This is a genomic window from Rickettsiales bacterium (assembly GCA_029252805.1).
GTDB lineage: Bacteria > Pseudomonadota > Alphaproteobacteria > Rickettsiales > JALZUV01 > JALZUV01.
In genome coordinates, this window is record JAQXAR010000013.1 from 1 (window position 1) to 43,846 (window position 43,846).

Annotated in this window: 36 protein-coding genes, 1 tRNA gene and 1 pseudogene; 27 read left to right on the forward strand and 11 right to left on the reverse strand. The window is 45.7% G+C overall.

Features of this window, described 5'->3' with window-relative positions; genetic code table 11:
* A partial coding sequence (locus P8P30_02140; GenBank protein ID MDG1286346.1) for an IS1595 family transposase occupies window positions 1-105 on the forward strand: 105 nt, incomplete at its 5' end.
* A gap of 15 nt (window positions 106-120) precedes the next feature.
* On the opposite strand, the gene P8P30_02145 is transcribed toward P8P30_02140, so the two are convergent.
* Window positions 121-786, reverse strand: coding sequence for a histidine phosphotransferase family protein (locus P8P30_02145; protein ID MDG1286347.1), 666 nt, complete (start codon window positions 784-786; stop codon window positions 121-123).
* 178 nt (window positions 787-964) lie between these two features.
* Here P8P30_02145 and P8P30_02150 point away from each other — a divergent pair, with 178 nt between their 5' ends.
* Window positions 965-1,618, forward strand: coding sequence for a S24 family peptidase (locus tag P8P30_02150; GenBank protein ID MDG1286348.1), 654 nt, complete (start codon window positions 965-967; stop codon window positions 1,616-1,618).
* 5 nt (window positions 1,619-1,623) lie between these two features.
* Here the strand turns inward: P8P30_02150 and P8P30_02155 are convergent, their stop codons facing one another.
* Window positions 1,624-3,012, reverse strand: coding sequence for a sigma 54-interacting transcriptional regulator (locus tag P8P30_02155; GenBank protein ID MDG1286349.1), 1,389 nt, complete (start codon window positions 3,010-3,012; stop codon window positions 1,624-1,626).
* Window positions 3,013-3,251: 239 nt separating this feature from the next.
* Between P8P30_02155 and rplU the strand changes: the two are divergent.
* Window positions 3,252-3,527 (forward strand): annotated as a pseudogene (gene rplU / locus P8P30_02160) (50S ribosomal protein L21).
* A 240-nt stretch (window positions 3,528-3,767) separates the two neighbouring features.
* Window positions 3,768-4,031: a 50S ribosomal protein L27 gene (gene rpmA, locus P8P30_02165; GenBank protein ID MDG1286350.1), complete on the forward strand. Its 264-nt coding sequence runs from the start codon at window positions 3,768-3,770 to the stop codon at window positions 4,029-4,031.
* 53 nt (window positions 4,032-4,084) lie between these two features.
* Here the strand turns inward: rpmA and nadB are convergent, their stop codons facing one another.
* The 4 genes from nadB to P8P30_02185 form a co-directional block, all read right to left on the reverse strand.
* Window positions 4,085-5,632: an L-aspartate oxidase gene (gene nadB / locus P8P30_02170; GenBank protein MDG1286351.1), complete on the reverse strand. Its 1,548-nt coding sequence runs from the start codon at window positions 5,630-5,632 to the stop codon at window positions 4,085-4,087.
* A 306-nt stretch (window positions 5,633-5,938) separates the two neighbouring features.
* A complete protein-coding gene (gene aceB / locus P8P30_02175) occupies window positions 5,939-7,564 on the reverse strand; it encodes a malate synthase A (protein ID MDG1286352.1) in 1,626 nt (541 codons plus the stop codon).
* Between the two features lie 18 nt (window positions 7,565-7,582).
* Window positions 7,583-8,551, reverse strand: coding sequence for a paraslipin (locus P8P30_02180; GenBank protein MDG1286353.1), 969 nt, complete (start codon window positions 8,549-8,551; stop codon window positions 7,583-7,585).
* Entirely contained in the window at window positions 8,551-9,039 is a 489-nt protein-coding gene (locus tag P8P30_02185) for an NfeD family protein (protein MDG1286354.1), read from the reverse strand. The genes P8P30_02180 and P8P30_02185 overlap by 1 nt, the downstream gene beginning before the upstream one ends.
* A gap of 89 nt (window positions 9,040-9,128) precedes the next feature.
* Here P8P30_02185 and P8P30_02190 point away from each other — a divergent pair, with 89 nt between their 5' ends.
* The 4 genes from P8P30_02190 to P8P30_02205 all read left to right on the forward strand — a co-directional run bounded on the left by P8P30_02190 (window position 9,129) and on the right by P8P30_02205 (window position 12,197).
* Window positions 9,129-10,001, forward strand: coding sequence for a YihY/virulence factor BrkB family protein (locus tag P8P30_02190; protein MDG1286355.1), 873 nt, complete (start codon window positions 9,129-9,131; stop codon window positions 9,999-10,001).
* 79 nt (window positions 10,002-10,080) lie between these two features.
* Entirely contained in the window at window positions 10,081-10,503 is a 423-nt protein-coding gene (ndk, locus tag P8P30_02195) for a nucleoside-diphosphate kinase (protein MDG1286356.1), read from the forward strand.
* A 266-nt stretch (window positions 10,504-10,769) separates the two neighbouring features.
* Window positions 10,770-10,854, forward strand: a tRNA-Leu gene (locus P8P30_02200).
* A 155-nt stretch (window positions 10,855-11,009) separates the two neighbouring features.
* Window positions 11,010-12,197, forward strand: coding sequence for an integrase arm-type DNA-binding domain-containing protein (locus tag P8P30_02205; protein MDG1286357.1), 1,188 nt, complete (start codon window positions 11,010-11,012; stop codon window positions 12,195-12,197).
* Between the two features lie 788 nt (window positions 12,198-12,985).
* Here the strand turns inward: P8P30_02205 and P8P30_02210 are convergent.
* Window positions 12,986-13,279, reverse strand: coding sequence for a hypothetical protein (locus P8P30_02210; protein ID MDG1286358.1), 294 nt, complete (start codon window positions 13,277-13,279; stop codon window positions 12,986-12,988).
* A 393-nt stretch (window positions 13,280-13,672) separates the two neighbouring features.
* Between P8P30_02210 and P8P30_02215 the strand changes: the two genes are divergently transcribed.
* From P8P30_02215 to P8P30_02265, 11 genes are all read left to right on the forward strand, one after another.
* Complete coding sequence (locus P8P30_02215; protein ID MDG1286359.1) at window positions 13,673-15,625, forward strand: YdbH domain-containing protein; 1,953 nt, start codon at window positions 13,673-13,675, stop codon at window positions 15,623-15,625.
* 10 nt (window positions 15,626-15,635) lie between these two features.
* Complete coding sequence (locus tag P8P30_02220; protein ID MDG1286360.1) at window positions 15,636-15,803, forward strand: YnbE family lipoprotein; 168 nt, start codon at window positions 15,636-15,638, stop codon at window positions 15,801-15,803.
* 18 nt (window positions 15,804-15,821) lie between these two features.
* Entirely contained in the window at window positions 15,822-16,148 is a 327-nt protein-coding gene (locus tag P8P30_02225; protein MDG1286361.1) for a YdbL family protein, read from the forward strand.
* Window positions 16,149-16,292: 144 nt separating this feature from the next.
* Entirely contained in the window at window positions 16,293-17,555 is a 1,263-nt protein-coding gene (locus tag P8P30_02230; protein MDG1286362.1) for a methyl-accepting chemotaxis protein, read from the forward strand.
* 465 nt (window positions 17,556-18,020) lie between these two features.
* The gene (gene cpaB, locus P8P30_02235; GenBank protein ID MDG1286363.1) at window positions 18,021-18,872 is read left to right on the forward strand and encodes a Flp pilus assembly protein CpaB; all 852 of its coding nucleotides are present in this window, start codon (window positions 18,021-18,023) and stop codon (window positions 18,870-18,872) included.
* A 39-nt stretch (window positions 18,873-18,911) separates the two neighbouring features.
* Window positions 18,912-20,333 carry a type II and III secretion system protein family protein gene (locus P8P30_02240; protein ID MDG1286364.1) on the forward strand — a complete coding sequence of 474 codons (1,422 nt, stop codon included), beginning with the start codon at window positions 18,912-18,914 and terminating at the stop codon, window positions 20,331-20,333.
* 16 nt (window positions 20,334-20,349) lie between these two features.
* Window positions 20,350-20,970: a CpaD family pilus assembly lipoprotein gene (locus P8P30_02245; protein MDG1286365.1), complete on the forward strand. Its 621-nt coding sequence runs from the start codon at window positions 20,350-20,352 to the stop codon at window positions 20,968-20,970.
* 2 nt (window positions 20,971-20,972) lie between these two features.
* A complete protein-coding gene (locus P8P30_02250) occupies window positions 20,973-22,181 on the forward strand; it encodes an AAA family ATPase (protein MDG1286366.1) in 1,209 nt (402 codons plus the stop codon).
* Window positions 22,181-23,647: a CpaF family protein gene (locus P8P30_02255; GenBank protein MDG1286367.1), complete on the forward strand. Its 1,467-nt coding sequence runs from the start codon at window positions 22,181-22,183 to the stop codon at window positions 23,645-23,647. The genes P8P30_02250 and P8P30_02255 overlap by 1 nt, the downstream gene beginning before the upstream one ends.
* 9 nt (window positions 23,648-23,656) lie before the next feature.
* Window positions 23,657-24,622 (forward strand): type II secretion system F family protein, encoded by a 966-nt coding sequence (locus tag P8P30_02260; protein MDG1286368.1) that lies wholly within the window; start codon window positions 23,657-23,659, stop codon window positions 24,620-24,622.
* A gap of 12 nt (window positions 24,623-24,634) precedes the next feature.
* The gene (locus tag P8P30_02265; GenBank protein ID MDG1286369.1) at window positions 24,635-25,636 is read left to right on the forward strand and encodes a type II secretion system F family protein; all 1,002 of its coding nucleotides are present in this window, start codon (window positions 24,635-24,637) and stop codon (window positions 25,634-25,636) included.
* 13 nt (window positions 25,637-25,649) lie between these two features.
* Here P8P30_02265 and P8P30_02270 read toward each other — a convergent pair whose 3' ends face one another.
* On the reverse strand, window positions 25,650-26,405 hold the full coding sequence (locus P8P30_02270; protein ID MDG1286370.1) for a tetratricopeptide repeat protein: 756 nt from the start codon (window positions 26,403-26,405) through the stop codon (window positions 25,650-25,652).
* 119 nt (window positions 26,406-26,524) lie between these two features.
* Between P8P30_02270 and P8P30_02275 the strand changes: the two genes are divergently transcribed.
* The 5 genes from P8P30_02275 to P8P30_02295 all read left to right on the forward strand — a co-directional run bounded on the left by P8P30_02275 (window position 26,525) and on the right by P8P30_02295 (window position 35,088).
* The gene (locus P8P30_02275; GenBank protein ID MDG1286371.1) at window positions 26,525-27,106 is read left to right on the forward strand and encodes a TadE/TadG family type IV pilus assembly protein; all 582 of its coding nucleotides are present in this window, start codon (window positions 26,525-26,527) and stop codon (window positions 27,104-27,106) included.
* Window position 27,107: 1 nt separating this feature from the next.
* Entirely contained in the window at window positions 27,108-27,659 is a 552-nt protein-coding gene (gene tadF, locus P8P30_02280; protein ID MDG1286372.1) for a tight adherence pilus pseudopilin TadF, read from the forward strand.
* Window positions 27,660-27,673: 14 nt separating this feature from the next.
* The gene (locus P8P30_02285) at window positions 27,674-29,065 is read left to right on the forward strand and encodes a Tad domain-containing protein (protein ID MDG1286373.1); all 1,392 of its coding nucleotides are present in this window, start codon (window positions 27,674-27,676) and stop codon (window positions 29,063-29,065) included.
* A gap of 324 nt (window positions 29,066-29,389) precedes the next feature.
* Complete coding sequence (locus tag P8P30_02290; GenBank protein ID MDG1286374.1) at window positions 29,390-30,676, forward strand: DEAD/DEAH box helicase; 1,287 nt, start codon at window positions 29,390-29,392, stop codon at window positions 30,674-30,676.
* A gap of 380 nt (window positions 30,677-31,056) precedes the next feature.
* Window positions 31,057-35,088 (forward strand): hypothetical protein, encoded by a 4,032-nt coding sequence (locus P8P30_02295; protein MDG1286375.1) that lies wholly within the window; start codon window positions 31,057-31,059, stop codon window positions 35,086-35,088.
* Window positions 35,089-35,140: 52 nt separating this feature from the next.
* Here the strand turns inward: P8P30_02295 and P8P30_02300 are convergent, their stop codons facing one another.
* A complete protein-coding gene (locus tag P8P30_02300) occupies window positions 35,141-37,579 on the reverse strand; it encodes a hypothetical protein (protein ID MDG1286376.1) in 2,439 nt (812 codons plus the stop codon).
* Between the two features lie 430 nt (window positions 37,580-38,009).
* Here P8P30_02300 and P8P30_02305 point away from each other — a divergent pair, with 430 nt between their 5' ends.
* The gene (locus tag P8P30_02305; protein ID MDG1286377.1) at window positions 38,010-38,258 is read left to right on the forward strand and encodes an ion channel; all 249 of its coding nucleotides are present in this window, start codon (window positions 38,010-38,012) and stop codon (window positions 38,256-38,258) included.
* A gap of 77 nt (window positions 38,259-38,335) precedes the next feature.
* Window positions 38,336-39,052, forward strand: coding sequence for a cytochrome-c oxidase, cbb3-type subunit III (ccoP, locus tag P8P30_02310; GenBank protein ID MDG1286378.1), 717 nt, complete (start codon window positions 38,336-38,338; stop codon window positions 39,050-39,052).
* On the opposite strand, the gene P8P30_02315 is transcribed toward ccoP, so the two are convergent.
* Both P8P30_02315 and P8P30_02320 read right to left on the reverse strand, forming a co-directional pair.
* Complete coding sequence (locus P8P30_02315; GenBank protein MDG1286379.1) at window positions 39,035-40,276, reverse strand: amino acid permease; 1,242 nt, start codon at window positions 40,274-40,276, stop codon at window positions 39,035-39,037. The two genes, ccoP and P8P30_02315, sit on opposite strands and share 18 nt — an antisense overlap.
* Window positions 40,263-42,809, reverse strand: coding sequence for an MMPL family transporter (locus P8P30_02320; GenBank protein ID MDG1286380.1), 2,547 nt, complete (start codon window positions 42,807-42,809; stop codon window positions 40,263-40,265). The genes P8P30_02315 and P8P30_02320 overlap by 14 nt, the downstream gene beginning before the upstream one ends.
* Window positions 42,810-43,170: 361 nt before the next feature.
* On the opposite strand from P8P30_02320, the gene P8P30_02325 reads away from it, so the two are divergent.
* A partial coding sequence (locus P8P30_02325; protein MDG1286381.1) for a FecR family protein occupies window positions 43,171-43,846 on the forward strand: 676 nt, incomplete at its 3' end.

The window sequence follows — 43,846 nt, forward strand, 5'->3', positions numbered from 1 at the left end:
GAGCATTTTAATCTGTTCTTGAAAGAATGTGAGTGGAGGTTTAATATGGGCACACCAAGTGACTTACTGGCAGACCTGAAAAAGTTGCTCAAAGAATATTATTAGGTGTCAGCCCCTAACTTAAGCACTCGCTTCTACGGCAACTTCTTCCTTCACAGCGAGTAGCTCGAAACTATCTTCTGTAGCGCTAGCCGTAATATCTGAGCCAATTTCTTGCGCTAATTTCATGGTATAATAAAGCTGCACAGTTGCAGGCTGCACATCGTCAATCCCCACACTACCGCTCATCACTTGCTGATGCTCTTGATCCCATTTTACTGCTAAACCACTTGCAGAGACCGCAACAATCTTGCGTGCGCCCTCTTGCTGAATACGAATGGAAACAATCCCACCTCGGATCAGAGTAGATGAGGCTATCATCGACATATTTTGCAAGAGACGCGCCATCTTACGGCTTACTGATACATCCAGCGCATCGGTCAAATTATCCGGCCAATCCAGCGAAACCTTACTGCCCGCAAAGAATCGTGCAATCAGATGCTTCGTCTCTGAGAGCACTGCCTCGCCCGGGTGGTTCACACGACCATAGGCCGAACGATAAAACTGCAATCGATTCACCGCCTGCTCAGCGCTTTGCGAAATAAGCTCTACCGCTTGATCCTGCATACTAAAATCTTCATCTGCAAGAAACTCCGCTCCGTTAGAAAGCGCGCCAATTGGCCCTGTTAGATCGTGGCATAAACGTGTGCATAACATTTCAGCTAAGCGAGAATCGTGATTAGTCATAAATTTTCTTTCTCTATACCCACACCTTACCGTGAGATGGTTACTGAATTCTTAACAGGCGCTGATTTATTTATTTTTTGAGCTTATTATCTTAAAAATATGAACTTTCTTATAGTTATATGAAAAAATAAGAAAAATTATGTATATTTATAAGATATATCCTATTATCATTCTCTATATGGTACAGACACTCCTAAAAGATCGGCTCAAAGAGAGCATCCGCAGAAAAGGGATGAACACGGCAACGCTCGCAAAAAACTCCAGAGTTCGCGCCTCATTTATCTACGATATCTTAAATGGGAAATCGACCAACCCTAATACGGCAAAAATGGCGCGTATCAGCTCAGCACTAGGTGTGAGCCTCTCCGCACTGCTTGGACTGGATAGTGAAATGACCCAAAAAAGTGACAAATCTGAATATGTGATGGTCACGCGCATGTTGACCACTTCGACTGATAAAGGCGGCGCCATGATCATCGAAGAAAAGGAAGGCGAGCCTTACTATTTTCGCAAAAGCTGGGTTCAAGAGCGCTTGAATGCCCAACCTGAAAATCTACGTATGATTTTCGTCGAGGGCGATAGTATGGAGCCCAGCCTGTGCAACGGCGATATGATCTTGATAGATATCACCAAGAAGAATCCGTCCCCCTCTGGTATTTTCGTCTTGTTTGATGGCATGGGCCTGATTGCCAAGCGCTTAGAGTTTCTACCTCACTCTACCCCACCCTCGATACGCATTTTATCAGACAACTCGCAATACCACCCCTATGAGCGGAGCTTGGAAGAAACTGATATTATCGGCCGCGTCGTTTGGTTCGCCCGCGAGATTTAGCGCACTTAAGCCACTTTAATATCTAAATCATGTAATTTCCGGTAAAGGGTGGAACGACCTATGCCAAGCTTACGTGCCACTTCCGAAATACGCCCTCCATAGAACTTAAGCGCGAAATTAATCATATCCGCCTCCAAATCTCGTAAACGCCGCACTTCACCGCTTTGGTTTGTCAGTGGCATACACCGCGAACGCATCATCGCATCTTGCAGCTCAATGGCGCTATATTCGGGTGTAAAAGAGGACGGCATGTAAGGCACTAGATGTTCAATATCGATCATTGAATCTTCGGATGAAATCACCGCGCGGAAAATCATACGCTCTAGCTCCAATAAATTACCCGGCCAATCATAGGATTGCAACAGCTCTACCGCTTGATCCGTAATCTGACGTACGGCTGGATTTTCCTGTAACGCAAAACGCTCCGTAAAGTAATGTGCCAAAGCGGCAATATCCTCCTTAGAGTCGCGCAACGGCGGCAAGGTTACCACTTCATCCGATAGATGCTGCACCAATTGCGGCACTAAAATACCCGAACTCCGCAATTCCGTTAGACTCAAGCAACTCCCCACCATCAAACGGACGCCTTTTTTGCCTCTATTGTCACCTGCAGACCCAATCTCTGCCAATTGCTGTAGCACTTCTATTAAATGATTTTGCACCGCAGCCGATAATCTATGCACTTCTTCTAAAAATAACGTGCCGCCTAAAGCACTCGCAACCGTTCCCACAAGCGAGATAGAAGGAAATTCCCCATCTTTCGCTCCAAACAGCATTGAACACATTTGTCTTTCCGTCCAGAAAGCACAATTAACGGATATAAATGGCCGCTCCTTACGCATCGTTTCAAGATGGATCGCACGCGCCAGTGCTTCCTTACCTACCCCAGGCTCACCCACTAAAAACAGCGCCTTATCAGAATTGGGATTCTGGCACATAAGGTTTTTCAAGTGTATACTATCCGCCGGAAGATAGTTCAAATCACCCCTCCCGACTTGCTCACGATTCAAACGTGACACCTCTAAAGCGAGTCGATACTGCTTAATGGCATTATCAATCCCCACTTGCAGCCGCTGATGGGAAACTGGACGCGACATATAGTCTACCGCGCCAGCTTCCAACGCAGTTGCGGCTTGCTTCATATCTCCATAATTCGTCATTGCAATGACAGGCAGGTGCGGGAAACGCACCCTTAATTGACTCAGTAAATGTGCGACATCGGCCGGGTCCGACGCGACATCCATCAACACGACCTCCGGCACAGAATCGTGCCTTTCATATAAAGACTCCATTACCTGCAATCCATTTGAGACCGGTATTACCTGGTACCCTAGTCGATTTTCTAAAACATCTGCTAACAGCGTGCGTGACTCGATTTCAGTATCTGAAACCACGATTTTTGCATTTAGCAATTCCGCCTCCCCTAAGTTGTTATTAAACTAAATATACATCTTTAGGTTTAGTTGGGCAAGATTTTTCTTATTAAACGAGTATAAAATACCAATTTTCGCATAATATAGATTTGATCGAAATTGTTAAAAATCAGCAATACTCAGTAAATAGTGCAATCCAACCATTGACAGCGGCACCGTTGTGTATATATTGCCCGCCTGAGATTTATTGGAGACGACGTATGTTCGCAGTGTTTAAAACAGGTGGAAAACAGTATCGCGCTAAAGCGGGCGACACCGTAAAAGTAGAAAAGCTAGATGGCGAAGCCGGTAGCAAAATTAGTTTTGACGATATTATCGCCGCTGGCGGTAAAATTGTTGGCCTAGATAAAGCTAAAGTAGAAGCTGAAATTCTGGAGCAAGCCAAAGATAAGAAGGTGATCGTTTTCAAAAAGAAACGTCGCCAGAACTATCGTCGTAAAATTGGCCATCGCCAATTCTTCACAAAATTGCGTATCCTTTCGGTAACGGATGCTGATGGCAAAACAGATAAAGTTGAGCCTGCAAAGCGCCCCGAAGCGAAGACAGCTGCCGCGCCTGCAAAAGCGAAGACAGAAGCGAAAAAGCCCGCAGCGAAAAAAGCAGCTCCTGCTAAAACCGCTGAAAAGAAAACTGCAGCGAAACCTGCAGCAGCTAAACCCGCAGCGAAAAAGCCTGCAGCTAAGAAGCCTGCAGCGAAAAAAGAGGAGAAGTAACTCATGGCTCACAAAAAAGCAGGTGGTAGTTCCAATAACGGTCGCGACTCAGAAGGTCGCCGCCTTGGTGTAAAAAAATACGGTGGGGAGCATGTTATCCCTGGTAACATCATTATCCGTCAACGTGGTACAAAGGTTTATCCTGGTGCTAATGTTGGTATGGGTAAAGATCACACACTCTTCGCATTGACCACAGGTCAAATCAAATTCGCGAAGAAAGCCAAAGGCCGCATGTATGTGTCGGTTGAAAACGCCGAAGCTGCTTAATAAAGCACGCGATTTTACAAAATACAAACCCCTGCCTAACGGCGGGGTTTTTTTTATGATTGAATGATAGTCGGCACTTCAAAAGCCGTCGATAGCTCTGGGTAATCTTTCACCGAATGCAAGCCGCGACTCTCTTTACGCATCAAAGCCGAATCCACAACCATAACGGCCACTTGCACGAGATTCTGCAATTCACATAGAGCCACTTCGCAAGCATGTGCTTGCACGAGCCCTTCGACCTTGGCAGATAAGTCGGCTAGCTGCTTCGCCGTGCCTTCTAGCACTTCGACGCGACGGACAATCCCTACTTGCTTCCACATGAGCGCACGCAAAGCCTGACGCAACGCTTCTACCTGTTTAGCATCTACCTTCTCACGCCTTGCACGGATCACTGCAGCTGGTTCAACAGGCTTAGCTGCTCGATTAAACTCTTCTAGCGAAGCATCCACCGCATGCGTACTGAAGACCAACGCCTCCAACAGCGAGTTACTCGCCAAACGATTCGCGCCATGCAGGCCCGTATACGTCACCTCGCCACACGCCAGTAGCGCCGTTACGCTCGTACGTGCTTCTTGGCCTGTCATCACACCACCACATTGATAATGCGCGGCGGGCACAACAGGAATCGGCTCTTGCATCATATCAATGCCATATTTCAGGCACATTTTCGCAATCGTAGGAAAATGAGATTTAATCTCTGTTTTCGCCAGATACGTCGCATCCAGATAGACGCACTCATCACCGCGGCTCTTTAGCTGCTCGTCAATTCCGCGCGCAACAATATCGCGCGGTGCCAAATCACCCAACGGATGATAGCCCTGCATAAAGCGCTCGCCATCCTTATTGATCAAGAATGCCCCAGCCCCGCGCACCGCTTCGGAAATAAGAAATACACTCTTGCCCTCATGATAAAGGCTGGTCGGATGGAACTGCACAAACTCCATATTCGCCAGCCTCGCGCCGGCCCGCCATGCCATCGCCGCACCATCGCCTGTCGCCACGGCTGGGTTGGTCGTATGCTGAAACAAGCGACCCGAGCCGCCGGAAGCAAGCAGCGTCGTCACCGCCGTTAAATTAAATAGCTCATCGGCTTTGGTATCTAGCACGAGAGCGCCGTTACAGCGCCCGTCTTCTACCAACAGATCGACACAATAATGATGCTCTAGGAGCGTGATATTCTCGCTGGCGGCCATTTGCTTAAGCAACACACGCTCAATTTCGCGGCCTGTCATATCAGCGTGATGGATAATACGATGCGCCGAATGACCGCCCTCGCGCCCCAGATGCATTTCGCCATCTTGGCTGCTGAAGCGTGCGCCCATCTCAATCAACTCACGGATACAATCGGGCCCTTCACGCACCACTTGATTCACCACTTCCGCATCGCAAATCCCTGCGCCGGCACTCAGCGTATCTTGCACGTGACTCTCAAAACTATCGAGCGGCGACATCACCGCCGCGATCCCGCCTTGCGCATAGTTCGTATTCGATTCGGCTTTATTCTTCTTGGTGATCACCGTTACCCGGCCATGCTCAGCCATCCGCAGCGCATACCACAAGCCCGCAATGCCAGAGCCAATCACAAGAAAGTCTGTTTTCATCAAACTGGTTTATAGGAAAAAATTGATGGCGTCATTTGAATAGCTAACCCCTTTTGTTCGGCCCTTACGTCATACCCCGCTCCATGCGAGTCATCCATATCCGCCTCAAATGGATTACCCAGACAAGCCGGGCTATGACGATTAAAGGCAGGCGGATGCCATTTTCCCACTTCCGGTAAAGCGTAAACAGCATTATTCTCTAATTATAGACTCAGAAAACTGTCACTACACCGCCAAATGCAATTGGAAAAGGCTTATGAGAAGTTGAAAAGAATCGCAGATAAAGGGCTGTCTCCTCTTCTTTGTTTAATCCAACAACTCGTAACCTGACAAGGTCAGGAATTCTTCGAAACGTTCATTATTAACCAAATCATCCAATAGCGTCGCTGCGCGGCGGTAGCGTCCATGTTCGAACTGATCGGCGGGGATGGATTCCTGCAATTTCTCCATCTCTTCTTGCAGTAGCAAGTTAAACAGATCGAGCGTTACCACACGACCATCGGCCAACTCTGCCGTATGATGCACGCATTGCCAAAGCTGCGCGCGCGAGATTTCCGCGGTTGCCGCATCTTCCATCAGATTATTAATCGGCACCGCACCGCGCCCCGTTAACCACGCCGCGATATATTGAATCGCCACCGAAATATTTAAACGCAGGCCCTTTTCCGTCACCTCGCCCGAATCTGGCACCCGCAATAAATCCGCCGCCGTTACGCTAACATCTTCGCGCAGGTTATCCATTTGATTGGCTTGTGGCATCAGACGATCAAACACCTCTAACGCCACCGGCACCAACGCCGGATGTGCGACCCAAGTACCATCATGACCGTCACTTGCTTCGCGCTCTTTATCCGCTTTGACCGCTTTGACCGCTCTATCATTCGTCGCTTTGTCATTCTTGACCGGAATCGCCGCGGCCATACCGCCCATCGCCATCGCCCCACGCGCATGGCAAGTCTTAATCACCAGCTGCGAATAGCTGCGCATAAAGTGCGTCGCCATCGTCACCTGCGCACGATCGGGCAACAAGAAATTCGGGTTCTTATGGAACATTTTAATGTAGCTAAAAATATAATCCCAACGCCCGCAATTGAGCGCAACAATATAATCTTTCAAGCTATGCAAAATCTCGTGCAGTTGGAAACTAGCCGTAATCGTTTCCACCAATACCGTTACTTTGATCGAGCCATGCTTGATACCAAGTCGCTCTTCTGACCATGCAAAAACATCATTCCAAAGCGCCGTTTCTTGATAACTCTCCGTCTTGGGAAGATAGAAATAACAACTCGAATCACGCGACTGAGCGTGGCGGATATTATGGAAAAAATAGAGACCAAAATCCATAAATCCACCCGGAATCGGCGCGCCATCAACCAGTAAATGCTTCTCGTCTAAATGCCAGCCACGCGGGCGCACAAACAACACCGCCGGATCTTCATTGAGCTGATAGTCTTTGCCCTTATCATTCGTGAAAGCAATCGTGCGATGAATCGCATCGCGCATATTCACTTGGCCTTCCGTCATATTCGCCCATGTTGGAGAGCTGGCATCTTCGAAATCTGCCATAAAGACTTTCGCACCAGAGTTCAGCGCGTTAATAACCATTTTACGATCCACCGGACCCGTAATCTCCACCCGACGATCTTGCAACTCGGCCGGAATAGCACTCACTTTCCAGTCGCCCTCGCGGATTGCCTTGGTATCCGCATCAAAATCCAATGCCGCGCCATTTTGGATGGCTTGCCACTTTTGCGCACGTAACTCTAACAACTGCTTGCGACGTGCGCGAAATTCACGCGTCATAGCCGCCAAAAACTCCAATGCTGGATAAGAGAGAATCTCCGTCGTATCCGCTGACAAGTGACCTTTAATCTCCACCCCATCCGGCGCCGTCAACGCATGTCCGTTTAGCGGTTTCACCGAATCACTCATATTATTTTCCTGCTTAAGTTACTTCTTCCAAGGGCTTTTGCTAGTCGACGCCGCGTCTGCTGTTTCCATCCGCACTTGATTAAACACCGACATTGCCTGTGCCACCATTGATCCTGCATCATTCGCATTGGCTGGCATCAGAATCGTATTAGACTCTTTCGCCAAATTACCAAAGGCGGCGACATATTGCTCTGCTACTTTCAGTGCGACTGCGTCCGTTCCGCCCTTTTCGATAATCGAACCGGCTACGACGCGGATACCTTCAGCCGTTGCAATCGCGACTTCTCTAATCGCTTCCGCCTCCCCTTGCGCACGGTTAATTTGGTCAATCTTTGACGCTTCAGACTCTAGCACCACTTCCTGCTTTTGCGCTTCGGCGATATTGATTTGCGATTGTTGCTGGCCTTCTGAATCCAGAATCTCCGCACGTTTCTTACGCTCTGCAGCCACTTGTAATTCCATCGCCTGCAAGACACTATGCGGCGGCGTAATATTACGAATCTCATAGCGCATACATTGGATGCCCCACGTTTGCGCCGCCTCGTTAATCGCATTGACGATATTCGCATTCAGCACTTCGCGCTCTTCAAAACATTGATCCAACGTCAGCTTACCAATTTCCGAACGCATGGTGGTTTGCGCCAACTGCGTCACCGCATAGATCGGGTTTGAAACGCCGTAACTCGCCTGTTTCGCATCGGTAATACGCGTATAGATCACGCCATCCATAATGAGCGTCACGTTATCACGCGTAATCGCCGTTTGTTCCTGCACATCATTGGCATACTCTTTTAACGAATGCTTGTAAGATACCCGATCCACAAACGGGATGAGTATGTTCAAGCCCGCTATCAGATTCCGGTCGAATTTCCCTAAGCGCTCAACAATCCATGATTCTTGCTGTGGAACGATCTTGACGCCTTTCCAAACGATCAATACCACACCAAAGGCGAGGGTTAAGCTTAGTACACTTGAGAAATCTAACATTATTTTTCTTCCTTATTTGCGGGTGCAACGAGGAGCACCGTTCCTTTTACATCTTGAATCAATACGGTCGCACCTTCGACTTGCTCCGATACTCCGTCAACTAACTTGGCTTTCATGGTCGTACCTGACCAACGCACTTGGCCCGTCTTATCTGCCTGCAATCCACCTTCTAATACGATCACTTCATCGCCGACCATATTATTGAAACCATCCAGACCAGCATCCTTTTGTGCTTTCGAGCGCTGCATTGGCACCCAAAGCAAAATAGCCCACCCAACGGTCGCCGCAAAAAACCATGTCGTTTGTGTCCAGACCGTTTCAGCCCAGCCTAAATGTGCTAAAATAGCGGTTACAATCGCCGCTAAACCGGCAAATAAAAATCCAATACCCGAAGCTCCAAACGCCTCTAGCGCCAAAAGCATTGCCCCCAATGCCAACCAGAGATAAGGCGCATTGGCTAAAGTCATAATCATGTCCATGTCACGCATTATGCGAGCCCTGACCTATTTAGCAACCGAATATGGAGAACTGAACAGTTAAGGATGACAAACTTTAGCTGATTGCGTAAATTTAAATCATGCTAACCCGGATCCCCAAAGCCCTCGCGAAAGCGACCGAGCATACGGTCATTACCCATGATGGTATTGAGCATGCCGGCTATCTCTCTTTTATGGGGCTTCTTTCACTTTTTCCGTTTTTGGTATTTTTAGTGGCACTCGCCGGTGTGTTTGGCGATGGCGCATTGGGCCGCGATTTTATCCTACTCATTCGCGATACCTTACCTGCCGACGCCGTAGCCGCCCTACTTCCGCGTATTGATGAAATCGTCGATGGCCCACCGCGCGGCCTGCTCACCATCTCGATGCTCGCGGCGCTCTGGACCGCTTCCAGCGCTGTCGAAGGCTACCGCACTGTGCTGAATCGCGCTTACCGTGTAGGAACGCCGCCTGCCTATGTTTGGCGCCGCCTATGGTCAATTGGCCAACTGCTCATCTTCACGGCATTGATTATGCTGGGCATGGGGGCGATGTTTGTGGCTCCAAGCGTGATTGGTTGGGCAGAAGGAATGACCGGTGTTGGCATCTATGAAAATCTCGGCCACAATCTCCAATTCTATTCTGGTGTGATGATGCTCTTTTTGGTTATGCTCGCTTATCATTCACTGCCCAACATTAAGCAGAATCTCGCGGCCGTATTGCCCGGTGCACTGCTGACCATTTTACTTTGGACACTTGCCGTTAAAGGTTTACGCCTCTACTTAAGCAGCTTTGATCAAGTCACGCTTATCTATGGTTCTCTGGGCGGTGTGATCGCGGCCCTGCTCTTCTTTTACATCATCAATGTCATCTTCATCTTCGGCGCTGAATTTAACTACCAGCTCCTCAAAGCTGCCGGCAGCCACGTAGAAAAAAAAAGAAGCAACTCCAGAAGGCGTGGAACCAGATTCTGAAGATCGTTAAGAGTCGCTTGCAATCATTGTTTGCCATGCTATAAGCCCCGCAAGAAACAACCCAAATTAGGAGCTTCACATGTCTATTCAACGTACTTTCTCAATCATCAAACCTGATGCAACTCGCCGTAACTTAACCGGTGCTATCACTCAACGTTTTGAAGAAAACGGTCTCCGCATTGTTGCTTCAAAGCGCATTCACATGACTGACGTCCAAGCCGGCGGCTTCTACGAAGTGCACAAAGAACGTCCATTCTACAACGACCTTGTTGCATTCATGACCTCTGGCCCCGTTGTCGTTCAAGTTCTTGAAGGCGAAAATGCAGTTCTTAAAAACCGCGAAATCATGGGCGCAACTAACCCTGAAGATGCTGATGCTGGCACGATCCGTAAAGACTTCGCTGAAAGCATCGAAGCAAACAGCGTGCACGGTTCTGATTCAGAAGAAAATGCTGGAATCGAAATTAAATATTTCTTCAACGACAATGAACTCGTTGGTTAATTCAAGCCCAACCAAATTTGATCCGAAACAACCCCGCCTGTACAAACAAGTGGGGTTGTTTTTTAGGCCTCGCTTTCTAGAGTCGAATCCAAAGAAAGAGAGCGGTATTGGCAACGCCATTATTAGCCTTGAAGATAATAGCCGCCTCAAAGGCTTTGCAAAAATAGCCGAAGGAAGTTTCATTTTTGATGACCTAGGGGGGGGGCTGATCTAAGCATTGACCTTTTTAAACCCATGCGTATAGTGCGGATCTATCTTATTGGTGTGCCTCAGTGGCGGAATTGGTAGACGCGCCGGATTCAAAATCCGGTTCTTCACGGAGTGTGGGTTCGATTCCCTCCTGAGGCACCATTAGACTTTCCCAGCAGTTCCGTAAAATCCTTTTAAAGCGCTGCAGTTATAAGCCGTAGCTCATTTCTTAGTCCACCAAGATACGACAGTTTCCACTAGAAGCCAGAATAAAAGTGGGGTACATATATGGGGTACAAAAGGAAAGTACCCCTGTAATGCTGACTGCCAAACAAATTGAAAATGCTGAAATCAAAGATAAGCCCTACAAATTGTTTGATAGCGATGGGCTATATGTTCTCATCAGGTCTAAGAAATCTAAATATTTGCGTTATAAGTATCGCTTTCAAAATAAGGAAAAGCTCTACGCGCTAGGAGTTTGGGGTGAGTTAAGCCTTAGTGATGCTCGTAAAAAGCGGGATGAGGTCAAAGTATTATTGAAGCAGGGAATTGATCCTAATCAGCATAAAAAACAAAGTGAATTAGCCGCCACAATTGCCGCAGATAATACTTTTGAGGCAATTGCACGTGAATGGCATAAGCTTAATACGAAAAGATGGACAGAAGGCCACGCCAGTAAAATATTGCGTAGATTGGAGCTCCATTTATTTCCTGCCATAGGCCAGCGCCCTATCACTGAGATAAAAACACCTGAAGTTTTGCACCTCATACGTCAAGTTGAAAAGAGGGGCACTACAGAAGTAACCAAAAGAATCTCTCAGCTTGCTAACTCTACCTTCACATATGCTATTCAAACAGGCCGCGCAGAATATAACCCTGCTCAGGCTTTGCGAGGGGCATTAGAGCCCCATGAAGTAGAGCATTATCCAACTATCCATGCTGATGAGTTACCTAAATTTTTTAGAGACTTAAAATCTTCATCTTCTAGCAACCTCACAAAGCTGGCAATGAAGATCACGATGCATACCCTTTTACGCCCCGCTGAGTTGAGAAAATCTCAGTGGGATTACATAGACTACGAAAACAAGCAGTGGTGCATCCCTGCTGAATTGATGAAAATGAAACGCCCCCATACTGTGCCATTATCAAGTCAGGTACTGGAGTTGTTAGACCAAGCTAAAGCACAATCGGATGGCGGCCCGTATATCTTTCCTTCTCAAGCACGAACTAAAAATCCAATGATGAGCGAAGCTGCTGTTACTAATATGCTAAAAACCATGGATTACCATGGAATAATGTCATGGCATGGCTGCCGTGCATTAGGCTCTACCACCTTACGCGAAATAGGGAATTTTGATGATCTAGTCGTAGAGAAGCAGTTGGCGCATAAAGACCAAAACCAATCGCGCAGCCCTTACAACAGAGCTGAGTATATAAACCAGCGCGCAGCAATGATGCAGTGGTGGAGTAACTTTTTAGAGAAAGCAGAAAGACAAACTGCTTAACATGAAAGAAAATACCGATAGGCGTTTGGTACACACTGGAATTTAGCAATCGTGAGAAATCTACGGTGCTAGGGTTCACTGCTTGGCTTTTGGCATATTCTTCACATTTGAGAATCGCTTGCCCCTTAACTGCCTAGTGTGCGCCGTATATCATGCACTCTAAGATTTCCGCCTTAATATACACTTCCATGCACTTAAAAAAAGCCAACCACTATTAGGGCTCAGGCAAAATGTGTTAATTTAAATTATTACTTATACTGTTTGCAGGCAAAGAGCAGGCGGAATATTCGTTAATTATTGACAATGAAAAACCAATTATCAGGGCAAGAGCAGGGTGAAATTCTGAGTTTGTTAATTTTTTGTGCGAAGATTCTAATTTAGCTTTCAGACTATATTATAGTCTAGCAAAATGCTAAGTGGGGTACATTGCTGGGGTATATTATCTATAATTGATATTAATAGATATTTATTATCAATATCTTATTGCTTTTATATTGTTCCCTCCTGAGCACCATTAACTTTTCCAGAATACTCCGCATTCATCCAGACCCCCAAGAAAATAGGCGGCTTACAGCCTAGGATCGTTTCCCAATACTTCCTCATATCTCCAGTGGAATCCGACACATTTTTGGGATATAAATCGAGAGTATAAAACAAATACACCCCAGATATGCTGACACCTCTCGAAATCAAGAATGCCTAAATCAAAAAGTAAGCCTTACAAAATGTATGATGGTGAGGGGCCATCCCTAGAACGGTGGCATTAGATTTGCATACAGGAACGTGGTTTAACCTGACGATTTGTGACAATCGCCTTGTTCAAGAGTTGATTTCTTGCGTCTTATCGTATCGTTTTCTTTAACTTTAAGGGGCGCTTCACCCGCTCCTAGTTTTTTAACGCTTATGACGGTGAATTCAAGAAAACCTTCTATCCCGATCAACTGCGCGATAATTTCCTGTTCGCCAATTTTATCAGGCTTGCCGCGCGGCTTATTGGGAGAGGCCCATATAGGTTCATTCCATCGCAAGGTGTCGCCAATTTCTGGCTGAGGACATAGAACCCATTCTTGCGTTTCGACCACCCTACTTACCTTGTTTCTTTTCTCGCTTGAGAGCCTTCTTCTCCGCAGCAGTACGGGTAGGTTCCTTTTTAACATTCTTCTTTGAATCTTGTGATTTAGCCATAATATTTATCTCCTAATAAAATAAGAATTGCATAGACATAATATACTAACAAGCTCCACCCTCCTATGTCACTCTATTTCACCTATCAGCATCATTGATTGCCGTATGAATCACAGCTTGTGGTGAAAAGGCATTAAAGGCAAAAGCGAAGGGGACGCCAACTTTGACTGTCGCCGGTATCACCGCCTACGCGTGCATAGGCAGAAAATGCACCCAGCACTTTGCGCGCTATCGCTTCACTATCAATGCTTGAGTGATTTCCCTTTGATGCTCAAAGCTGTATAAAGGTGATGATGAAATTTCTGAAATATATCGGCATGATCGCCCTGTTACTGGGAATCGGCGGGGCCCTTTGCTTTATGTTTTTGCCTTGGCAAAATTGGGCACAAGAGTGGATCAGTCAACGCCTGCGCGCGCAGGGAATTCCTATCACTCAGTTACACCTTAAAGATATCACGCTCACACATGCCGATTTCTCTGACATCCGCTTAGAAATGGGTACGCCATTGGTTATCCCCACCTTACGCATTGAATATACCAAAGATAATCTGTTCGAGCAGAAGCTAGACCATGTAGAGTTGCGAGGCATTGACTATCAGTTTGATCTTCCCGCACCCTCGGAGGGAAAGGAGCACGCGATTATGCTTCCTGCTCCCGCTTTATTACGACAGTTGCCAGTTGAACATATTACCGTGGCAGATAGCCGCATTCGGGTCATCAATGATTCGCTCAATATCAGCCTTCCCTTTGACGCCGAGATATCACGTAGCGGCAAGGTTATGTTGAGCGTAAAAGGCAAAGAAGCTAAGGCAACCTTAGGCAAACAAGACAAGGTAGCAGCACATAACTGGCAGCTTAATGTCAGCGCAAAAGAGGAGGAGTGGCATGTTGCGATGGACGTCGGATCTCTTGATCTTAAACTTGCCACTCCTGTCGCAAAGCAAGCCCCTGCGCAGGGCAAAGACCCCTCTATCTTACGGTTACCAGAAGTCCGTAATGTCGAAATGACTGCCTTGAATTTCTCTCATGTGAACCTAGATTATACTACCCCTGAGTATCATGTCATAACCGTTCTGGCGGCGAATCTAGCACCTGACGGAAAAAGTCTAAGCATCAAAGGAAAAACGTCTTCTATTACCTCACCAACAGAAGCGATTACATTGCCGGATTGGCACGCTAAAGTGATCTGGCCAAAACAAGAGATTAGAGTGCAAAAAATAGTTGTGAATGGCGCCTCTATCGCCTTGCAGAGTGAAAATACGAAACCAAGCACGCTCGCCTATCCATTGCCAAAACAACTGACCAGACTTCCCCTCGACAGTTTACGCTTTCGCAATAGCACCCTCATGGCCGGTTTTTCAGATGGAAACTTCACGACTACATTTGATGGGGAATTGTACACTTCCCCTACCCCCTCTATAAAAATAGAGGCCAAGCAGGGTGCATTGACACTTGCCAAGGCACATTATCAGCTAGTAGGACTGAGCACGCAACTGAAGGCAGTAAAGAACCACTGGAAAATCACAGCAGATATACAGACGATTTCCAGCAACCCTAAAGAAGAGAAACTCTGGCTCCCCTTGTCCATTAAGGCAAATGGGAAGATATTTGCGGATAAGATTACGGTTAGCGCAAAAGCCAAACATCCAGAATTTAGCGTGAACAGCGATGCCTCTTACAATGGCTTAAAAACGGAATTACTGGCACCAACACTGACTCTTGCTGGAGGAAAAATATTTACCTCTCATATTGACCTGAGCGAAGAAGACATTTCGTCAAAAATAACATTCAACAATGTTTCACTTGAAGCGCTGCTTCAGCTCGTCCTTAAAGATGAGAAATCGGTTCACGCAACGGGGCGTTTATCGGGCATCGTGCCAGTGCGCTACCATAAAGGGAAGCTGGAACTTGGTAGCGGAAAATTAGAGAGCACGACATCTGGATTACTGTCACTGGGCGAAGAGCATTTAGGGATATTGCCTCAAAATATTGAGCAGACAAGGCAGGTTGCGCAATTGCTCAAGCATTTTGAATATAATAGCCTTGAACTAACAACCGACCAAGAACACGAAAAACTCGCCCTGAAAGTGGCCCTGAAAGGACGAAACCCACAGGTTTATGACGGCGCAGAAGTGCATTTAAATATCAATTTACGCGGAGATGTGCTAGAAACACTCTCCTCAGCTTTAGGTTTATATGATTTGCCAGAGCGCTATTTGAAAGGGACTGCTAATGCTCGTTAAAATTTCCAGTATGATGTTACTTTTTGCTCTGACGACGGCCTGCACCCAGCATGAAGTCAAGATACAGGCACCTGATAAGCCCATTGAAATTAATCTAAACATCAACATAGATCATCGCGTAAAAGTCGAAATCGAAAAAGACCTCGATAAAGCGATGGGTAATTCCAGTATTTTCTAAGAATCTCAGGAGAGCAACATGCAAAAAATGAAATTTACACTTATCGCTTTCGTCACCCTATTTCTGGCAACATCGGCCTTTGCGCTTGATCTTAACGCGGCAAAGCAACAGGGACTGGTGGGCGAACAACCTAATGGCTATATTGGTGCGGTCGTTGGCTCAACAAACGTTTCCACACTGGTTAATTCAATCAATTTACAGCGCAAACAGGCCTACCTAAGCATTTCCCGTGCGAATCAACAGCCCCTAAAAGTAGTCGAAACTCTGGCAGCTCAAAAACTGTATGGCAAACTTGCTTCAGGTCAATATTATCGAGCTCCTAACGGAAGCTGGAAACGCAAATAGAGCGCTATATTCTACAGTGCTGTTTAAGGACTTCACTTGCCAAGTGAATCCGCCTTACTGACATAAAAAAACATGAATGCTTTTACACTAAGCAAATAAATATTATATTCAGGGTCAACTTATCAACTAAAGAGTATTGCTAATATGGGCCGTTTATATCGAAGTTTATCCTTCCGTTTACAACTAGTCGCTGTCTTCCTTTCATTCGTTGGCGTCGGATTTGGCCTCAAAAGCTATTTGCATATTAAGGAAGTCTTTGGCACGGAAGCCAGCCTCGAGTTCTGGACTGATTTTCAACTGCAAATTTTGATTGCCATATTAGCCAATATACTTGTGACCTATATTATTTATCGCATCGCAACGAAACCAATCGCATCGCTCGGAGAAGTAATGCGTGACATAGCAGATGGCAAACTCGACACCAAAGTTCCCTATACCACTGAGGCCACAGAAATTGGAAGCATGGCGAGAAAAGTGGAGATGTTCAAACAAAGCGGTATTGAAAAAATAAAACTCCAAGAAGAACAAAAAGATGCTGAAATAAAAGCGGAAGAAGTAAAACAAAAAACGATGGATGATCTCGCTAATTCCTTTGAGGAAAAAGTTCAAATTATCATCGACAAAGTCACCCTCTCTTCGAAAACTCTTCATGGCACAGCAGAATCTTTGGTCTTATTGGTGAGAAATATGATGGAGAGCTCGCATGAAGTGGAAACGGCTTCGAATAGCGCCATGGAAAATATTGAGAACGTCGCCTCTTCCACCAAAGAGTTATCCGTCTCTGCGGCCGAAATATCGACTCAAATCAATAAATCCACCTCTGTGGTAAATCAGACGGTTCAAAAGACCATTTCTTCAGACACCTCAACCCAACGACTGGTTGAGGTTTCTGAAGAAATTGGAAACGTCATGAGCATGATTCATGACATTACAGGCCAAATCAACCTATTAGCGCTCAATGCCACGATCGAATCTGCGCGTGCTGGAGAAGCGGGCAAAGGCTTTGCTGTGGTCGCTTCCGAGGTGAAAAACTTGGCGAGTCAAACAGGGAATGCCACCGAAGAAATCAACAATAAAGTCATCAACTCGCAAGAAGTATCAAGAGATGTCGCGACGGCCTTGTCTGAAATCAAAGCACTCGTTTCAGCCATCAATGAATATGCAGCAAGCATTGCTAGCGCAGTTGAAGAGCAGCATGCAACGACTTCCAACATTGCACATAACATGCAAGTCGCAACCGACGCTTCTCGCAAAATCACGGCAAATGCTCATGACGTTTCACACGATGCGGGTAAAGCTTCTGAAGGCGCCAACCAAGTACTCGAAGCCGCCCAGAACCTTACCGAACAAGGAGTCGATCTTCAAGACCAAGTCTCGAAATTCTTGAAAGAAGTTCGTAAAACATAAGGCTCTTTTAATAAGGATATAATGGATTTGGTGACAGCTTTGCACTCGCCCCAAACATCATCCTGATTGCCGCTGGCGTGTCATTGCCCTCACCACTCCACGCATCAATCTATATCTGGCATGCCTGTACCCTTACTCACAGCATCTAGCACCGTCGGTCCGCCATTCGGATCCGCGCCGGCATTCATGCAGATCAAATTACCGACACTGAAATTACCCCTGCTGATATTATATAAAATCGCAACACCTTCCCATTACCAAGATTTACGTAGACCACAGACAGCGCTTCTTTTGCTCACAAGGATAACTCTCTCGGCTGCACTCAAAACTCTATAAAAATCAAAACAAATTTTACGCAAAATTGTAAAATAGTTGATATAAATCAATATATTATTCTGTTAACCTTTAAGACTTTATAAACATTGAGGGCATATAGTGAAGGTAGAAGTAACAAGGAGTTGCCTTATGACCTCACGCTCAACAATCTTACTCGCAGTAGCTGGAACGATCGCCCTTGGCACTGCCTTCATGGTGCGCAACCATATCTTATCCAGCAGCGCGGAGGCCTCGACTCCTACCGATATTACACGTGTGTTAGTCGCCTCAACCAATATTTCTCCCGGAAGCTTTATTCGTGGTGACAGTCATCTTGAATGGATGGAATGGCCTAGTAACAACATTAATGAGGCTTACCTTCTAGAAGGTAAAGCAGATCGCGAACAATTTTCAGGATCAGTCGTTAGACGCCCCGTGGTAAAAGGAGAGCCCGTAACAGAAAGCCTTTTGGTTAATCCAGATGAAGGCGGCTTTATGGCAGCGGTGTTAGGTGCTGGAAAACGAGCCATCTCTATCGCCGTCGATTCAACAACGGGTAACGCTGGTTTTATCTTTCCCGGCGATAAAGTGGATTTAATTTTAACACATAGCATTCCTGTTGATACGCCTACTAGCGGCAATCAAGGTGACGTGCTCGCCAGCGAAACCTTTATTGAGGATGCTCGCGTATTGGCCGTTGACCAACAATTAGATAACCCTGAAAATCGGGCTATCATGGCAAAAACCGTGACACTTGAAGTGAGCAGGGAACAAGCAGAAAAGATTAATGTCGCCAAGGATCTGGGTAAAATCTCTCTTAGCTTGCGTAGCCTCGTTAATGGGAATGGTTCGCGCGATATAGCCTCAAACATTCAATATGTTCAAAAAGCAACCCGCGACAGCGATGTTAGCTCAGTGCTTAGCCCACGCATTAGCACGAACACACGTACTGTCACCGTCATTCGCGGAGCCACTCGCGAACAACTACAATTCGGACAATAATTCTAACAAATGCAACCCCGGTTCTCGGAGGACAACACCATGAAACACACATTAACATTTTCGACTACGGCTTTTATATTGGCTACCTTTATGGGCTTCACCACTCTACTTTGGCCAATCATGAGCGCGGCCTTTACGAAGGATTATAATATAGAGATTAATAAGGGTCAGGTGATTCGCTTGGCCACTCCAATCGCTTCCGTAGCGATGGCCAACCCTAACGTGGCCGATGTGCAGGTTGTCTCGCCAACCTTGCTTTATGTGAATGGTCGCAGTGTGGGGGAAACTAGTCTGCTCGCCGTAAGTGATGCGGATGGCGTGATTTTGCAGGCCAACATCCGCGTGACGCATAATTTAAGCAAATTACGCGAAACACTCAAAGAGGCATTAAAAGGAACCGATGTCATCATTGATTCTACCGATAAAGCCATCGTCATTAAAGGTAATGTAGAGTCCCCTTATATGTCTGAGCGCATTCAGCGTGTTGCTTCCAGCTTTTTAGGAGGTGATGACCAGAGCGTTATTAACATGCTTGAAACCAGCCAAGGTGACCAAGTGATGCTGAAAATTAAAATCGCTGAAGTCTCTCGTACTGAACTTAAGCGCTTTGGCATCAATCTAGAATCTTTGCTTAATACGGGTAATTTTGTCTTTGGCCTAGCCAGCGGGCGCGACGTATTGGGTAGTGCCGCTTCTGGGATTTTACGCAGTGGAACTGATAATTCTCTCTATACTGGATATAGTAGCGGTAATGTTAGCATCAATGGCATTATAGATGCGCTAGAAGATGATGGTCTAATGACGGTTTTAGCGGAGCCTAACCTGACCACTAAATCAGGTGTAAATGCTAGTTTCCTTGCTGGGGGTGAATTTCCTATTCCCGTTTCGGGGGAGGAAGGAACCGTCACCATTGAATATCGCCCCTTCGGTGTGAGCCTTAACTTTACTCCCGTTGTACTTAACGAGCGTAAAATCAGTTTAACCGTCAGCCCTGAGGTGAGCTCTATTTCGAACCTTAACGGAGTGAGTGCAAATGGCTTCCAGATCCCTTCTATCACCACACGTCGCACTTCAACCACCGTGGAAGTGGGAAGTGGCGAGAGTTTCGCCATTGCAGGCTTGTTAAATCGTCGCGATACGAACGATATTTCGAAAGTTCCGGGTCTTGGTGATCTACCTGTTTTAGGCGCTCTATTCCGTTCGACAGAATACCGTCAGGAACAAACCGAACTGGTTATCATCGCAACACCGTATATCGTCCGTCCCGTTTCTGCTGATGTGCAAATGGCCACTCCACTAGATGGCTATAAACCCGCGACCGATATTGAACGTATTCTTTACGGTAAAATGTATCACGAAGAACCGTTTGACGGCGACCAGGATGGCATTGTGGAAGATGTTTCTCAGTTTACTAACCATCGCCCGCGCCTAAACGGCCCGGCAGGATTTATCCTTAGATAAGGAAGAGGAGTTACTTATGATTAAACAACTTATTATTTCAGGCTGCCTTCTAACGATGGTTACTGCCTGCGCAGATTACACCCCAACTGAAAAGTCTATGGTTTCGACGCAAGAGAAAGTTTTTCATTACGGTTTAGTTGAAGAGACCTTTGAGATTGAACCTTATGCGTGGGAAGAACTGGAGAATGCCTTAAAGCCCATGCCGCTGAAATACATGGAAGAGGTAGAGATTATTACCAATCGTCCAGAATTTATTCATACGGATGGCTATGAAAAAGTTCAGCTCGCTATCTGGCGCAAAGGATTAGAATCCAATCAAGTATTATATACGGCTTTCAAGGGTAAAAACCCTGCCAGTGTGAAAGTAGCAGTACGGTATCGCGGCATTTCTTACCCTAAACGCTGTTCAGATTGGCGACATAGCCCGATTATCAATCACGATAATAGCGCAATGAGCAATTTCGGATGCGCCTCTACAATCAATCTCGGACATATGCTGTCCAATCAGAATGATTTACTGGAAAGCCGTGGCCAACATCATGGTCAGATGGAATCATCGGTTGCCGCTATTGAGAAGTTTTATCAAGGCGGACTTACGCAAACAACGCCTAACTCTAGCATTTCAACTACGGAATAATTATGCAAAAAGAACCCGTACTTAGACCTAAAAAAACGCCGCAATTTGTAGCCTTCATCAAAGACCCTTCAAGCACGGATGCGGCACAATCCGTAGCCAGCAACCACGGCTGGTCAGAAAGCTGCGTGCATTATGGGGATGTTAGGCAAGCGATCGTTTATTTAAAAGAACAAGTCGCGCCCAAAACACTCTTGATTGAAATTCCTTCGGCAAAAGATGCCCCGGAATTACTTGATCGATTGGCTGATGTTTGCACGCCTAGTATGCGAATCATTATCGCGGGGGATATTGATGAGTTTAGCTTCTACTCTTGGCTTAAATCAATTGGCATTGAGCATTATTTACTCCAGCCGTTTGACGCTAAAAAACTAGATGAAACCATTAGCATGCGTGCAGAGGGTGAAGAGGAGCAAAAGGATACCGAAGCAAAAGTTATTGCGGTGATTGGTGCACGAGGAGGAGTTGGCACCACTACTATTGCCACCAATTTAGCCTATTTATTAGCCGAAACTTATCATCATAAAACTGCATTTCTGGATATTGATCCTTACTTTGGCACGGCGGCAACCGCCTATGATATTACGCCTAATCACGGCTTGCGTGATGCGCTTGATAAGCCTGATCGTATTGACAATTTATTCTTAGAACGTGTCATGATTCAACATACTGACAATTTATCTGTTTTAAGTGCGGAAGAATCCTTTACTGAGATGGTCTCTAGTAGCGCCTCTGCCGCTGAAGCATTGATCGGCGGGTTAGCAGAGAATTTTGCTTACACCGTCGTCGACTTGCCGTGCAGCTTAACATCGTTGACTCGAAGCGTTTTAGCACAGGCCGACCATATTGTTATTGTTGGAGAGCTAAGCCTTTTAAGTTTACGCGATATATTGCGCTTACGCGATTATTTCAAAAGTGGATTAAGCCAATCAGAACCGCTTATTGTCATTAACCGTAAAGGCCTCGCGGGAGAACACGAATTAACCATCAAAGAGTTCGAAAAAAATTACGGTCAAACAATAAACACTCTACTGCCCTTCACTCGCGAAGCTTTTTCCGCCACTAGCTCAGGAGAAATGCTGGTTGATGTCTCTAAAAATACCAAGCTGGTAGGTGCTATGCATGCACTCGCCGAGCAATTCACCGACTCTGAAATAAACGATAAACCAGTTCATAAAGTTAACCTACTCGATAAGCTATTGGGGAGAGAATAATGTTTGGAAGAAAATCAGAAGACGAAAATGAAATTGAGGCAGCAGAGCCTGCGTTAGATACAATTGAGGAGCAAGAGGAAGAGGGTGATCCTGCACCAAAGTTTGAAAACTCTGCTGAAGATGCATTACGAAAATTAGACATAATGGCGGCCTCTGACGATGCAGAAGAGGAAACGGAAGCTTTAGAAAGCTCTGCCCAAAAAGAAGCAGATTCTGAATCCCAGAAAATTAAACACGGCATCTATACGACATTGATGGAAAAAATTGATCTCAAAGCGGCTAACCTTTTAGACAAAGAAACGCTTGAGAAACAAATCATCACGTTAATCAGCGAAATCACAGTTGAGAAGAATTTAGTGCTTAACCAGCAAGAACTCACCTCGCTCGCTCAAGAAATTGCCGATGATATGCTAGGCCATGGGCCATTAGAACCTCTCCTAGATGACGATAGCATTACCGATATTATGGTAAATGGAGCCGATCAGGTTTATGTTGAACGCCACGGAAAGTTAGAACTATCTGGGGTTAAGTTTCGTGATAACGCGCATGTTATGAATATAGCTCAGCGTATCGTAACCGCAATTGGCAGACGTGTTGATGAATCTACTCCCGTATGTGATGCGCGCCTTGCAGATGGTAGCCGTGTTAATGTGATCGCCCCGCCCCTGGCATTGCGCGGATGCACTATTTCTATTCGTAAATTTGCCAAAAAGAAAATCACGCTCGATATCATGGCCGAGCAGAATAATATCTCGGAAGATTTATGTAAGTTGCTCAAAATTGCAACGGCTAGCCGTTTAAATATTATTATTTCTGGCGGTACAGGATCTGGTAAAACGACATTATTAAATGCACTTTCACGGATGATTGATCACGGAGAAAGAATTGTCACTATTGAGGATGCTGCCGAACTCCAATTACAACAACCCCATGTCGTCCCTTTAGAAACACGCCCCGCTAATCTTGAAAAAGAGGGCGAGATTACCATGCAAGATTTGGTGAAAAATGCACTCCGTATGCGCCCAGATCGCGTTATCTTAGGTGAGGTGCGTGGAGGTGAAGCCATGGACATGTTGCAAGCAATGAATACCGGCCATGACGGGTCTCTTGGCACCTTACACGCTAACAACCCACGTGAGGCTCTGACACGTTTAGAAAATATGGTTAATATGGCGGGCTATAGATTGCCCAGCCATGTGGTGCGTCATCAAATTTCAAGTGCGGTACAATTAATTGTTCAAATCCAGCGGATGCGCGATGGTATGCGCCGCGTGACTCATGTAACCGAAGTCATTGGCATGGAAGGCGATGTTATCGTCACTCAAGATCTCTACACTTATAATTTTGAAGGCGTCGATGGGGAGGGTAACTTAATTGGCGAGTTTAAAGCCAGCGGCTTACGCCCTAATTTTATCACCAAAGCAGAGTATTTCGGATTGGATAAGGCCTTACTGGCCTTAATGTAGGCACCCGCTATGGAAAACTTATCCCTTGATATCATCATCTTTGGCGGCGTGGCTTTATTCATGGGTGTTGTCTTTCTTTTCATTCGTGAGAAAGGTGATGATAATAAGGTCAAAAATCGAATTAAAAGAGTCCACGGGCAAACGCTAGAAGAAAAAATTGAAGAAAAAGCACTAAGCCTTCGTCGTGAAACCGACACATCACTCAATCAGTATGGACTGGAAGATATTGGGAACCGCTTAAGCAGCCGTTTACAAACGGCTGGGCTAGAGCTGACTGTCCGTAATTATATGCTTTTATGCATCGGCATCGCCTTCTTCTTATTTTTGGCAATTAGTATCTTCCTGCAAAAATCGTTACTGCTAGGGCTACTTGTTGGGTTTGTTCTAGGTTTTGGGATTCCTCACTTTTACGTCAACAGGCGTATTAGTCAAAGTAAGAAGAGCTTTCTAAAACTCTTTCCGGATGCCATTGAATTAATTGTACGTGGCCTGCGCGCTGGCCTACCTGTAACGGAATCCATGCTAGCCGTTGCAGAAGAAGTCGCCGAACCTGTCTCAACCGTTTATAGAGAAATTGGCGATCAAGTGAAGCTAGGGGTCCCTATCGAAAAAGCGATGAGCGATATGGCCAATAACCTTAAAATGACAGAATTTGATTTCTTCGTTATCAGCGTGACCCTACAACGCGAAACAGGGGGGAATCTAGGCGAAATTCTCAGCAACCTAGCGGACGTACTGCGTCAGCGTCATATGTTGAAATTGAAAATCAGAGCGATGTCTTCCGAGGCACGAGCTTCGGCCATGATTGTCGGCGCACTTCCGTTTCTAGTACTGACCGCATTGATGTTTGTATCACCTGAATATTTAACCCCTTTAGTTGACGATTATCGGGGGAATATGGCCTCTATCGGTGCTCTTTGTAGCATGGGAACTGGAATTTTCATTATGTCACGCATGGCACAGTTTAAGATTTAAGGGGAAGAAATCATGACTCCAGGAAAATCACTTACCCTCTCTAATATCTTGCCTAATGGCATTACAGTCGATGATTTTTATATAACGCTTACGGCAGTGGCGGCCTTTATCATCGTCTGGTCTTTAGGCGTGACTATAGGTAAACGTGACAAAGTACAGCCCCGCTTAAAAGCCATTCACTCGCGACGTGAAGAACTCAAAGCCGCCTATCTTGCTCCCAAAGAAGATTCGAAAGCAACAGATCAACATAAAACTCCACCCAACTGGATGAAGCAAATGGTGGATAAATTAGCCAATCTAAAAGGCGATCAAATTGCTAAACTCAATCAGCGACTCATTCAGGCAGGTAATCACTCCAAAGGGGCCGCAACAGTCTTCATGTTTACGAAACTCGTCACTCCCTTCATCGGCCTAGCCATCGGCTTTCTTGTCGCCAAAATTGATTGGAGCAATGCCTTTTCCATAGATCAAGCGGCGAATTGGCTCGGAGTTATCATCTGTGGTTACCTAGGTGCAGTCCTGCCTGACCTCCTGCTTTATAATAAACGCCAGAAACGTTATGGCGAGATTCGCATTGCACTGCCCGACACGCTCGACCTTATGTTGATTTGTGCCGAGGCAGGCCTGAGCCTTTCTGCGGCGCTCGACAGAGTGACAAGAGAATTAGGAAATGCCTATCCTGAAATGGCCGATGAATTAGGATATACTTCCGTTGAAATTGGTTTTTTACCCGAGCGCAGCTTAGCGCTAACCCATTTAGCTCATCGAGTCGATATCCAAGAGATCAGAGGGATTGTGAATGTACTACAACAGACGGAAAAATACGGCACACCCATCGGACAGGCATTGCGAGTGCTTTCCAAAGAATTTAGAACGGAACGGATGTTGCGTGCTGAGCAGAAAGCCGCTCAACTCCCTGCAATCATGACCATTCCCCTCATCTTGTTCATTTTACCAACCCTTTTTGTTATTGTGCTGACACCCGCCATCATTGGCATCCTGAATTCCCAGTAATCGCTGGAGTCTTTTATTTATTGTGGGCACGCATTTCTTTTGTATAATTTTTGTAGAATTTAATATTCTGTTCAAACTCTTTCTTACTGAGATCTTTCAAACCCCATTTACGTGCCTTTTTCATCTGACCTTTTAAGCCATAGGCCAATGCTAAATTTTGTCGCATCACGGCAGACTTTTCCATCGTATCAATGGCAGTTAACTGGGCAATCGCTTCATCATATTGACCATTCATAATGTAAGACATCGCTAAATTACTTTGTACAAATTCAGCCGATTCACTCGTCGTATCTAAAGCCTTAAAGTAAAGTGCCTGAGCCGCATCATGCTGGCCTTCCATATCGAGAGAAACCGCTTTACCGCTTAATAAATCCAGATGATTGGGCGTTCCTTCCAATCCATCATTAAAGTAGCCGATTGCCTCTTGTGTTTCGCCGCGATTAACTGCCAATTTAGCCAAACCTAGATTTACGAGTGCGGCTTTCGGTTGGCGCTTTTTAGCGGTGAGAAGAACTTCTTGCGCATCGCTATTTCTTTCAAGCTGAAGATACAAATCGGCAAGCGCCAGATGTGCTTCTACCTGATGCTTCGACTTAGCCATTGCGCGTTTATATAAATCAATCGCCGAATCCACATCACCCCCCGAACGCATGGTATCAGCGAGATGAATTAAGCTGCGCTCACGATCTGACAAGGGGCCTTCCGACGCCGCTTGCGGGCCACACCCTGCTAATAAAATTAATCCTAATAATGCTACGGTCTTTTTCATTTTACCACTTTCATCTGATTTATCGAAAACTTGATAGAAATTTAGATTAAATCCACTAAGTTATTCTTTTATAAAGATAAATTGTTGTTTATATCTTGAAATTATGGTATCGTAATTAGATGGGATATACAAAGAAAAAACACTCTATCTTATCACGCTTTGTGCATTGCCAGCGAGGTGTCACCGCGATTGAGTTCGCCTTTGTTGCACCTGCCCTATTACTTCTCGTCACCGCCATTTTGGAGGTTTCCCTCATCCTCTTTGCACTAAGTACGCTGGAAGGTGCTGCCTTTATGGCTTCGCGCACCGGAAAAACCGGGTACATTGCCACCGAATCAACGCGTGAAGAAACGATCCGCACGATACTAGATCAAAAGATGGAAGCTCTCTTCGACACACAAAAAATTACGATCCAATCACTCACTTACAACCAATTTGATCAAATTGGCGAAGTAGAACCATTTGTGGATGTAAATAATAATGGTGTCAGAGATGAAAATGAAAACTACACCGATGTGAATGGTAACGGTCAGTATGACTTGGACATGGGGATGGCTGGTGTAGGCAATACCAGCCAGATTGTGGTTTATACAATTAATTACCCTTGGCCTGTTACCACTCCCATGATGAACCAATGGATCGGTGAAAATGGGATTATTAACCTGACGGCTCGGGCAATCACCCAGAACGAACCCTTTTGACATGAAAATTCTTAGCAACATTCTGGAGTGTAACCGCGGTGTCGCCGCAGTCGAGTTTGCCTTGGTGCTGCCTTTACTACTACTACTCGGCCTCGGCGGATTTGAAGTTAGCCGATTTCTTTTGCTGCATCAAAAAACCGATAGAATAGCCTATACGGTGACAGATGTCGTCACGCAATCCACTTCACTCAGCAGCAACCAACTCGATCAAATTCTGACCGTAGCGTCTCAAATCATGCTCCCTTTCTCCTTTGAAAATGAAGGCGTCATCGTGCTCTCTTCAATCTATAAAAGCGGCAACAATGCGCCAACGGTTCGTTGGCAGTATAAAGGGGGTGGCACTTTAGTTCGTGATAGTAAAATTGGCTCAACCAATCATGAGGCAACCTTGCCTCTTCTTCTGACACTGAACGATAAGGACAATGTCATTATTTCGGAAGTGTATTACACCTACAAGCCTTTCTTTGGTCTGGGTGTTTTTGCACCAGTAGATCTTTATAAAACCGTCTTCTTCAAACCACGCTTGGGCGCATTAACCACGCCTCCGGTGTGAGAAAAGAGAGCATTATGAACTTTCACCATACTCTTATTACTAAACTCCTTCAGTGCCGCCGAGGTGGAGTGATGCCACTGCTTGGTATCTCCATCACACTACTGATTGGCATGACCGGAGCAGCGGTTGACATGGGGCGCGCCCAGCAGGCACAAACCAAACTTTCCAGCTCACTGGACGCAGCAGGGTTGGCCGCAGGCGCAACCATCAGCACAACTGATCTAAACGCGGAAGCAAATAAATACCTAGAGGTCAATTTCCAGGACTACCTGGGAGCCACCATCACCGACTTCACCACGACCGTAAATGCAGATAATTCAACCATTACTTTATCTGCTACCGCTACTGTTCCCACTACACTTATGCAAGTGATGGGAATTCATTCTAACACCGTTCATGCTTCTTCAGAAATTATCCGTTCTAGCAAAGGACTGGAACTAGCGATGGTACTTGATAATACCGGATCCATGAGCGGATCCAAACTCACCTCTCTCAAATTGGCAGCGACTGATCTGGTCAATATCCTCTATGGCGCAAACGATACGGTTGATGATCTTTACATTGGGCTCATACCATTCTCACAGGCAGTAAATATTGGCACTTCGCGCGCCAGCTGGACGGCAACCAATGGCTTCAACTGGGGCTCAACAAACTGGAGCAGTTGCGTCGATGCACGCTACAACGATAACCGCGATGTAACAGATGACCCGCCCAGCGTCTCCCTTTTTACGCAATATTACTGGCCATGTCACAGCAGCAAGAACGCTTGGTATGGCACTAATTATAACCGTAGCAACTGCTCCACTTCAGGCACCATTAGATACAAATCAAATTTGGGAACCTCCAGTGGACCTAATAAATATTGCCCACAACCCGTCACCGCATTAACATCCAGTAAGCCCAATATACTCAGCGCCATCGGCGGCATGCAAGCCGTCGGCTATACTCATATTAACCTGGGAGCAGCATGGGGATGGCGCATGTTATCACCCCGGTGGCGCGGGTTATGGGGTGGCGAAATGAATACCCAAAACCTACCATTAGACTACAATACACAGAACATGAACAAGGCCGTCATCATCATGACCGATGGAGACAATACGATGAGTAATAACAGCCATACGGCCTATGGTTATTTGTTTGAAGGCATTCTGGGGACTACCAGTTCCAGCAGCGCCAAGGTGGAACTCGACAACCGATTATTGCAAGTATGTTCAGCAATGAAACAAAATAATATCATCGTTTATACTGTATCCTTCGGATCGGTCAGTGGTTCCAGCCAAACCATGATGCGTAACTGCGCCTCACAGCCGGATTATTATTTTAATTCTCCCAGCAGCGGTGACCTGCAACAGGCCTTTCGTGCCATTGGTGATTCTTTAGCAAGCCTGAGAGTAAGCCGATAGTTTGAAAGTGGCACCTACCGCTCCAGCGGTGTGGGTAGTGCAGCGACCTTTGGTGCCACCCTGCCCTTCGGTGACAGTCAGTGTAACGAGCTGCCGCTACCTTTTCTGTCCGCCTGTAGTGGACGTTAAACTGTAAGAGCAATTGACTATTAGCAATGTTTAACATATAGTGTCGGCACAAATTCTTGTGATGGCGCGAGATGGTGGTCACGAAAAGCCGCCCTCTAAAATCCTCAGAAATTATCAACATTACTCTGCCTCCTTCGCGCGGTTTGCGGCGCAACGCCTGACCTTGTTTTACAATGGCTGGCAAAAGGAAATATTATGACGACAGCTAATTTTCACGACCTTGGTCTTATAGAGCCACTCACACGTGCTTTGGACGCAAATAGTTATGTAACACCCACCCCAATCCAACTTAATGCCATTCCCTCATTACTTGAAAGTCAAGATTTACTGGGTATCGCGCAAACAGGAACCGGAAAAACGGCAGCATTTGCTTTACCCATTTTACAGCATTTATTTAAAACACAGCGTAACCCTACATCGCGCACAACACGTGCGTTAGTACTTGCCCCGACCAGAGAACTAGCCATCCAGATTGCAGATAATTTCCAAATATACGGTAAACATCTCTCACTACGTCAAACCACCATTTACGGTGGAGTAAATCAAAAACCACAAGTTAAAATGATGTCTAAAGGCGTCGACATACTTATCGCAACGCCGGGCCGGTTACTTGACTTGATGCAACAAGGCCATGTCGACCTTGGGTCGGTTACGCATTTGATTTTAGATGAAGCAGATCGCATGTTAGATATGGGGTTCATCAATGACATCAGAAAGATTATCGCCAAAATTCCAAGAAAAAGACAAACACTACTCTTTTCCGCCACGATGCCCGGCTCTATTAGTAAGCTGGCAAACAGCCTATTGAATAATCCTAAAACCGTTGAGGTCACACCAGAGGTTATTACCGTCGAGAAGATCGATCAAAGTCTCTATAAAGTGGCTAAAAAAGATAAGCGAGCATTGTTAGTCACTTTACTTCAAAACGAAAATATCACTAAAGCCATTATCTTTAGCAGAACTAAACATGGTGCCAACCGCATTGTACAAGAGCTTGACCACGCACGTATTTCGAGCGCGGCTATTCACGGTAATAAGTCGCAAAGCGCCCGTCAAAAAGCGCTGGCAGCATTTAAAAACGGTGAGATTAGAACGCTCGTTGCGACTGACATTGCAGCACGCGGTATTGATGTAGACAATATTAGCCATGTGATAAATTATGACCTGCCGTCCGAACCCGAAAGTTATGTCCACCGTATTGGCCGCACTGCACGCGCTGGCACCCAAGGGATTGCTCTTTCATTCTGTGACGAAACAGAAGGCAAAACTTTACGTGATATCGAAAAAGTCATTAAGTTCAAAATTGCGGTAGCAAAAACTCCTGAACTTGAAAAGTTGTCGCCTCTTCCAGCAGTATCCAAAGAGCGTCAAGGCACAGGTAAAAAGCAAAATAGCAATAGATCCAGAAATAATAAGCCAAAACCCGCGAGTGACAATAATAAACCAAAAAAGAACCGAAGCCGTCACACAAGAAGAAAATAAGAATAATATTTCTCACCTCTTCCCAACTCTATTGGAAATATTGAAGGATCAATGAAGCTAGCAAAAACTCTATACCCGTACATAGTTTGGGTGTGAGTGCACATTTCTGGATTTACCAGAAAAGCCATTCTAGATTCTCCAAATTTAACATGAAAGCAGGACGTGCCTTGACTGTGCTTAGTAGCTTATACTGCTCAAGGGGTCAGCGTACGATGGCCAACATCTTCAAAACGGGAGAAAATGCACTGGAAACTAATAATATCAGCCTTCTCAAGAACAACAAGAATTTCGGTGTCATAACAAGAAAATTCGTAACACATTATTAATCTAATTGGCTCATAATGCTGACTCACTGTTAACTTTATGATAGAGCTTACTTTATGCCATTTTCGAATACCCAAACGATAAAATTTACCGATAAAATAAGCTATAAAGCACCTGTAAATGGCGAAGACATCTATAATAAAATTCTGAAATTAATAGACAGTGATGAATCACTCCGTACAGCGATACTTACAGATGAAGAGGGTGAGAAAAAGAATAAATTCTTCAACCATTTCTTACATGAAATATCCCATGAACTTGCAGCAGCTACCTACACAAGCGGTGTAAGCGACCACGCAACGATTGACCGACTCAGCTTTGACGATCTGGCTTCCGCCTTTCTGCAGAAAAAAGGGTACACAGATAAATCAGCCATCAACGACCTGCCAAATGAGGTCAAGTTCAACCTTTACAAAGAGTTCACTGCTAAAATCAAAACCATCCACCCCCGTATTTTAGAGCAAACTCCTCATCCGACCGAACCGCTCTCCACACAAGCGATTAACAGCTATACTGCCTTGCGTAATTTTGCGCGTAACGAAGCCCGGCCTTTATTTGAGCACCCAGATTTCACATTAGATAAAACGAACATAGACGTGCAAACACTCAAGGATAAGATTCGGAACTTTTACGACAACCTGGAACCGCCGCCCACTAGCCTAAGCGCCGAAAATGAGCAAGCACGTAGCGCAGTCTTATCTAAAAATATTTATGACTCGGTTCCCATACTCGCCAGCAACCTCATTAAAACACGAGATATGTTCGGGCTGAAAGCGGTTAAAAACGAGTCGGAAAGAGACACACTCAAAGAACAAATGCGCGATGAGGCCCTCAAAGCCGGCGCCTATATGATACGCAACTACACGTGGTCTCCTATGGATATGGATGGCAAGTTGCAGATGGACCGTCGCAAGGCAGAAGAAGGCTTACAAGGCAAAAAGCTCGCCATCAACCAGCAATATATTGAAGACCTATCCAACCTCGCGCTGAATTTGCAAAAAGGAAGCGGTAATAAACTAGCAGTCGAACGCATCCAAGCCCTCATCTGGAATTTATTTGGCAATATTGAAAAAATCTATCCCACCATAACCAATGATAAAGATGGCTTACCTTTAGAGGAGCAAGTCTATTTCGATAAAATCAAAGATTTCATTAAAAACGTTGATTCGCGTAATAATGAAGGAGTCAGAGACTTTATTCAGGACATTTGGGACAAACGCGACCAAGAAAAAACTCGTAATGACATTAATTTATTGAAATACGCTAAAAGAACAATCCATTATCTAAAGAAAGCGGATCCTCCAAGGGAACAATCCATTATCAGGCAAGAAGCAATTATCGCTGAAGCAGAAGAAGCCATCGCCCACTCGCACAAAGAAACCTTTGTCGATAATTACGTAAGTAATCCTGAAGGCATCATCCCCGCTGATAAAATTCTATCAGAGCTAAAAGAGATTGCTGAAATACCGAAGGTGCGCGATGTGAAATATAAAACCACGGTTCGTTCATCTTATGAGTTAAGTGAAATTGATGCCGTGGCCTTAAAAGTCGCAACCTATCAAAACAGTGCTCAAAAAATCACGTGGCGCCAATCGGCGGGTGTTCACGAAGAAGTCATGACGGAGGTTTTAAACTTTATTCAAGATAGGGATTCCGTACTCAACCCGAGTAGAAAGCTGAAACCTGCTCCCAACTTCATGAAAAAAATTAACGAATTAATTTCCTCCCACGCCTTACCCGAAATTAAAAAGACGCATGGTGAGCTTCTTGATGTGCGTGATCTCATTCACATTATGCAAAGCAAAGATAATAAAGTCATCAAGCTGGCAAATGAAATTCGTACCGCCATTCGTGGGCAAGTCCGAGCCAACAGAGATAGCGCGTATGAGAAAAAAGACGCACTCGCGCACATGGACTCAACGGCTGAGCAAGAAGCGCATTTTAAGAAGCATCAAAAAGAAATTTACACTTATGAAACGCTCGATGTTGTTGATTTTGTCAATCAGAAGGGGGAAGATTTCGGACATATCCTAACCGCTGAAACGGATGGACCAGAGGCACTATGGAGCGTATTTGCAGAACAATTGGTAATGCAAAATCCGAAAAAACTTCCTACAAAAAAGGAAATTAGTAAACAGCCGCAAATTATCGCCCTCACTGAATATTTAGACGATATCGTCAATCTCCCCCAAAATATTGCAAAAGCGATGGCATTTAAACCCTTTCGCAACGAAATGAAAGCGCGTGCTGAAGAGTCCCCTCCTTGGCTTCAAGTCTGGAATGAAGAGAAAAAAGGCCTAGCACCCATGACCGTCAACGATCTCTTAGATCAAATTGAAAATGGTCAACCTGATAAGGATATCGCGGCACAAACTAAACACGAAATGCTCGATATCATTAAACGTCGTATCGTTCTAAAATTACACGATGATAAGGCTGATTTAAGCCCGAAAGCACTGAAAAATGTTTCTAATGAGGATGTCGAGAAAGTAAGCGAAAAACAACTAAACGAAGCCTTGGGGCAGAATGTACTCAGCTATGTCGCGATGGTCGCGGGCAGTGACTCTTTCAAATCTGCCGGTGCAGCCATTGAATATACCATCGACCGCCGCTTTGCAGATTCGCAAAAACAACTCATGGCCTATGATACACTCTTAAACTTCTATATGGGTAACGGCTCTGCCACGCATCGTGTCGGTATCACTAACGCACTGATACGCACCCACCAAGGGCGCCAGATGAAAGAAGGCTCTGAAACACTCGCCGCTGAAAGCATGAATGTTATCAGCAAAGTTTTCGCCAATAAATTTGATCACTCCTTAGTGATTGGGAGTCCTAAGACCCCTGTCGAAAAATTTATCGTCGGAATTCATAATATTGGCAACCGCTGTAATATGGAAACCGAGATGACGGCGGCAGATCACAAACTTTACGACGACCTCTGTTACGAATCCGAAGCCTTTTACAGCTCTATCTATAAAGATTACGGTAACGGTGAGCACCGTCCAGCCGTCATTACCGAAGCGGAAAAACGTATTAAACATAAGCTCCCCAAAGGGATTACACCTAAAGATTTCGGCAATTACATGAAGGATGTCACCTTAAGCAAACTGGATGCCGTGAGCAAAAATGGGGCCCGCTTTGACTTCCGCCCCGGCGGCACTCCCGATGCGCACGTGGATTCCATGCGCGCAATTGGTTATGGCGCCGCCCATGGCTATACCGGCTTTGGCCAGCCGCATCTCACCTTCGCCCTTGCGCATATGCTAGGCGCAGATGAGGAGGGAAAAATAAATGCTAAAGAGACGTTTACGAGCTTTATTAACAACCCCTATTTACAAGGCCGTTTAAACCGTGCCGTTAAAGATCTAGTCGTTGAATTCGCGCCCGAAACAGGCTGGAAAAACGTTGCCTCAGGCTGTGGCGTAGAAAACCTTTCCTACGAATATGATACTGATTCAGACAAGCTTGCTGCCATTATCATCGGAAAAGAAAACTTCACCATTGACGAGTTACTCAAAGGCGATGATCGCACACTCGAACGCCTCTCACTTGCCATTCAGCAGAACCGGGACTCTCAATCGAAACACTTCATCAATGAAGATGAAGATAAAATAATCTCAACAGAACGAGTCGTTAAAAATATCCGCATGGCCGCGGTGATGGAATCAGAAGCACGTCAAGCGATTAGCGCCACCACACAACTTTTTGAGGAGTTCAAACGCCAAGCTGAAGTGAGAAGTTCGGAAACGACAGGGCGCACGGATAACCCGGAAACCTTACTTAAACATTTCCAAGATATCACGCCAACCAAAGGGGCAGAGATGGCCTTTCTACGCAAGCAATATCAAGGGAGCTTGGTCCATGCGAGTCATAGCTTCAAAACCTATAATAACCTCCAAGGTGAGCTCCCTAAAAAGACAGGCGACAAGGGTGATACGGAAGCCTATAAAGCTTACCGCGATTCCTATTACGATATCGCTTTGATGAAAACAATTTTGGAAACACCGCTAACGAGTGATAAATCACCAGCCTATGCCATCGATATTGCGAGTAACGCATTACCAAAAGGTATTTCAAAAGAGTAATCCCCCCCCTAACTCCCATTTCGGAAAATTGAAATTCGCGAATAGTTTTAAACTAACGATCTAGATTTTGCTGACCATCATTTCGTCGCTTCATTTCTGCCGCTGCCCAACTAAAGATTCCTGCCTTATGCGCGACGAGAGCTGTGAGGCCAAGCACGGCCGCACCTGCCAATATTTTAAGCGCCTTTGGCTTCTCCCGTTTTTGTGTTTTAGGGTCTTTCTTGCCAATAAAAATTTCTTTGACCGTAATAGGAATAGCAAGAAGGCTGCCCACCGCTACAGCAGCGGAAGTTATACTGAGTTTGTTCTCGCTAGCAGGAACACCTGCATCACTTTTCCGACCACCTTGCGGTTCGCCTGCCTCTGATGCAGAAGGTATATCGTTATTTACCTGAGACGAAGCAGGTGAAGTGACTGACTCAGCAACTTCCCCTACTTCTTCCTCTTCTTCCCCTACTTCCCCTACTTCCTCTACTTCCTCTACTTCCCCTACTTCTTCCTCTACTGTTTCCTGAGAGAGCACGGGCGCTTCTACCAGAAGGGGTATTTCTACCGGAGAGTTATCTTTGATTATTTCTCCAGGTGACTCCTCTATGTCTGTGGCAGTATCACCCGGAAGAGTTCCTACTGGTGCGTCAGCGGGTAGTTCTCCTAATGCTGAGATCAACACAGGCAGCACTTCTTCCTCTTCAGCGCTGTGTGATGAGGGGCCGCTAGCTTGTAAAAGAGCGAGTGGGGCAGTTATTTCCAGATCATCAGGTGGATTGCTGCCGCCTGAAGCCACACCACCTTCGCTAACAGCAATGTCCGGAATTTCCGCATAAGGGTTGCGAATAACGGGGCGAATGCGTTTAGGCATTTCCTTACTCGGGTGCGGCTGCTCTAAAGGAACCTGAGGGTAAGGTATATTATGCTTCTTCATTAGTTCGTCAACTCGGCTGGTTAATACCTCACGTTCTTCGGCACTCTTCGTATTGCGACCTTGATCAACCAAATTGATGGTTTTCTCATAATCACGACGAAACGTTTCGTCTAATTTTGCCTGCCCCTCTACACTCACTTTGATAAGTTTTGGGTTAAGGCCATTGCCTAAAAGAGAATCATTTTTCAAACAAAATTTTTCTGGAATAACTTGATAGGGATAACCTTTTGACGCTTTGTAATAGGCACGCCCAGGAGTCCCATTATCATCTGTGTTAGTATCATAATTTTCGTATTGCGCGACTTTTGGACCCAGTAAATGCGCCACCGCTGCAACGCCCGCAGGATGATAACCCGCTCGTTTAATCTTACTGTAATCTTGCTGGGTGTAATAAAGGGCATAAATTTGTGCCATCGGTGAGTTGAGAAAATCTTCTGCATTGGAAATGGTATCCCCTGCCACCTCAAAATTATTCCATTCCCCTGTTTCTCGATTCACAAAAGGAGTACCAGCAATGGCTGTTTTAATTGGTTTTTTAAGATTAAATTGTCCTATCCCGCCATACGAACCGGTTTTATACGATAACCTCCCCAACCCATCTTTAGTTCTATGCCGCTTTAAGTTACCTAAAAAACTATAAATATGAGGATCCGGACCGATTTGTAACGCAGGTCTGCTTTCTAAAAGAGCAAGCTGAGCCAGCCGCTGATTATTACTTAACTCATAGTCAACTCCCTTAGGCATTTCGGGCTGGAAGCGTAATATATTCAATAGCAATTTACGCGAGTCTTGTTGACGGGTAAAATTAGAAATGTCGCGGAGGTCTTCATTTGCTTGAGGGAAGTTTGAGAGATCCCATATTCGCTGCCCTGCCGGTGGAATCGCATGATTCTCAATTAAATATGCCATGGTTGCTTCATTATCGCGGAAGTTACTTTGATTCATGTAATCCGTTTTGACGGCGCGACGGCTTAACGGAACATGCGTGTCGTGGCGCAACTCACCATCTACCGTAGGCATTCCATATATTTTGGGCCCCTTGCTGCCAGAAGTACGCCATTTCAACACCTTTACGCCATCTACCGCAATAAATCTTGCTAGATTATCAACAATAATATCTTGATGGGCTTCATGCACATCGCCTGCATACCAAGTGTATTCTAGCGGAACCCCGGCTTTATTTAGTTTTTTGACATCTTCACGGCTAAGCGTAACCGTTTCACCATTTCCCGCCATTTCGCTCAAATTAAAAACGCGGCTTTGCCCAGCGACGAGGCTATCAATATTATGTGCCTGCGACTCCCCTGTCAGCTTGCTTTTTAGAATACGTGCGTTTAACTCTTGTTTATAATCAGTATTATAATCAATATAGGCAAAACCGCCAGGACTCGTTTTTTCTAATGATAGCCCTTCTTCTTCCTCCAAAAAGGGCGATACAGTTGCTATGCTATCAACGCTTGGCACTTCGTCTATGACAGTAATAGGGTCAGGAAAAACTTCCTTTTCTACTGAGTTACTATTGGGCGCTTTAGGGTTGATTAGCGCCAATTGCAGTGGAATCTGCAGCATAGCCATCGCTCTTCCGGTAGAGTACCTAAAACGCTCCAGAATGCTTTTGTTGGATTTTTCTTTCTCTTCCACGCTCTAATAGTAGCTTTTTCATGTTACGGTTTGATGAAGCTGAGCTGCAAAATTAAAGGCTCAAATTCTTCGCAAACTGAGTGTGGCGTTACCTTTGAATGTACGTCTTTACGAAGAACCTCATTCAACGGCCTGAAATACTGTTGCTCTGCCGTTTCGTTCTCAGATATTGGCACTTTTTATCAGTATTCTATTGGTCGCCATCACCACTTTGCTGTTTTATGAAATTATGCGGCTAGTATGGGGGTGGTTGCCGCGGTTGACTTTTGCCCCACGCACTCGAATACTTGTGGTGATGATGGCCATTTTTACGGGGCACACTATCGCTGTTTGGCTTTACGGTATTGCTTTCTAGCTGATGGTTGAAGTGGGGCATATTGGTTCGCTTTCCGGTGAATTCGAGCGTGGCTTCTTGAGCTATATCTATTTCTCCGCAGCCACCTATTCCTCTTTAGGGATTGGTGATATCTTTCCCAAAGGGCCTCTGCGCTTTGTCACGGGTGTTGAGGTGCTAAACGGGCTGGTACTTATTGCCTGGAGTGCCTCCTTCACTTACCTAACCATGGAGAAATTCTGGAATCTACACCTTCCAAAATGCAAGAAATAGGAAGAGTTGACTAAAGTCAAAGCAAGTGTAGCATCCTCCTATAACATCCAAAATGAGAAATTCTCACAGGAGGTAGTATGACTTCACCATCTAACAATACCAAATGGGTTTGGCCTTTGGCTCTTGCGGCGGTTTTTGCCGTTTGCTATTGGTCAGTTATTTCAAATGGAACATCTGAAAGTGCTTATAAGGCAAAGTTATTTGAGAAGTTCGAAACCGCGACATTCGAGGAAGTTCTGAATGATACAGCATTGCATGGATTTGCGATTGCAGAAGGCAAGGCGGCCTTTAAAGAAAATTGTGCCACGTGCCATGGCACCGATGGCAAGGGGGCGGAAGGCTATCCCAAACTTAATGATGGTGATTGGATCTGGGGCGGTGCGCCGGAAGATATTTATAAAACGCTTAAGCTAGGCATTCGCGATCAGCATGCCAGCCCGCGTAACACCCTCATGCCACCCTTTGAAGATGCGTTGGAATCCGATGAAATTGGCAAGATTGCTGATTACGTGCTCGCTTTACCCAAAAGTGTCGATGTAATGCATCCAGGCTATACGTTATTTCAAACGAATTGTGCTGCCTGTCATGGCTCAGATGGCGCCGGAAACCGCGATCTTGGCACTCCGCATTTGGCCGATGGCATCTGGCTAAAGGGCACAGGCGATAGGGCCAGCATTGTCAACCAAATCAAGAACCCACAGCATGACATGATGCCAGCTTGGGAAGATATTTTGGATGAAGAGACGCTACGCCAACTCACGCTTTATGTGCATAGTCTAGGCGGCGGGGAGTAACGCCGAGAGTTCTTTGCCAATGCCAAAAGCAAGCATCGCACAACAGGTCATAAAACCCAAAAGGCATACCCACCACGGGGTCGTAAAACCAGTTGTGTGAACGGTTCGTTCAGACCATTTTAGTTTCAGTAATGCCGCATTTACGGTCGCAAATACGAATAAAATAATGGCACTCGTGACACGTGCCAGACTCTCCAGATCCATAAATAAAGCAAAACTCATCACCAGCGCTACTGCGACTAGACTCGCATTAAGCGGCGTATGTGTGCGTGCAGAAACTTTTCCCAACCACTGCTGCGCCTTATTGCTTTGTGCCATGCCATATAAAACGCGCGAAGCCATAATCACCTGCACCAGTGCGCCGTTAATGATCGCCAACAGGCTAATGCCGCCCATTAGCGAGGGCGGTAGCGACGTACCCGTTCGCGCGGCAATCAGCGCTAGCGGGGTGTTGCTGGCGGCTAACTCTTGCGGCGGCACCACCAATACCGCCACCGTCATCACCAAAATATAAATGCCCAAGGTGGTAACGATACAGGTGAGTATCGCCACCAGCATTACCCGACGTACGTCCTTTACTTCTTCCGCTATATTGACCATATCCTCAAAGCCAATAAAAGCATAAAAAGCCAGAAAGGCACCGCTTAAAATGCTACCCCAGAGTATAGCATCTACAGTAGGTATCATCTCGGGCCAGCGTGTTGGTAAGGTCATTAGTTCATCCCATCCCATCGCCACAATCAAACATAAGCCGCCAATCTCAATGATCGTAATTACCGCGACCAGCCATACCGATTCCGCAATTCCCCAAATAGCGATTAAGCCGAGTAATATCACTAATGCTGCCGTTAAAGACAGCGAAGGCAGGGCAATAAAGTCCTGTATGAATCCCGCCGTCGCCGTCGCCAATGCAGCGGCAGAAATTACCCCCATAAAAACGACCAGCCAGCCGATCAGAATCGAGAATGACCGCTTGGAGAATGCCGCACTCACATATTTCACCTCGCCCGCACTGAATGGGTACCGTGCCGACAGTTCCGCATAGGAGAACGCCGTGAGTAACGCTAATAAAGCCGATAGGATAAAGGAGAGTGGCGCCTGCATACCCGCCTGCCCTGCCACCTTACCGGTCAGCGCATAAATACCCCCACCCACCATGGTGCCTAATCCATAAAAAATTACCAAAGGCAGCGACAAACTTCGCTTCAACTTAACGGGTGTCATGTTTACCCAGAGGCTTGAAGAAAATGAGGATCAACGGCAATAATGCTAAATTAGCGAGCAACGCGACCAATGCTGAAAATCCGGTCAGCAATCCAAAATAAATCGTCGGCATGAAATTGGAAAATGCTAAAATAGAGAACCCAAACATGACAGTAATAGAGGTATAATACATCGCACGCCCAATGGTATTGTGAGACTCCCGCGCGGCTCTCCAGTAATCACCATGCTTGGCATATTCTTGTCGAAAACGGTGAATATAGTGGATGGTATTATCATCGGCCATACCGAAACAAATGGCCGCAATGGTAATGGTCATAATATCAAGCGGGATGCCCAACCAACCAATAAGCCCCAGCACCAGAGCGACAATCGTGATGTTCGGCACAATCGCCACGGCCGCCACTTTGAAACTTCTAAACAGTAATAGGAAGATGAGGAACATGGTAACAAACACCACACCAATCGTTAGAATTTGTGACTCAAATAAAGTTTGCAGCACATTATTATACAGCACCATCATACCCGTCAGATGTACCTGATTTGCTTCCAACTCCAAATCTTGAGTCAGGTAATCGCGAATCTTTTGTACCAGCGCTTCGCGATCTTGCCCTTGTTTCGATTCATAAACGCGCAAGCTAAAGCGTAGCTGATTGCCATCTTCTGAGAGATAAGGATCAAACAAAATATTCCGCACCGAATCGGGCAGCTTTTGATACAACACGCCCAAATATTGACGGTTGAGAGATCTCTCCTCATCCAAATCTTTCAGTAACTGCGCGGTACTATGAAACGACAAAACCTTGCCACTCTCTTCCAGCCCATCCAGATAATCGTGAATGGCCGCCACTTGCTTTTGCGATGCTTCGCCCACCCAATAACCTTCGACTATTTTCGGCCCGCTATCCTCTATCCAGAAGCCTTCTTCCTCCAGATAAGCCCGTTCTTGCGCTTGCCCTTGAATGAATCCGGCAGGCGCGTCGATGATCACATCGAGCGGAGTCGTGCCGCCCAGCTTGCGGTCAATCATCTCCATACCCTGATATATTTCAGTATCTTGCTTATAGTAATCGATAAAGCGGTTCTGCACGTAAAGCTGATTAATGCCCCAAATACTTAAGCCCATCAACACCGCAAAAATAATGAGGATGGGCTTACCATGGCTCTTAATTATCCGCACGAAGAAGCGGGTAATGCTCCCCGTAAAATCATATTGCACGGGTGGATGTGAGGGTTTCAGAAACATCAATGCAGCGGGAAAAATGATAAAACTAATGAAGAAGGAAAAACCGATACCGATCGTCATCATCCAGCCAAAATCGATAACCGGGCGGATGTCACTCACGGCAAGCGAAGCAAAGCCAATCGCCGTCGTAAAAGCCATGTAAAAGCAGGGCACGCTAATATCGAGTATCGTATCACGTACCAATTCACGCTGAGTCGCCTCGGGTTTTTCCTCATGAAACTCGCGGTAGCGTACAATTTGGTGCACGCAGAATGACAGCGTAAAAATCAGCAAAAGGGAAACAAAATTAGCCGAAACAATCGTTGCTGGCCAATCCATTAACCCCATGAAGCCAATCATACTTAGGCCAACACAGAAGCAGCTCAACATCGACAAAAACACCCAGCGGGCCACGCGGGAAATAACGGTGAGTAACACCACTAGAAAGCATAAAATCGCGATACCAAAAATGCGTAAATCCTTACTAATATAATCAATCGAATCGGCCACAATCATCGGCACCCCACCCAGGTGAATTTTCGCTTTATCGCGGTAATGATCAAGGATGACGCGGACTGAGGCGATATCTTGCTGCTGTTGAAGCTGCGCCAAGGCATTATGACGGCTATATTCTTTTTCCGTGAGTTTGAGTAACCGCGCTTCATTACCCGATAAAGCCGAACCCCATGACTTTTCTCGTAGCTGATCACGCTTTTGGATCAACTTCAAGAGCTCTCCATTTTCCTTAAAACTCACCAATAGGGCGGTGGTTCCAACATCTTGACTGATGAGTAAATCAGCATAGATAGGGCTGGCCAGAAGTTCCTTACGCGCCATGGTTAGATCCGTCTGGGGACTCAAAAGATTAGGAATGCCGTGACTAAGCTCATCCAACGTCAAAGGCGGACTGTTAATCAGCGGCACATCGACAATACTGATAATCGATTCCACCCGTTCCAGTTCATCCAAATCAGTGCGAAGATCGTATAACTCTTTCAAAATCTCCGCGCTGAATAAATCGGATTCGGGCGTATAGGTAATCAGCAAATAATCATTTGAGCCATAACGCGCGGCGATGGAACGATAATATTTCAACGCCTGGTCATTCTCCAATGACAGTGATTCCGACGATGCATCCAGCCGAAACTGTGGCGCGTGATAGCCAAAAAAACCAACAACGGTAAAGATCAGCAATAGCGCAATCGCCGGATAATCCAATACCAGCTTCGCATAATATTTTTGAAAGAACTCTCTCACCACAGCATCGTAGCCAATACACTCAAAATAGATTTGATATTGGTCAACTTTCACCTAAGGCTTTTATGCTAAAAGAGGGATATGATTTAGTCTACCTCATAACACTAAAAGAAACCAACCCGACGCAATAAGCGGTGATCAACATCATGGAAAAGAGTGGGTGATGCTAACACTAGCAACGATGATATCGTTGACATAACCGCCGATAAAACCGCAGCGATATAAATACCAACCATGACTGTATGGCATGGTGTATTCTACAAGCAGCGGTAACACATCTTGTCCACCATTACCTAAAACGCTGTGTGCACCTGCCCCTTATTAAATGCAATCCACTCTCAATTTAAATGTATATTAACCATTTCAAGGTATAGTTAATAATACTAATAGATTTAATGAACTGGTGATAACGCTTATGCCTGATTCAAATATTTTCGAAACGCTCGAAACTGCTTCTAATAAGCCGTCCGAACAGACTGCCGTAGATTGCACAACGATACACGGCCTGTGTGAAATGCCGCTGGGTAATGAGCTGCTCGATGCTCAGTTTACCCGTGAAGGGCATGACCTATTAGTGACTGCACAAAATACATTAGTGATCGCCGAGAACTATTTCATCCATGATGATGCCCCTACCCTGATTTCTGAAACAGGCAAGAAGATTGCTGGCAGCTCTGTCAATGTTTTGGCTAACTCAGAAGCGCCGAAAGAATATGCCGGTCCCACTCATACCGAAGCAGCAATCGGCGCGGTTGAAAAATTAGAAGGTTCAGTGACGGTAAAACGCGGTGGCGTAGATATTGAGCTCAAGCAAGGCGATGCTGTTTTCCAAAATGATGTAGTCTTAACAGCCGATAACAGTAAAATCGGCATTACCTTTGAAGATGGCTCGGTTTTCACCTTAGGTTCTGACGCCCGTATGACGCTCGATAGCTTCGTTTATGATGCTGAAACCGGTGACGGCTCTTCATCCATCAATGTACTCAAAGGTATGTTCAAATTCGTGAGTGGTGAAATCGCCGCGAATAACCCAGGCGAAATGCAAGTTGAAACTCCAGTCGCAACAATCGGTATTCGTGGCACCACAGGCG

Excerpts from the sequence above, each read along its gene's own strand:
- P8P30_02145 (MDG1286347.1), bottom strand. The coding sequence starts at position 786 with ATGACTAATCACGATTCTCGCTTAGCTGAAATGTTATGCACACGTTTA.
- P8P30_02150 (MDG1286348.1), top strand. The coding sequence starts at position 965 with ATGGTACAGACACTCCTAAAAGATCGGCTCAAAGAGAGCATCCGCAGA.
- rpmA (MDG1286350.1), top strand. The coding sequence starts at position 3,768 with ATGGCTCACAAAAAAGCAGGTGGTAGTTCCAATAACGGTCGCGACTCA.
- nadB (MDG1286351.1), bottom strand. The coding sequence starts at position 5,632 with ATGAAAACAGACTTTCTTGTGATTGGCTCTGGCATTGCGGGCTTGTGG.
- aceB (MDG1286352.1), bottom strand. The coding sequence starts at position 7,564 with ATGAGTGATTCGGTGAAACCGCTAAACGGACATGCGTTGACGGCGCCG.
- P8P30_02180 (MDG1286353.1), bottom strand. The coding sequence starts at position 8,551 with ATGTTAGATTTCTCAAGTGTACTAAGCTTAACCCTCGCCTTTGGTGTG.
- P8P30_02185 (MDG1286354.1), bottom strand. The coding sequence starts at position 9,039 with ATGCGTGACATGGACATGATTATGACTTTAGCCAATGCGCCTTATCTC.
- P8P30_02190 (MDG1286355.1), top strand. The coding sequence starts at position 9,129 with ATGCTAACCCGGATCCCCAAAGCCCTCGCGAAAGCGACCGAGCATACG.
- ndk (MDG1286356.1), top strand. The coding sequence starts at position 10,081 with ATGTCTATTCAACGTACTTTCTCAATCATCAAACCTGATGCAACTCGC.
- P8P30_02205 (MDG1286357.1), top strand. The coding sequence starts at position 11,010 with ATGCTGACTGCCAAACAAATTGAAAATGCTGAAATCAAAGATAAGCCC.
- P8P30_02215 (MDG1286359.1), top strand. The coding sequence starts at position 13,673 with ATGATGAAATTTCTGAAATATATCGGCATGATCGCCCTGTTACTGGGA.
- P8P30_02220 (MDG1286360.1), top strand. The coding sequence starts at position 15,636 with ATGATGTTACTTTTTGCTCTGACGACGGCCTGCACCCAGCATGAAGTC.
- P8P30_02225 (MDG1286361.1), top strand. The coding sequence starts at position 15,822 with ATGCAAAAAATGAAATTTACACTTATCGCTTTCGTCACCCTATTTCTG.
- P8P30_02230 (MDG1286362.1), top strand. The coding sequence starts at position 16,293 with ATGGGCCGTTTATATCGAAGTTTATCCTTCCGTTTACAACTAGTCGCT.
- cpaB (MDG1286363.1), top strand. The coding sequence starts at position 18,021 with ATGACCTCACGCTCAACAATCTTACTCGCAGTAGCTGGAACGATCGCC.
- P8P30_02240 (MDG1286364.1), top strand. The coding sequence starts at position 18,912 with ATGAAACACACATTAACATTTTCGACTACGGCTTTTATATTGGCTACC.
- P8P30_02245 (MDG1286365.1), top strand. The coding sequence starts at position 20,350 with ATGATTAAACAACTTATTATTTCAGGCTGCCTTCTAACGATGGTTACT.
- P8P30_02250 (MDG1286366.1), top strand. The coding sequence starts at position 20,973 with ATGCAAAAAGAACCCGTACTTAGACCTAAAAAAACGCCGCAATTTGTA.
- P8P30_02255 (MDG1286367.1), top strand. The coding sequence starts at position 22,181 with ATGTTTGGAAGAAAATCAGAAGACGAAAATGAAATTGAGGCAGCAGAG.
- P8P30_02260 (MDG1286368.1), top strand. The coding sequence starts at position 23,657 with ATGGAAAACTTATCCCTTGATATCATCATCTTTGGCGGCGTGGCTTTA.
- P8P30_02265 (MDG1286369.1), top strand. The coding sequence starts at position 24,635 with ATGACTCCAGGAAAATCACTTACCCTCTCTAATATCTTGCCTAATGGC.
- P8P30_02270 (MDG1286370.1), bottom strand. The coding sequence starts at position 26,405 with ATGAAAAAGACCGTAGCATTATTAGGATTAATTTTATTAGCAGGGTGT.
- P8P30_02275 (MDG1286371.1), top strand. The coding sequence starts at position 26,525 with ATGGGATATACAAAGAAAAAACACTCTATCTTATCACGCTTTGTGCAT.
- tadF (MDG1286372.1), top strand. The coding sequence starts at position 27,108 with ATGAAAATTCTTAGCAACATTCTGGAGTGTAACCGCGGTGTCGCCGCA.
- P8P30_02285 (MDG1286373.1), top strand. The coding sequence starts at position 27,674 with ATGAACTTTCACCATACTCTTATTACTAAACTCCTTCAGTGCCGCCGA.
- P8P30_02290 (MDG1286374.1), top strand. The coding sequence starts at position 29,390 with ATGACGACAGCTAATTTTCACGACCTTGGTCTTATAGAGCCACTCACA.
- P8P30_02295 (MDG1286375.1), top strand. The coding sequence starts at position 31,057 with ATGCCATTTTCGAATACCCAAACGATAAAATTTACCGATAAAATAAGC.
- P8P30_02300 (MDG1286376.1), bottom strand. The coding sequence starts at position 37,579 with ATGCTGCAGATTCCACTGCAATTGGCGCTAATCAACCCTAAAGCGCCC.
- P8P30_02305 (MDG1286377.1), top strand. The coding sequence starts at position 38,010 with ATGGTTGAAGTGGGGCATATTGGTTCGCTTTCCGGTGAATTCGAGCGT.
- ccoP (MDG1286378.1), top strand. The coding sequence starts at position 38,336 with ATGACTTCACCATCTAACAATACCAAATGGGTTTGGCCTTTGGCTCTT.
- P8P30_02315 (MDG1286379.1), bottom strand. The coding sequence starts at position 40,276 with ATGACACCCGTTAAGTTGAAGCGAAGTTTGTCGCTGCCTTTGGTAATT.